Raw genomic sequence first — 57,671 nt, forward strand, 5'->3', positions numbered from 1 at the left:
AGGGAAAAGAAAAAAGCGGTTCATTAATCACAGCTTACCAGGCTCTCGATCAAGGCAGAGAGGTATTTGCCGTTCCGGGTTCCATATTTAATCCATATTCCGGAGGACCTATAAAACTCATTCAAGAAGGGGCGAAAGCTGTATTATGCGCAGAGGATATTGACGGAGAGCTGACCGCCCGATGCGTTCAGTATATGGAACCCTTTTGAAATATCGTTTGACAAACGGTATTGTAATATTTAATAATAGTGAGGATTTAAAGTTGCTCATTATTTTCATGTATAAAATGACGTTCATCATAAAGAATGAAATGTTGAAAGCCATAAAAAGGCAGCTCTAAAATGAATTGATACTTGAAAAGAGAGAGAACACCTCTTGAGGGGGATGAAAATGTCTGATTATCTAGTCATCGTGGAATCGCCGGCAAAGGCGAAAACGATTGAACGTTATTTAGGGAAGAAATATAAAGTCAAAGCTTCAATGGGACATGTCCGGGATCTTCCGAAAAGTCAAATGGGAGTTGACATCGAACAGAACTTTGAACCGAAATATATTACGATCCGCGGAAAAGGCCCTGTTTTAAAAGAATTAAAAACAGCGGCAAAGAAAGCAAAAAAAGTCTATCTCGCGGCCGACCCCGACAGAGAAGGGGAAGCGATTGCATGGCATCTCGCACACAGTCTTGATCTGGATCTCAGCTCGGACTGCCGGGTCGTCTTTAATGAAATAACGAAAGATGCCATTAAAGAATCATTTAAACATCCGCGCATGATTAATATGGATCTTGTCGATGCGCAGCAGGCGCGCCGCATACTAGACAGACTCGTCGGATACAAAATCAGCCCGATTCTTTGGAAAAAAGTAAAAAAAGGCCTCAGTGCGGGCCGTGTGCAATCCGTTGCGCTCCGGCTGATCATCGACCGGGAAAAGGAAATCAACGACTTTAAACCTGAAGAGTACTGGACGATTACCGGCTCATTTTTAAAAGGAAAAGAGACATTTGAAGCCGGATTTTTCGGGAAAAACGGCAAAAAGCTTCCTTTAAAAAGCGAAGAAGACGTAAAAGCCATCCTTGCTCAGCTGAAAGGCAATAAGTATACAGTTGACAAGGTTACGAAAAAAGAGCGCAAACGAAATCCCGCTCTGCCGTTTACAACGTCCACTCTGCAGCAGGAGGCTGCAAGAAAGCTGAATTTCAGAGCGAAGAAAACGATGATGATCGCGCAGCAATTATATGAAGGAATTGATCTCGGCAAAGAAGGGACAGTCGGGCTCATCACGTATATGAGAACGGACTCAACGCGGATTTCCAATACAGCCGTTGAAGAAGCGTCAGCTTTTATTGATCAGGCGTACGGAAAAGAGTACTTAGCGGGAAAACGGAAACCGGCAAAGAAAAATGAAAACGCTCAAGATGCCCACGAAGCGATCCGCCCGACTTCGGTGCTCAGAAAACCTGCCGACTTAAAAGCGGTGCTTGGAAGAGACCAGCTCAGATTATACAAGCTGATTTGGGAGCGCTTTGTTGCAAGCCAGATGGCGCCTGCCGTCCTTGATACGATGAGCGTCGATCTCAGCAATAACGGATTGACATTCCGGGCAAACGGAAGTAAAGTCAAATTCGCCGGCTTCATGAAAGTCTATGTAGAGGGTAAAGACGATCAGCTGGAAGAAAAAGACCGCATGCTTCCGGACCTTAAAGAGGGAGACACGGTTTTATCGAAAGATATTGAGCCTGAGCAGCACTTTACTCAGCCGCCTCCGCGTTATACAGAGGCGCGCCTGGTTAAAACGCTTGAAGAACTGGGGATCGGCCGTCCTTCGACATATGCGCCGACTCTTGACACCATCCAGCGCCGCGGTTACGTGGGATTAGACAATAAACGGTTTGTGCCGACTGAGCTTGGGCAGATCGTGCTGGATCTTATCATGGAGTTTTTCCCGGAAATCATTAACGTTGAATTCACGGCTAAAATGGAAAGAGATCTTGACCATGTTGAAGATGGCCAGACAGAATGGGTTCAAATCATTGACAGCTTCTATACTGATTTCGAAAAACGCGTGAAAAAAGCGGAAGCCGAAATGAAAGAAGTGGAAATTGAACCTGAATACGCCGATGAAGATTGTGAGTTATGCGGCTCCCGGATGGTTTATAAAATGGGCCGATACGGCAAATTTATGGCGTGCTCCAATTTCCCTGACTGCCGGAATACAAAACCGATTGTCAAACAAATCGGCGTAAAATGCCCTAAGTGCCATGAAGGAAACATTGTCGAACGAAAATCAAAAAAGAAACGCATCTTTTACGGCTGTGACCGTTATCCTGAATGCGACTTCGTATCTTGGGACAAACCGATTGAACGAAAATGCCCGAAATGTGAAAATATGCTCGTAGAGAAAAAGCTTAAAAAAGGCATACAAGTCCAATGCGTCGAATGCGATTATAAGGAAGAACCACAGAAGTAGCGGTGAGCAGTGCCTTGCTCACCTTCTTTGTGTGGAAGGGACAAACAACAGGAGATGAAAAGAAATGAACCAGCAAACAGTTAATGTAATCGGAGCAGGCCTTGCCGGAAGTGAAGCGGCATGGCAGCTTGCAAAACGAGGAATTCAAGTAAAACTATACGAAATGCGGCCCGTCAGGCAGACGGCAGCCCATCATACTGATAAATTCGCCGAACTGGTATGCAGCAACTCCCTCCGTTCAAATACACTCGCCAATGCGGTAGGCGTATTAAAAGAAGAAATGCGGGCGCTTGACTCGGCAATCATTCAATCTGCTGATAAATGCTCGGTTCCGGCCGGGGGAGCGCTTGCTGTTGACCGTCATGAATTTGCGCAAAGCGTGACGGATCTCGTGAAAAACCATCCGAACGTAACGGTTCTTACTGAGGAAGTAACAGAGATTCCGGAAGGTCCGACGGTTATCGCGACCGGACCGCTTACCTCAGAATCGCTTTCACAGCAGCTGAAAGAACTCACCGGAGAAGAGTACCTGTATTTTTATGACGCGGCGGCGCCGATTGTCGAAAAAGACAGCCTCGATATGGAGAAAGTGTACTTAAAATCCCGTTATGACAAGGGAGAAGCGGCGTACTTAAACTGCCCGATGACAGAGGAAGAATTCGACCGTTTCTATGAAGCATTGACGACGGCTGAGACGGTACCTTTAAAAGAATTCGAGAAAGAAATCTTCTTTGAAGGCTGCATGCCGATTGAAGTCATGGCGAAAAGGGGCAAGAAAACGATGCTGTTCGGACCGATGAAACCGGTCGGACTGGAAGATCCGAAAACAGGCAAGCGCCCTTATGCAGTCGTTCAGCTCAGACAGGATGACGCGGCGGGAACGCTTTATAATATTGTAGGTTTTCAGACACATTTAAAATGGGGAGACCAAAAAGAAGTGCTTAAACTGATCCCCGGCCTTGAAAATGTTGATATCGTCAGATACGGCGTCATGCACAGAAACACATTTATCAACTCGCCGAGCCTTTTGAACCCGACATATCAATTTAAACAGCGGAACGATCTGTTTTTCGCGGGCCAAATGACCGGTGTAGAGGGTTATGTTGAATCTGCCGCTTCAGGTCTTGTAGCGGGAATCAATGCCGCCAAACTTGTGCTCGGTCAGGATCTTGTGACATTCCCGCAGGAGACGGCGATCGGAAGCATGGCTCACTACATTACGACGACAAATCAGAAGAACTTCCAGCCGATGAATGCAAACTTCGGTCTCTTAAAAGAATTGCCTGTAAAAATTAAAAACAAAAAAGAACGAAATGAAGAATACGCTAAACGCGCAATTGAGACTATTCAAACTATTTCGAAAACGATATAGCTTTTCATTGCAACTTCGATGCATTATATGATACCATTTAAAAGCCCTTCGGAGAGGGAGGTCTTCATAATGACTGAGAATGTTAACTTTTTTTTAAAGTTATTCGTTGAATATTTACAAATTGAAAAAAATTATTCACAATATACTATTGTGAATTATGTTAATTCGATTGAAGAATTTGGGATGTTTCTGCATGCTCAAAATATAAATGGAATGAAAGAAGCTGCATATCATGATGTGAGAATATTTTTGACAGAGGCTTATGAAAAAGGCCTGTCAAGAAAAACAATCAGCAAGAAAATTTCAGCTTTGAGAAGCTTCTATAAATTTTTAATGAGGGAAAAGCTTGTTGAAGAGAATCCGTTTCAGCTTGTTCATCTGCCGAAACAAGAGAAACGGATTCCGAAGTTTCTTTATGAAAAAGAACTTGAGGAACTATTCGCTGTTTCAGACAGAAGTCAGCCGTCAGGGATGCGCGATCAGGCCCTGCTTGAGCTTCTTTATGCGACCGGAATGAGGGTCAGTGAGTGCTGTACGCTCACTGTCGGCGATCTTGACCTGTTCATGGATACGGTGCTCGTTCACGGGAAAGGCAAGAAGCAGCGCTATATCCCGTTCGGCTCATATGCCCGTGATGCGCTGGAGCTGTATATCAACAGCGGAAGGCAGTGCCTGCTTGAAAAAGCAAAAGAGCCTCATGATGTGCTGTTTGTCAATCAAAGAGGCGGCCCGCTGACCGCCAGAGGAATCCGGTATATTTTAAGCGGGCTTGTAAAAAAAGCATCCGGCACTTTACATATACACCCGCATATGCTTCGGCACACGTTTGCGACTCATCTGCTGAATGAAGGGGCTGATTTAAGAAGCGTCCAGGAGCTTTTGGGCCATTCCAATCTGTCTTCTACGCAGATATACACACATGTATCGAAGGAAATGCTGAGAAACACATATATGTCCCACCACCCGAGAGCTTTTAAAGAAAATTAAAAGGAGGCCCTTCTCATGTCATCTTTTCATGCGACAACGATTTTTGCCGTCCGGCATAACGGGAAAAGCGCTATGTCAGGAGACGGCCAGGTCACATTCGGTCAGGCTGTAGTCATGAAACATACCGCGAGAAAAGTGAGAAAGCTGTTTAACGGAAAGGTTCTGGCCGGATTTGCGGGATCTGTTGCAGACGCTTTCACACTTTTTGAAATGTTTGAGGCGAAGCTTGAAGAATACAACGGCAATTTAAAACGTGCGTCGGTTGAGCTTGCGAAAGAATGGCGCAGCGATAAAGTGCTGCGCAAGCTGGAAGCCATGCTGATTGTCATGAACCAGGATACCTTGCTTCTCGTATCGGGAACAGGTGAAGTGATTGAGCCGGATGACGGCATTTTGGCAATCGGCTCCGGCGGAAACTACGCCCTGTCAGCAGGAAGAGCGCTGAAAACCTATGCCGGAGAAAATCTGTCCGCCAAAGATATTGCAAAAGCCGCTTTGAAAATCGCGGGCGAGATTTGTGTGTACACAAACGATCAGATCATTTTGGAAGAACTTGAATAGAAAGGACTTGAGGCGCATGGAAAACAAACCGTTAACACCGAGACAAATCGTAGATCGGTTGGATCAATACATTGTAGGACAGCAGGATGCGAAAAAAGCTGTCGCCGTGGCATTAAGAAACCGCTATCGCAGAAGTCTTCTTGATGAAAAACTGAGAGACGAGATCGTTCCCAAAAACATCCTGATGATGGGCCCGACCGGGGTGGGGAAAACAGAGATCGCCAGACGGATCGCCAAGCTTACCGGTGCGCCATTTATAAAAATTGAAGCGACAAAATTTACAGAAGTCGGCTATGTAGGCAGAGATGTCGAATCAATGGTCAGAGACCTCGTTGAGACATCCGTGCGGCTCATTAAAGAAGAAAAAATCAGCGAAGTGAAAGAACAGGCTGAAGAAAATGCAAACAAACGTATAGTGCGGCTTCTCGTTCCGGGAAAGAAAAAACAAGCGGGTGTGAAAAATCCATTTGAAATGCTCTTCGGAGGAAACCAGGCGGCAAATGATGATGAAGCCGACCAGCAGGAAGAAGCAAGCCTTGAAGAGAAAAGAAAGCGCATGGCGCATCAGCTCGCATTGGGAGAGCTCGAAGACCATTACGTCTCCGTAGAGGTGGAAGAGCAGCAGCCGTCGATGTTTGACATGCTGCAAGGCTCCGGGATGGAGCAGATGGGCATGAATATGCAGGATGCGCTGAGCAATCTGGTGCCAAAAAAGAAAAAACGCCGCAAAATGACGGTCAGAGAAGCAAGGAAGGTTCTGACCAATGAAGAGGCAGGCAAATTAATCGATATGGATGAAGTCGGCCAAGAGGCCGTGTTAAGAGCTGAAGAGGGCGGCATTATCTTTATTGACGAAATAGATAAAATCGCAAAAAACGGAGGGGCTTCTTCCTCAGCAGATGTATCGAGAGAAGGCGTTCAAAGAGATATCCTTCCGATTGTCGAAGGATCTACCGTCGTCACGAAATACGGCTCCGTCAAAACAGATCACGTGCTGTTTATCGCAGCCGGGGCATTCCATATGGCCAAACCGTCTGATCTGATTCCGGAGCTGCAGGGCCGCTTTCCGATTCGTGTAGAATTGAGCAAGCTGACGGTAGATGATTTTGTGAAGATTCTCGTCGAACCCGATAACGCGCTGTTAAAACAATATCAGGCTTTATTGCAGACAGAAGGTATATCTCTTGAATTTTCTGACGAAGCTATTCGTAAGATCGCCGAAGTGGCTTATCATGTGAATCAGGATACGGACAACATCGGAGCGAGAAGGCTTCACACGATATTGGAACGTCTCTTGGAAGACCTGTCGTTTGAAGCGCCGGACGTGACGATGGAAAAAGTCGCCATCACGCCGCAATACGTTGAAGAAAAGCTCGAAACGATTGCAAACAACAAAGATCTAAGTCAATTTATATTGTGAAAATTTAATAAGAGGAATTCTAGGAGGATTATTTATCATGGCTTTACTACAAAAAACACGAATTATTAACAGCATGCTGCAGGCTGCGGCAGGCAAACCCGTAAACTTTAAAGAAATGGCTGAAACGCTTCGTGACGTCATTGATTCTAATATTTTCGTCGTCAGCCGCAGAGGAAAGCTTTTGGGCTACTCTATTAATCAGCAGATTGAAAATGACCGCATGAAAAAAATGCTTGAAGACCGCCAGTTCCCGGAAGAGTACACGAGAAATCTGTTCAATGTTCCGGAGACGTCTTCAAACCTTGATATCAACAGCGAATACACGGCGTTTCCTGTGGAAAACAGAGACCTGTTCCAAGCGGGCTTAACAACGATCGTGCCGATCATCGGCGGAGGAGAGAGACTGGGCACGCTCATTCTGTCCCGTCTGCAGGATCAATTTGAAGATGATGATCTCATTCTTGCTGAATACGGAGCAACCGTTGTAGGAATGGAGATTTTAAGAGAAAAAGCGGAAGAAATCGAAGAAGAGGCGCGAAGCAAAGCGGTTGTTCAAATGGCGATCAGTTCTCTGTCTTACAGTGAACTTGAAGCGATTGAGCATATCTTTGAAGAGCTTGACGGAAACGAAGGCTTGCTTGTGGCAAGTAAGATTGCGGACCGTGTCGGCATTACGCGTTCAGTAATCGTTAACGCGCTGAGAAAGCTGGAAAGCGCAGGCGTCATTGAATCCAGATCACTGGGAATGAAGGGGACGTACATTAAAGTTCTGAACAACAAATTCCTTATTGAATTGGAAAACCTTAAATCTCATTAAGACAAAAGCAGGATCCCTGAAAATGGGGGTTCTGCTTTTTTTATGGACAATAGGTGAAAAGTTGCAGTTTAAAGTTGCTTATTGGAATCTGATCTGAGATAATCCATCTTGCTGTGTGAAAAAAGGAGGAAGAAACAGAAATTGGGCTATTTTCAGTCTTATATTAAACAAATCCTTGTAGTACAAATATTCTAGGACTTAATACCTACATGCAAAATAGATATAATTGAGCACTTTTTTTTAGCCTAACTTCATAGACTTTAAGCCTGTTATTTCTTACAATAAGCATATGGTTTTACAATTCTCGACAAGGATTTTTAGGAGAAAAATATCTGAAATGGAGGTAAGTGGATTTGGACTTATTTTCTGGAACTATACAAAATCTTGAGAATGCCTTGGGGAGAGCGGACATTAAGCAAAAAGTCTTAACTAATAATATCGCCAATATAGATACACCGAACTATAAGGCAAAAAAAGTCTCTTTCCGAAATTTGTTAGATCAGGAAACATCCAATCTTGAGGCTGTAAAAACCGACTATCGGCACGTTGACTTTACGGGTTCGGGGGACGATTATTCTATCGTGTCCAGCAGTGATACATCGTACCAGCAAAACGGAAACAATGTCGATATCGACAAAGAAATGACAGATTTAGCCGAAAACCAAATTAATTATCAGGCTTTGGTTGAAAGAATGAGCGGCAAATTCAATTCTCTGAAAACCGTCTTGACAGGAGGAAAATAATGAGTGGCTTTCAAAGCTTAAATATTTCGGGTTCCGCTTTAACTGCACAGCGTGTCCGGATGGACGTCGTATCGTCCAACCTGGCCAATATGGATACAACGAGAGCGAAGCAGGTAAATGGCGAATGGGTGCCTTACAGAAGAAAGCTGGTATCTCTCCAATCCGGAGGCGAATCATTTTCGTCCCTTTTACATTCCAAGATGAACGGAACAGGAAGCGCGGGAAGTGGCGTAAAGGTATCTGGTGTTACGGAAGACCCGTCCGCTTTTAATCTCGTTTATGATCCGGAGAATCCTGATGCGAATAAAGACGGATATGTACAAAAACCAAATGTAGATCCATTAAAGGAAATGGTGGATCTTGTCAGCAGCTCGAGATCATATGAAGCAAACGTAACTGCATTAAACGCTTCCAAAGGCATGCTTTTGAAGGCGTTAGAAATCGGAAAGTAAGGTGATGTAAGTGGTTAACGCTATTACTCCTTTTCAGCTTCAACAAACCCAAAACACTCAAAACGTAACGAATCAATTAAACCAAACTCAAAAAACTGATTCTTCAAACCAAACAAGCTTTTCGGAGCTTTTAAAAAACTCTATTGATTCGTTAAATGAGTCACAAGTAAAATCTGACCAAATAACGAACGAACTGGCTGCAGGAAAGGATGTAAACCTTGACGAGGTCATGATCGCTGCCCAAAAAGCAAATATTTCTCTGACGGCCGCTACCGAATTCCGCAATAAAGCCGTGGAAGCCTATCAGGAAATCATGAGAATGCAGATGTAGTGGTCAGATTGAAGAGAATGACTGGAATGACCGGGGGTTAACATGAATCGTACTCTAATGCAAATGAAAACCAAAACGGCAGCGTTTTGGAACAACAGATCAAAAACACAGAAGATACTCATGGTAAGCGGCTTGGCCGCATTCATTATTTTACTCATCGTCGTTATTATTTTTACTTCGTCTGAAAAGATGGTGCCTCTTTATAAAGATTTGTCCGCGGAAGAAGCGGGGAAGATTAAAGAAGAGCTCGATACGAAAAAGGTGTCTTCTGAACTTGCTGACGGCGGCACGGTCATTAAGGTTCCTGAGAGCCAAGTGGATTCGCTTAAAGTCCAGCTTGCCGCGGAAGGCCTGCCGAAAACGGGATCAATTGATTATTCGTTTTTCGGACAAAATGCGGGCTTCGGCCTGACGGATAATGAGTTTGACGTTTTAAAGGTTGAGGCGACTCAGACCGAATTGTCAAACCTGATAAATGAAATGGACGGTATTAAAAGCTCGAAGGTCATGATCAATATGCCGAAAGAAGCCGTGTTCGTCGGTGAAGATCAGCCGGCAGCGTCCGCATCAATCGTTTTGCAGATGAAACCGGGCTACTCGCTTGATCAAAACCAGATCAACGGGCTGTACCACCTCGTTTCTAAAAGTGTTCCGAACTTAAAAGAAGATAATATCGTCATAATGGATCAAAATTCTACATATTATGACAAAAGTGACAGCGGTGCAGGGTCCGTTTCTGACAGTTATGCTTCTCAGCAAGGTATTAAGTCGCAGGTCGAAAAGGACATTCAAAAACATGTTCAGTCACTGCTCGGCACAATGATGGGGCAGGATAAGGTCGTTGTTTCCGTGACGGCGGATGTTGACTTCACGAAGGAAAAACGCACTGAAGACACTGTCGAACCTGTCGATAAAGATAACATGGAAGGCATAGCGGTAAGCGCCGAAAAAGTTGCGGAAACGTATAAAGGCGACGGCGCGGCCAACGGCGGCACGGCCGGAACGGGAAGCAATGACACCGCGAACTATGCCGAGACAAACGGCGGTTCAAACAGCGGGGACTACGAAAAAAGCAGCAATAAAATCAACTATGAAGTCAACCGCATTCATAAAGAAATCGCTGAAAGCCCGTATAAAGTGCGTGATTTAGGCATTCAGGTCATGGTGGAGCCGCCTAATCCGAAAAATGCCGCTTCCTTATCAGCACAGAGACAGGCTGATATACAGAAGATTTTAGGAACGGTCGTCAGAACGTCTCTTGATAAAAACGAAACGCAAAATCAAAACCTGACAGACAATGATATCAACAATAAAATCGTTGTATCCGTTCAGCCGTTTGACGGAAAAACAAGCCTGAACACAGATTCGGCACAATCTTCAGGTCTTCCGATCTGGGTATACATTACAGGCGGCGTACTGCTTGCGGCCATTATTCTGCTTATTATTCTCCTCATCAGAAAGAAACGCTCACAAGAGGATGAATACGAAGAATATGAATATGAAACACCGCCCGAGCCGGTTCGATTGCCTGATATCAACGAAGAGAAAATTGAAACGGAAGAAACAGTCAGACGAAAACAGCTTGAAAAAATGGCTAAAGAAAAACCGGAAGACTTTGCTAAATTGCTTCGAAGCTGGCTGGACGAGGATTAGGGGGAATGGAAAATGGCGAAACGTGATCAGAACAAGCTTACAGGAAAACAAAAAGCAGCCATCCTCATGATTTCCTTAGGCCTTGATGTATCAGCTTCTGTGTACAAGCATTTGTCTGAAGAAGAAATTGAAAGATTGACACTCGAGATTTCGGGAGTCAGAAGCGTCGATCATCAAAGAAAAGATGAAATCATTGAAGAATTTCATAATATCGCAATCGCTCAGGACTATATTTCACAAGGCGGTTTAAATTACGCCCGCCAAGTGCTTGAAAAAGCGCTCGGAGAAGACAAAGCGGTAAGCATTTTAAACAGGCTCACCTCTTCTTTGCAGGTAAAGCCGTTTGATTTCGCGAGAAAAGCGGAGCCCGAACAGATTTTAAATTTCATTCAGCAGGAACATCCGCAAACGATGGCGCTGATTTTATCCTACCTTGACCCGGTGCAGGCCGGACAGATTTTGTCTGAGCTGAACCCGGACGTTCAGGCTGAGGTGGCAAGAAGGATTGCGGTTATGGACAGAACGTCTCCTGAAATCATAAATGAAGTGGAGCGGGTCCTTGAACAAAAGCTGTCCTCCTCCTTTACGCAGGATTATACGCAGACCGGCGGCATAGAAGCCGTTGTTGAAGTGTTAAACGGCGTAGACAGAGGAACGGAAAAAACGATCCTTGATTCATTGGAAATCCAAGATCCTGAGTTGGCGGATGAAATCAAAAAACGGATGTTTGTCTTTGAAGATATTGTCACCCTTGATAACCGTGCGATTCAGCGCGTGATCAGAGACGTTGAAAACGACGACCTCCTGCTTTCATTGAAGGTTGCGAGCGAGGAAGTCAAAGAAATCGTCTTCAGCAATATGTCACAGCGTATGGTTGAAACGTTTAAAGAGGAAATGGAAATTATGGGGCCTGTGCGTTTGCGTGATGTGGAAGAGGCGCAATCAAGAATCGTGGGCGTCGTCCGCAAGCTGGAAGAAGCCGGAGAAATTGTAATCGCGCGAGGCGGAGGAGACGATATTATTGTCTAATATCATTAAACAGCAATCATCATTTTCTCCTGAACAAAAACGGCGCAAGCTTTCCTTGCAGGAAGTCAGGAAAACACATTCCCATCCAGACCGGGAGGAACCCGAAAATCCGGAGGCTCTCATGGCTTTTGCCAAAGCAGAAGCCGACAGGGTGTCTGAAGAAGCGAAAAATCAATTAGAGCACACTCTTCTGCAGATTGAAGAAGAGAAAAACCGCTGGGCGGAAGAAAAACAAAGATTGATAGAAGAAGCAAAGGCAGAAGGATATGAAGAAGGCATGGCATTGGGAAAAGCCGAGGCTCAAGCTGAATACGCCAATCTCATCAGCCGGGCCAATGCCGTTATGGAAATGGCGAGACAGTCAGTCGAGGAAAAACTGGAAAGCGCTGAGGAAGAGATTATTGAGCTTTCCGTTGCGCTCGCTAAAAAAGTATGGCGGCAAAAAAGTGATGATAAAGAGGCTTTCCTTCTGCTGGTCAAACAGGTAGTAGCCGAAGTAAAAGATTATGATGACATCTCCATCTATGTGGACCCTGAATATTATGAGACGGTTCATCAGCATATGGACGAAATTCAGCAGCTGTTATACAAAGAATGCAGATTAAGCTTATATGCCGATGAAAAAGCCGCGAAGGGAACGTGCTCGATAGAAACTCCGTTCGGACGTGTTGATGCAGGCATAGACACCCAGCTGATGCAATTAAAGCAAAAACTTTTAACGGCGCTTGAGGCGGGAGCGGAGCAATGAAGACACAGTATTTAATAGACTCAATTGAAACAGCGGATCCGTACAAGCGCTACGGCAAGGTTAAACGGGTCATCGGGCTGATGATTGAATCAAAAGGGCCCGAAAGCTCAATCGGAGATGTTTGTCTCATTTATCCGAAAGGCCATGCGAAAAAAGCGATTAAAGCTGAGGTTGTAGGCTTCCAAGATGAAAACATTCTGTTAATGCCTTATCTGGAAGCGGCCAGTATCGCGCCGGGCAGCATTGTGGAGGCCACTGGCGAGTCGCTCCGCATCAAAGTAGGCGCGGGTTTAATCGGACAAGTTGTCGACGCGTTCGGCGAACCTCTTGACGGCCGGGCGCTTCCGAAAGGTTTGTCCCCCGTTTCGACGGAACAGCCGCCGCCAAACCCGATGAAACGCCCGCCGATACGGGAAAAGATGGGTGTCGGCGTCAGATCGATTGACAGTCTGCTGACGGTAGGAAAAGGGCAGAGAATCGGGATTTTTGCCGGAAGCGGAGTCGGAAAAAGCACCCTGATGGGAATGATCGCGAAGCAGACTGAAGCTGATTTAAACATTATCGCACTCGTCGGGGAACGGGGGCGCGAGGTGCGTGAATTCATCGAGAAGGATTTAGGTGAAGAAGGCCTGAAACGCTCGATAGTCGTAGTCGCGACCTCTGATCAGCCTGCCTTAATGCGTTTGAAAGCGGCGTATACGGCCACCGCCATTGCAGAGTACTTCCGGGATAAAGGCCGGAATGTGATGTTCATGATGGACTCCGTGACGAGGGTCGCGATGGCGCAGCGGGAAATCGGCCTGGCAGCGGGAGAACCGCCGACAACAAAAGGATATACACCTTCTGTGTTCGCTATTTTGCCCCGTTTGCTGGAAAGAACGGGCGCGAATGAACAAGGAACGATAACCGCTTTTTATACGGTTCTCGTAGACGGAGATGACATGAACGAACCGATTGCCGATACGGTGCGCGGAATATTAGACGGGCATATCGTTCTCGATCGGGCGCTTGCCAACAAAGGGCAGTTCCCGGCCGTGAACATCCTGAAAAGCATCAGCAGGGTCATGTCTAATATTTCAGACACAGCGCACAAAGAGGCGGCCAACAAATTCCGCGATCTTCTGTCAACTTATCAAAACTCTGAAGATCTCATTAATATCGGAGCTTACAAAAGAGGATCATCAAGAGAAATTGATGAAGCGATTCAGTTTTATCCGCAGCTTATTCAATTTTTAAAACAAGGAACGGAAGAACCTGCTCAATTGGAAGACAGCATTGCGGCATTGACGAGTCTGACTGGAAAAGAGGAATAAACATCGTGGCATACCAATTCAGATTTCAAAAGCTGCTGGAATTAAAAGAAAATGAAAAAGACCAAACATTGACTGAATACAGACAATCGGTTTCTGAATTTGAGACAGTGGCTGAAAAACTATATGAAAATATGAGCAAAAAAGAATTGCTCGAAAAAGACAAAGAATCAAAGCTGAAATGCGGGATGAGCGTTCAGGAAATGAGACATTATCAGCAATTCGTTTCCAATCTTGAGAACACCATCTATCATTATCAAAAGCTTGTCATCATGAAACGAAATGAAATGAATGAGAAGCAGGAACAGCTCACCGAAAAAAACATTGAAGTAAAGAAATTTGAAAAAATGCGGGAAAAACAATTTAATATGTTCGCACTTGAAGACAAAGCTGCAGAGATGAGGGAAATGGACGACATTTCAATCAAGCAGTTTATGATTCAGGGGCATTAGGAGCGAATGAAATGGCCGATAAAGAAAAGAGATCTGGAAAGTTCGGTTCAATCCTGCTTTTTATCATGATCCCGCTGATTTTTCTGATCATCGTCGCAAGCATCATCCTTTGGGCTGCCGGCGTTGATGTGATGAAGCCGATTCAGGAAACAGCCGCTAAAACGCCTGTTTTAAAAGAATTGGTTCCCGAAACGAAAGAAATGAAAAGCGCGGCGGAAAAGCAGAAGGCAGACAGAACGGCTTCTCTTGAAAAGACCATAAAGGAACAAAAAAGTGAAATTAACATTTTGAATAAAGATTTAGACACAAGCAAGTCCGAAATCGATAATCTGAATCAGAAAATCCGTTCACTGAAACAGGAAGCTGAACAGCAGCAGAAAACGAAGACGGATGAAACGAAAAAAGACGCTGCGGATTCAGCCGGAAAAGATAAAATGATCAACATCTATAAAAGTATGGACAGCGGTAAAGCGGCAAGCATTATCGTAAAGCTGAAAGAAAAAGAAGCCCTCGATATTTTAAACGGATTAAGTAAAAAGCAGCTTGCTGAAATCTTGACGAAAATGACTCCTGAACAAGCGGCTAAATATACAGAAAAACTATCCGCTGACGGAAATAAGGAGTGATGTAAGTTGAAGCTGCTTGAATTAACGGGTAATCGTACGCAGACTGTGCAAAACAGCAATGCGAAGATGAATGTAAACAGCTTAGGTCTATTTCAGAACTGGCTCCTATCGGAAATCACTTCTCCCCGGCAGCCCGGAGATGAAACAAAAACAAGTGACGCAGAGCTGAATGATGCCCTATCGAAAATCGGTGATTGGCTGAAAGCCGGCCCGGAAGATAAAGAATTGGAGCTAAAAAAGCTGCTTGAGGCGGTAAAAGCTCTTGAAGGAAAGCAGACGGCTGAAACAGCTCTTCCTTTATTGAAACAGCTTGCCGAATCTGTAGAAGACATGTTAGCGGGCAAACAGCATGGGGCGAAGCCTGAAACGGATGAGCCGGATTCTTCCGCAAAAGACGGGGATTCCGTCAAGGATGCGCTTGAGAAGGGTCTGCTTTTCATTCAAGAAGCCGTATCCCAGCTCTTCACATCTCAGCAGGAACTGCCGGACAGCGCGCAGGCAAAGGCGGTTTACCAGGAAGGCGCCCGTTTATTAGAGGCATTGAAAAAACAAGGCGTCCCAGACCGCGTGATTCAAGACCTGCGGCAGACATTTTTTCCGAAAAACGAATCTGCATCTAAACTTTACTCCATGACAGCCGCTGAGCTGAAGAGCTTTCAAAGCGTCGCGGAGCAGCTTGCGGGCCTTTCTCAAAAGGGAACAAAGGAATGGGATATGGCTGAAACTGAGCTGAAAGCTTTTGTGTTATCTCAATCATCTGAATCATCCCAAGAGTCAGCCGGGAAAACAGAACAGCAAAACGGCGGCACGGTTACTCACGCAAAGGCGCCTGACAGCAAATTGTCTGCACATATACTGTTTTCGGGAACGAGAAGCCTTGCCGGCATTCAGCAAACGTCCGCAGGAGCTGAACAGCAGCCGGCAGAAAATAAACCGTTAACGGATCAGGTCATCAGCGGCTGGAAACAGATGAAATACACGCCTTTCGGGAAAACAACCGGAAGCTTTACGATTCGTCTTAATCCCGAGAACCTCGGATTTGTCACAATTAAGGTGACAAACGAAAACGGGATGTTTCAAAGCAAAATAATCGCATCCAGCCAGTCCGCGAAAGAGCTGCTGGAACAGCATCTTCCTCAGCTGAAACAGTCGCTTCCGAATATGTCGGTCCAGGTCGACCGTTTTACAGTCCCGCTTCAAAGCGGGGATCAGCAGCCTGTTTACGGGCAGACGGCCGATCACAATAAACAGCAGCATCAGGGACAGAGAGAGCAGAAGAACCAGCAGCAGTCAGGCGATTTCGGAGATATGCTGGAGGAGCTTTCTCTCAATGAAATGGAGGAAGAATAGTTGACATCAGTAAACTCGGATTATGCCGCGGCGGGCGCTTCAACCACTTCAAGCGCGAAGAGCACCGCCGCAGTAAACAGCAGCACGAATTTAGGGAAAGACGAATTTCTGAAGATCTTAATGACACAGGTTCAAAACCAGGACCCGCTCAATCCGGTTGATGACAAAGAATTCATCAGCCAGATGGCGACATTTTCTTCATTGGAGCAAATGATGAATATGAATACGACGATGACTAAATTTGTAGAAAATCAAGATCCGTTTACGATGTATGTGAACTGGATCGGCAAAAATGTCACATTCAGCGACAGCGACGGGAAGGATCAGACAAGCCCGGTCAATTCAGTCAAGCATTCAAACGGCAATTACGTGCTCGTGCTTGAAAACGGCAAAGAGGTCAGTCCGTGGAATGTCACGGCCGTCAGCGAAACATCTAAATAATAAGAAACTCAGGGGGAATTTAACATGTTACGTTCATTATATTCCGGTATCAGCGGCATGAAAAACTTTCAGACAAAACTAGATGTAATCGGCAATAACATCGCCAACGTCAACACAGTGGGATTTAAGAAAAGCCGCGTTACATTTAAAGATATGATCAGCCAGACAGTCGCCGGCGGTTCAAACGTGACCAATTCAAAACAAATCGGCTTGGGTGCCGCGACTTCTTCCATTGATGTTGTTCATTCAACCGGCGCCCCGCAGGCTACACAGAATAAAACCGACCTAGCCATTGACGGAGACGGCTACTTTCAGATTAATACAGGTGCGGGAATTGTTTACACACGTGCGGGGAATTTCGGAAAGGACAATCAAGGAAACCTTGTTACGACTGACGGATACTATCTTGAAAAAATCGGCGGCGGCAAAATCAATATTCCGACTGATGCGAAAGATTACAGCATCGGTGCAGACGGAACCGTTACATACACTGATGCAGGGGATGAGGTTCATGATGCCGGACAAATCGGTCTGGTCACGTTCCCTAACAGCGCCGGTCTGGAAAAAATCGGAGGCAACCTTTACAGAGAATCATTAAGTTCAGGAGCTGCAAGCGCAGTCACCACTCCGGGCGAAAACGGAACAGGTAAGCTTTTGGCAGGCTATCTTGAAATGTCAAACGTAGATCTGACAGATGAATTTACCGAAATGATCGTTGCTCAGCGCGGTTTCCAATCAAACTCAAAAATCATTACGACTTCAGATGAAATCCTTCAGGAGCTGGTTAATCTGAAACGGTAAGGAGGGAGGAGAGGCGGTTAGGCCGCTTCTCCGGATTGCATGATTCAAGTCACCCGTTTAAACGGCCAGCCTTTTACGCTGAACGCGCTGTTTATCGAACAGATTGAGTGCTTCCCCGACACGACGATTACACTGTCCAACGGCAAAAAGTTCGTAGTGAAAGAACCGGAAGAAGCAGTTCTCAAAAAAGTCATATCGTTTTACCATAGCATACAAATATTTTCACTGGATCAGGGAATAGAGGAAGAAGAATGAAGAAAAAATTAGTCATCATTTTGCTGATTATTTTAATTGTCATCGCCGGCCTCGGAACGGCAGCATATTTTGTCGTCAGCGGAAATTCCGGCAAAGATAAAAAGCCGACAATTGACGAAGTCGTTGCAGCCACTGTGTCTGTCGACGATATCACGACAAACTTAAAGTCTGACAGCATCATCCGTATCGGCATCAAGCTTGAAACCGACTCGGCTAAAGCGAAGGAAGAACTTGAAAAACGCGATTTTCAGGTGAAAGACAACATCATTTCCATTTTAGCTGACACAAGCGCCGGAGAGATTGAGGGAGATAAAGGAAGAGAAGCGTTTAAACAATCATTAAAAGAGAAAGTAAACAGCTATCTCCAAGAAGGAAAAGTTCAGAAAGTGTACATTACCTCCTTTAATCTGCAATAAAAACAAATTTGACAGAATACGGAGGTGAAGAAAATGTCAGGAGAAGTTCTCTCCCAAAATGAAATAGACGCACTGCTTTCCGCCATTTCCACGGGTGAGGCGGATGCGGAAGAGCTGAAAAAGGAAGTTAAAGAGAAAAAAGTAAAGGTATATGATTTTAAACGGGCTCTCAGATTCTCGAAAGATCAGATACGCAGTTTAACCCGGATACATGATAACTTTGCGAGGCTTCTCACAACACACTTTTCCGCCAAGCTCAGAACGTATATTCATATATCCGTCAGCTCAGTTGACCAGGTGCCGTATGAAGAATTTATCCGTTCCATACCGAACATGACGATTTTAAATTTATTCGATGTTCATCCGATGGAAGGCAGAATCATGATGGAGGTTAATCCCACCATCGCATACGCAATGCTTGACCGCGTCATGGGAGGCATCGGCATCACTCATAACAAAGCTGACAGCCTTACGGAAATTGAAACGAATATTATTTCTAACTTATTTGAAAATGCACTGGGCAACTACAAAGAAGCGTGGCAATCGATTGCTGATATTGACCCTGAAATGACTGAATTTGAAGTGAATCCTCAGTTTGTACAGATGGTTTCCCCAAATGAAACAGTCGTTGTCATTTCTCTCAATACGCAGATAGGTGAAATCAGCGGTGTCATTAATCTTTGTATTCCCCATGTCGTACTTGAGCCGATTATCCCTAAGCTTTCCGTACATTATTGGATGCAATCAGACCGGAATGAAGCGAAGCCCGAAGAAACGAAGTTGCTTGAAAAGCGCATCATGACGGCTCAAATTCCCGTTGTGGCTCTCTTGGGCGCTTCTGAACTGACAATAGAAGAATTTTTAAGTTTGGAAGTCGGGGACTGTATAACTCTGGACAAATCAGTGACTGATCCTCTTACTGTATTGGTCGGAAACAAACCGAAGTTTTTAGGGCAGGCCGGCCGGGTGAATCGAAGACAGGCAGTGCAAATTTTAGATCACGACATAAGAGGTGAACAAGATGAACAATAGATTATCTCAAGATGAAATCGATGCTCTTCTTAACGGCACAAGCAGTCAGTCAGAGGATACAGAACAGCCTCAAGGGGCGAACTTGTCTGAACTTGAGCGCGATGCGATCGGAGAAATCGGGAATATTTCGTTCGGCAGCTCGGCTACGGCGCTGTCCACTCTTTTAAATCAAAAAGTGGACATTACGACACCGAGTGTGACCGTCATTTCAAAAAGCAAAATCAGTGATGAATTTCCTCATCCGTATGTTGCCATTGAAGTGAACTACACAGAAGGCTTTGACGGCAGCAATTTGCTCGTCGTCGAACAAAGCGACGCGGCCATCATCGCGGATTTGATGATCGGCGGGGACGGCCGGGGCGCCGATCCGTCACTCGGTGAAATCCACCTGAGCGCCGTGCAGGAAGCAATGAATCAAATGATGGGCTCGGCTGCTACGTCAATGTCGACCGTGTTCAGTAAAAAGATTGACATTTCTCCGCCAAGGGTTGAACTTCTGGATGTGACGGAAGAAAAAGGGACCGACAGAATACCTGAGGATGACCTGCTCGTAAAAGTGTCATTCCGTCTGAAAGTCGGCGAATTAATCGATTCGAGCATCATGCAGCTTTATCCGATTACGTTTGCGAAAGATCTGATCGCAGACCTGATGACTGCAGACCAGCATGAGTCAGAGGCCGCAGAAACTGTATCAGAACCTCAGCAAACATACGAAACGCCGCAGCCGGAACCTGCCATGCAGCCGGAGCCGCAGGCAAAACCCGAGCTTCCGAAGAGACAGGGAACCGCAAAAAAAGCTGCTCCTGTTCAAGTCGCTCCGGTAGAATTCCAGGCGTTTGATCATAACGAAGCGGCGCAAGGATCAAGGAATAACCTTGATATGCTGATGGATATTCCGCTTTCCGTTACGGTTGAGCTCGGCAGAACGAAGAGAAGCGTCAAAGAAATCCTCGAACTTTCTGCGGGAAGCATTATTGAGCTTGACAAGCTGGCTGGTGAACCTGTTGACATTCTGGTCAACCAGCGGATCGTGGCAAAGGGCGAGGTCGTTGTCATAGAAGAAAACTTCGGCGTGAGAGTCACTGATATTTTAAGTCAGGCAGACCGCCTTAACAATTTAAAATAAGCGAACATAGAGGAGAGAAACAGATTATGGCACACAGAATTTTAATTGTAGACGATGCAGCATTTATGAGAATGATGATCAAAGATATTTTAGTGAAGAACGGTTTTGACGTTGTAGCTGAAGCTTCAGACGGAGCGCAGGCAGTCGAAAAATTCAAAGAGCATTCCCCCGACCTTGTGACAATGGATATTACAATGCCTGAAATGGACGGGATTACAGCTTTAAAGGAAATTAAACAAATCGATCCGCAGGCGAAAATCATCATGTGTTCGGCTATGGGCCAGCAGTCAATGGTTATTGACGCGATTCAAGCCGGCGCAAAAGACTTTATCGTGAAACCGTTCCAAGCGGACCGCGTGCTTGAAGCTATTAATAAAACATTAAGCTAAAGGGTGTACGACTGTTGAAAAAGAGTCATGGTTTACTAGCTTTGATTTGTTGTTTCGTTTTACTCAATGTACATCCGTTCCCTGCTTTTGCGGCGGAGTCTGACAATTCCACCGTCAACGAATGGTTTGACAAACAATCAACAAACAAAACAGAGAAAAAAAGCGATACATCGAAACAAACGGCCGATCAAGAGATAGGGGATGCTTCTGCATCTTCTGTCTCCGCTTTTGATTTTGTAAAGATGATTGGGGCGTTATTATTCGTCATTCTGCTGATCTATGGATTTGTCAAACTGATGAATAGAAGAAACCGTCTGCTGAAGCCGTTTCAATATGTAGAAAATATCGGCGGAACGTCAGTCGGCCAAAACCGTTCCGTGCAGCTGATCAAAGTGGGAAACAGCGTTCTCGTAGTCGGTGTGGGCGAAACGATACAGCTTTTAAAAGAAATTGAAGATGAAAAAGAGCGCGAGGCGATTCTGAGCCAATACGAAGAGTCGATGTCTTCAAAAGTGGAATGGACCAAGCTCGTAAATCCGCGTAAGGATGGAGAAAAAAAACCGCAAACGATGCTTCCGTCGTTTTCAAAAGCGCTGAAAGAACAGCTGAACGAGCTGAAACAAAGCCGTTCTGAAGGAAAGAAGAAAGGCCCTTATCATCATGAATGAATTTATTAATCTTTTTAATTCAAGCAGTCCGACCGAAGTCAGCTCCACTGTTAAATTACTGCTGCTTTTGACTGTCTTTTCAGTAGCGCCGGGGATTCTGATTTTGATGACCTGCTTTACGAGAATCGTCATCGTCCTGTCTTTTGTAAGAACCTCACTGGCGACGCAGAACATGCCTCCCAACCAGGTTTTAATCGGCCTTGCGCTGTTTTTGACGTTTTTTATTATGGCGCCGACTTTTTCAGAGATTAATAAGGAAGCCTTAACGCCGCTGATGGACAATAAAATCAGTCTCGATGAAGCATATACAAAAGCCGAGAAGCCGATTAAAGAGTATATGAGCAAGCATACAAGGCAGAAGGATCTGGCGCTGTTTATGAACTATGCCAAAATGAAAAAACCTGAATCGATTCAGGATATTCCTTTGACGACGATGGTGCCCGCTTATGCGATATCAGAACTCAAAACCGCTTTTCAAATGGGCTTTATGATTTTTATTCCGTTTTTAATTATCGATATGGTCGTGGCGAGCGTCTTAATGTCAATGGGAATGATGATGCTACCGCCGGTTATGATCTCTCTGCCCTTTAAAATATTGCTTTTCGTTTTGGTCGATGGATGGTATTTAATCGTGAAATCTTTGCTTGACAGCTTTTAGGGTAGGTGCTAATTGTGAGTTCAGAATTTGTAATTTCCATGGCGGAAAAAGCCGTATATGTAACACTAATGATCAGCGGGCCGCTGCTTGCGATCGCGCTGATTGTCGGTTTGCTCGTCAGTATCTTTCAAGCGACAACTCAAATCCAGGAACAGACGCTTGCGTTCATTCCGAAAATCGTGGCGGTGATGCTTGGACTGATCTTTTTCGGTCCTTGGATGCTGTCGACGATTCTTTCGTTCACAACTGATCTGTTTTCTCATCTGAACCGATTTGCAGGGTAGAATCAAATGAATTCCATCATTGATTTATTTCCCGCTTTTTTATTGGTCTTTATCAGAATCTCTGCTTTTTTTGTAACGGTGCCGGTGTTCGGACATCGGAATCTGCCGGCGGTTCACCGAATCGGCTTTGCTTTTTTTCTTTCGGTGATCTGCTTCAGCACGCTGAAACATGCGCCGGAAATAGAAATAGGGGAACAGTATATGCTGCTTGTCATAAAAGAGGCCGTTGTGGGCTTGAGCCTCGGGCTGATCGCTTTCATGATGATGACAGCCATTCAGATAGCAGGTTCCTTTATTGATTTTCAGATGGGCTTTTCCATCGCCAATGTCATTGATCCGCAATCAGGAACGCAAAGCCCGCTGATCGGACAATTCGTTTATACGCTGGCGCTGTTATTTATGCTCAGCATAAACGCCCATTATCTTTTATTGGACGGGATTTATTACAGCTTTCAGTATATCCCGCTTGATCAGGCATTTCCGTCGTTTGGAAATGATCACTTTGGACTTTTTATCGCAAAAAGCTTCAATGCCATGTTTATTATCGCTTTTCAAATGTCTGCGCCGGTTGTGGCCAGTCTGTTTTTAGTTGATTTGGCGCTCGGTATCGTGGCGAGAACGGTGCCGCAGCTGAATGTTTTCGTTGTCGGGCTTCCTCTGAAAATAGCCGTGAGCTTTATTATGCTGATCGTTTGTATGGCGGTGATGTTTGTCGTTGTCCGCAACATCTTCAGCCTTACCGTTGAAACCATGCGGAATCTATTGGCATTGGTCGGTGTGACATGATGAGGCTCAGACTGAATCTGCAATTCTTTGCCGGTGAAAAAACGGAGAAAGCCACGCCGAAAAAACGGAAGGATACAAGAAAGAAAGGACAGGTCGCGAAAAGTACGGATGTGAATACAGCCGTTTCTTTACTGATTATCTTTCTTTCGCTGATCGCGCTCGGTCCTTATATGCGGGACAGGCTGCTGTCCTTTATTAAAACGTTTTATACGAAATCGATATCTTTACATCTGTCAGCATCTGCCGTGCATGAACTGTTCGTGGATACGGTGAAAGATATCAGCCTCATTCTCGCGCCGATTATGCTGGTCGCGCTTGTGGCAGGTGTCGTGAGCAATTACATGCAGGTGGGTTTTCTGTTTTCTGCGGAAGTCCTCAAGCCTGACTTGAATAAGCTCAGCCCGCTGAAAGGATTTAAGCGGATTTACAGCATGAGGGCGATTGTTGAACTGGTCAAATCCATTTTGAAGATTACTGTGGTCGGTTTTGCCGCCTTTATGGTGCTTTGGCTGCATTATGGCGATATTCTTCGCCTTCCGCTTTTAACGCCTGCGGAAGTGCTCACTTTCGTTTCCAAGCTCACGCTTTGGATGGGGCTTGCGGGATCAGGGGCTTTAATGCTGCTGGCCGGGCTTGATTACTTATATCAGCGTTTTGATTATGAGAAAAATATCAGAATGTCAAAGCAGGATATAAAAGATGAATACAAAAAATCGGAGGGTGATCCGATTATCAAGTCCAAAATTAAGCAGAAGCAGCGGGAAATGGCGATGAGGCGGATGATGCAGGAAGTGCCGAAAGCGGATGTCATCATTACCAACCCGACCCATTATGCGATAGCTTTAAAATATGATGAAAAGAAAATGGACGCCCCTTACATTGTTGCAAAAGGGGTCGACCATCTCGCATTAAAAATCAGACAGATCGCCAAAGAACACGATGTCATGACGATTGAAAACAGACCGCTCGCGCGTGCGTTATATGATCAGGTTGACATTGACCAGGCTGTGCCGGAAGAGTTTTTCAAAGTCATTGCGGAAATTTTGGCTTATGTATATAAAACGAAACAAAAAGTATAGTGAATTTCAGATTCAAAAGGAGAGAAAAACAGCATGTCAACAAGAGATTTATCGGTTTTAATAAGTGTTGTCCTCATTGTGGCAATGCTGGTGATTCCATTCCCTCCATGGTTGTTAAGTATTTTGATCATCATTAATATCTCTCTTGCGTTGATCGTGCTTCTCACCACAATGAATATGCAAGAACCGCTGCAATTCTCGATATTCCCGTCATTGCTGCTGTTATTGACGCTGTTTCGGCTTTCGCTCAATGTGTCGACGACACGTTCGATTCTTTCTCACGGAGAAGGGGGAAAGGTTGTTGAGACATTCGGGAATTTCGTTGTCGGCGGAAATGTGCTGGTAGGGCTTGTTGTCTTCATTATCTTGATTATTATTCAGTTTATCGTCATTACAAAAGGCGCCGAGCGGGTATCGGAAGTGGCGGCGAGATTTACGCTCGATGCGATGCCCGGAAAGCAAATGAGTATTGACGCGGATTTAAATGCCGGCATGATTACGGAGCAGGATGCAAAGCACAGACGTGAAAAAGTCGCCCGGGAAGCGGATTTTTACGGCGCCATGGACGGTGCGAGCAAATTCGTCAAAGGGGATGCCATCGCGGGTATCATCATCGTGATGATCAATATTATTTTCGGAATCGTAATCGGAATGCTGCAGCAGGGGATGAGCATACAAGAAGCTGCGTCTCACTTTACAATGCTGACGGTCGGTGACGGTATCGTTTCTCAAATGCCGGCCTTGCTCATTTCAACGGCTACGGGGATCGTCGTGACGAGAGCGGCATCTGAAGGAAACCTCGGTCATGATATTACAGGCCAGCTGTTTGCTTATCCGAAGCTCTTGTATGTAGCCGCGGGAACTGTACTTTTGCTCGGTCTTCTTACACCGATCGGCATTCTGCTGACGGGGCCGATCGCCGGTCTGCTTGCATTCGGCGCTTATATGCTGTCCAAAGCGGATAAGCCGAGCGAAGAAGAGGAAGAAATTCTTGAAGAAGAGGCTCAGGCGGATGAACTGAAAAGCCCGGAAAGCGTTGTGCAGCTTTTACATATTGATCCGATTGAATTTGAGTTCGGATACGGACTCGTACCGCTTGCAGACGCGGGGCAGGGCGGTGATCTTCTTGACCGCATCGTCATGATCAGACGTCAGCTTGCGCTTGAATTGGGACTTGTCATTCCGGTTGTGCGCATCAGAGATAACATCGCGCTCCAGCCGAATGAATACAGATTGAAAATTAAAGGCAATGAAGTCGCTAAAGGAGAGCTCCTGCTGGATCATTACTTAGCGATGTCACCGACGCCTGAAGATGACGTCATTGAAGGAATTGAAACGATTGAACCGTCGTTCGGACTTCCCGCAAAATGGATCAGTGAAGCTGCAAAAGATGAAGCGGACATGCTGGGGTATACAGTTGTTGATCCGGCGTCAGTCGTATCTACGCATATTACAGAAAAAATTAAGCAGCACGCCCATGAACTGGTCGGCAGACAGGAAACCAAGCAGCTGATCGATCATCTGAAGGAAAATTATCCTGTGCTTGTTGAGGAAGTCACGCCAAACCCTCTTTCTGTCGGCGATATTCAAAAGGTGCTTGCCAAATTGCTGAGAGAAAAAGTTTCAATCAGAAACTTGGTGACCATTTTTGAAACTCTTGCCGATTACGGAAGATTAACGACAGATTCAGATCTTTTGACAGAATACGCGAGACAGTCGCTTGCCAAACAAATCACGGCACAATATGCGAGAGAGCATGAAACGCTGAAGGTCATCACATGCTCAGGCCGGGTGGAAAAAGCGATTGCAGACGGGGTACAGCAGACTGAACAGGGCAATTACCTGTCACTCGACCCTGAGGTTTCAGACAGCATCATCCGTTCTGTCGCTAAAGAGGCCGAGCAGCTTTCCATCCGCCAGGAGTCGGCGATTCTGCTTTGCTCGCCTGCTGTCAGAATGTATGTAAAACAGCTGTTAGAACGGTATTTCCCTGATCTTCCGGTTCTTTCTTATAATGAGCTGGAAGCAAATGTTGAAGTACAGAGCATTGGAGTGGTGGATATTTAATGAAAATAAAAAAATTTACAGCCGCTTCAATGCAGGATGCCGCGAAGCAAATCAAAAAGGAACTCGGCAATGATGCCGTTATTTTACATTCCAAACAAGTAAAGAAACGAAAATGGCTGGGGCTGCGGTCGCAGCAGGCCGTCGAAGTGATAGCGGTTTTAGATCGTGACGTCAGGGAAGCGAGAAAAACGCCGCCGGCTGCCGCTGAAGAATTGAAAAAGACGAAAACGGCGGAGAAAGCTGAGCCTGTTCAGCCGCCGCGTCTTCCGGATCAAAGTATTTCCGGCGAACTGGCGCATTTTAAAGAAGTGCTCCCTGAACCATTAAAAAAAGCCGAGAGACTATTGAAGCAAGCCGGGCTTCCTGATCATACGCAAAACGCCGTACTCAGTGAATTGCTCCGTTCTTCAATTGTTTCCGGAGATTTAACTGAAGATAATGTCAGCTCAAAACTGCAGGATTTGTTAGTGAAAAAGCTCCCTTCGGCAGACAGGTGGCAGGAAGGGATTCAATCAAAATACGTCGTGCTTTTCGGTTCAACCGGGGCCGGCAAAACGACTACACTTGCGAAACTCGCGGCCTCATCAATGCTGACAGAGCATAAAAAAATTGCCTTTATGACGACGGATACTTACCGGATTGCCGCGGTCGAGCAGCTGAAGACATATGCGGAGCTGCTTCAGGCTCCTCTTGAAGTATGCTATTCAAAGGAAGAATGTCTGAAGGCACTGGAAAAATTCGCTGAATATGACCATGTTTTCATTGATACAGCCGGTAGAAACTTTAAAGAAGAGCAGTATATTACGGAATTACAAGAGATGATTCCGTTTGAATCAGGCTTACAATCCTTTCTCGTATTATCCGCATCTGCAAAATATGAAGATATGAAACAGGTGCTGAAACAGTTTTCAGGTGTGCCGGTCAATCAATTCATTTTCACGAAAACGGATGAAACCGCCTCACTCGGCTCCGTGTTTCAAGTGCTGTCGGAATCAAGAATCGGCGCCGCCTATTTGACAAATGGACAGGATGTGCCTGAAGACATCCTATCGGCTTCACCAAAAGAGTTTGTAAGGATGCTTTTGACATGAAACCCGATCAGGCAGAGTCATTAAGAAGGAAAATGAGAGAGCGGCAAATGATCAAGCCGGAGCTTTATGAGAAAAAAGCGAAGACATTAGCCGTCATCAGCGGTAAAGGCGGCGTCGGAAAATCTAATTTAACATTAAACATGGCAGTTGCCCTGCAGGAAAAAGGAAAAAAAGCACTCATCATTGATCTTGACATCGGAATGGGCAACATTGATGTGCTGATCGGCGCTGCTTCTTCCCGCACCATTATTGATGTGATGGAGAATCGGCACGCATTGGCTCAATCACTGTCCTCCGGTCCGAAAGGCCTTCGCTACATATCCGGAGGAACGGGGCTTGAGGCGATCTATCAAGCAGACAGAGAGAAGTGGTCGGCTTTTATGAATGGTCTTTCCGCTGTATTAAGCGATTTTGATTACGTTCTGTTTGATATGGGAGCGGGACTTTCAAAAGAGCAGCTGCCGTTTATTTTATCGGCGGAAGACATTCTCGCCGTGACAACGCCTGAGCCGACGGCCATTATGGATGCCTACAGCGCGATCAAACATCTTTTGCTCGCGGATGAACGGCTGACCGTAAACATTGCCGTCAATCGCGCCCGCGCCCAAAAACAGGCGCTGGACACGTACAACCGCCTTTCTCATGCGATTCACATGTTTTTAGGCGCGGAGGTGCGTTTCGCCGGCTCCATACCCGATGACCCGCTAGTAAGTCAAGCCGTCATTGACCAGGTGCCTTTTTTAATAAAAAATCCTCAAGCAAAAGCCAGCAGGTCCGTCCGTCTTCTGACGGATGTCTTGTTTCAAACGGAAGAAAACAAACCAAGAGAAGAGAAACCGGCATTTATTGAGAGATTATCTTCTTTTTTATTGAGGAGGACTTTACAGTGATTCGTGTGCTTGTCGTTGATGACTCAGCTTTTATGAGAAAGATGATTACCGATTTTCTGGCTGCGGAAGTGCAGATAGAAGTCATCGGGACAGCCAGAAACGGGGAAGAGGCGCTGAAGAAAATAGAGCTTCTCAAACCGGATGTTGTCACGCTTGATATTGAAATGCCGGTCATGAACGGAACGGATACATTGCGGAAGATCATCAGCATATATAAACTTCCCGTCATCATGGTATCGAGCCAGACACAGCAAGGGAAGGACCGAACGATCAACTGCCTGGAAATGGGCGCTTTTGATTTTATCACCAAGCCTTCCGGAGCAATTTCACTTGATCTTTATAAAATTAAAGAGCAGCTGATTGAGAGGGTGATTGCAGCCGGGCTGTCCCGCGCACAAAAACCTGAGGCGGCAGTGAAAGAGTCTTCTATCCCGGAACGTCCGGCTTTGGCGGGATTTGAAAGACCGAAAGTAAGATCCGCCAAGCAGGCCGTATTCATCGCGACCTCTACAGGCGGACCGCGGGCTCTGCAAAAGGTGATTCCGAAACTGCCGAAGGATTTAAAGGCGCCTGTATTTGTCGTTCAGCACATGCCTGAAGGCTTCACCGCTTCACTTGCAGACAGACTCAACCATTTGTCAGATATTCAGGTCAAAGAAGCGGAAAACGGTGAAGAAGCGAAGGACGGATGGGTGTACATCGCGCCCGGCGGAAAAAATATGACGGTTGCAGAGGAAGGCGGAAGGCTCCGCATCATTCTTGACGTTCATGATACGGAAAGCCGGCATAAACCGTCAGCCGATTATTTGTTTCGGTCGGCAAGCCGCTTATCCGATTACGAAAAGGTAGCCGTCATTATGACAGGCATGGGCAGCGACGGAACCGAGGGCGTAAAAGAAATGCTCAGAACAGGCAGCGTTAAAACGATTGCGGAATCGGACGAATCCTGTGTTGTGTTCGGAATGCCGAAGTCAGCGATAAAGGCGGGCCTCATTCATGAGATTAAACATGTGGAAGATATCGCGGCATCCATCACCGGATGTGTGAAAAAAGAGAGGGTGTGAATCAATTGGATATGAATCAATATTTAGATGTCTTTATTGATGAAAGTAAAGAGCACTTACAGACATGTAACGAAAAGCTGCTGCTGTTGGAAAAAGATCCGGCAGACCTTCAGCTTGTGCATGACATCTTCAGAGCTGCCCATACGCTGAAAGGCATGAGCGCAACGATGGGATATACAGATCTGGCGCATTTAACCCACCTGATGGAAAATGTGCTGGACGCCATCCGCAACGGAGAAATGCCCGTTACATCAGATTGGCTGGATGTGCTGTTTGAAGCGCTTGATCATCTTGAAGAGATGGTGCAGTCCATTATTGACGGAGGAGACGGCAAACGTGATATTTCTGAAGTGAGTGCGAAGCTCGACGTAAATGCGGTGCATGAGACTGCGGCTTCAGCCGAAACAGCAGAACCGCCGGCTTCAAAACAACAGGCTTCAACTGAATGGAATTATGACGAGTTCGAACGGACTGTTATTGAAGAGGCGGAAGAGCAAGGATTCAGCCGCTATGAAATAACGGTTTCCCTGAATGAAAGCTGCATGCTCAAAGCCGTGCGCGTGTACATGATATTTGAAAAGCTGAATGAAGCCGGGGAAGTCGCAAAAACAATACCCGCCGCGGAAGTGCTTGAGACGGAAGATTTCGGAACGGATTTTCAGGTGTGTTTCTTAACAAAGCAGCCTGCTGAAGAAATTAAAGAACTCATCAGCGGCATTTCAGAAGTGGAGAATGTCGAAATTTCTGCCGGTGCGCCGTTAAAAACGGCCGAAAAACCGCAAGCGGCTGAACCGGTGAAGGAAGCTCCGGTTAAAAAGGCTGAGAAACAGCCTAAGCCGCAAGCGAAAACGGAAGAACAGCCGAAGCATCACAGCGGCTCGAAAACGATTCGCGTCAACATTGAAAGACTGGATTCTTCAATGAACCTTTTTGAAGAACTTGTCATTGACCGCGGACGTCTTGAGCAGATCGCCAAAGAGCTTGACCACAATGAGCTGACTGAAACCGTTGAACGCCTGACCAGAATCTCGGGCGACCTTCAGTCTATTATTCTTAATATGCGGATGGTGCCGGTAGAAACCGTCTTTAACCGTTTCCCGAGAATGATCCGCCAGCTTCAAAAAGAATTAAACAAGAAAATCGAATTGTCCATCATCGGAGCTGAAACGGAGCTGGACCGCACGGTGATTGATGAAATCGGCGATCCGCTTGTTCATTTAATCAGAAACAGCATCGATCACGGCATTGAATCGCCTGAAGTGCGGGTGAATAAAGGAAAACCGGAATCAGGTCATGTCGTGCTTAAGGCATATCACAGCGGCAACCACGTCTTTATTGAGGTTGAAGATGACGGGGCCGGCCTGAACAGAAAGAAAATTCTTGAAAAAGCGCTCGAGCGGAGTGTAATCACCGAACGTGATGCTGAAACGCTTGAAGATAATGAGATTTACGAGCTTATTTTTGCTCCGGGCTTCTCGACTGCCGATCAAATTTCTGACATTTCAGGGCGGGGCGTCGGCCTGGATGTCGTAAAAAATAAACTCGAATCACTCGGCGGCTCTGTCAGTGTCAAATCCGCGGAAGGTCAAGGTTCTCTTTTCAGTATCCAGCTTCCGCTGACACTTTCAATTATATCCGTTCTTCTCATTAAACTGGAAGAAGAGACGTTTGCGATACCGATTTCTTCTATTATAGAGACGGCTGTTATTGATAAGAAAGATATCCTGCAGACGCATGACAGAGAAGTGATTGATTTCAGAGGCCAAATCGTTCCGATCGTCTATCTGAAAAAAGAATTCGGCATTACGGATTCAAAACAGGATGCCGATCAGTTCCATGTCATCGTCGTGAAAAAGGGCGATAAATCCACTGCTTTTGTCGTGGACTCTTTTATCGGACAGCAGGAAGTCGTACTGAAATCACTCGGCGACTATTTGACGAACGTCTTTGCGATTTCCGGCGCTACGATTCTCGGAAACGGAGAAGTGGCGCTGATTATTGATTGCAATGCGCTGATCTACTAAAACGACACGAGGAGGTGCCCGAATGACTGCTGAAATCAAAACAGGTGAAAAAATGATTGTGTTTATGATAAACGGGAAAGAATACGCTATCTCAGTTTCCCAGGTGAAATCAATTGAAAAGTGGCAAAAACCGACGAGGGTCCCGGGTGTGGAATCTTATATCCGCGGCGTTATCAATCTGCGCGGAGTGATTACCCCGGTTCTTGATTTAAGAAAACGTCTGAATCAGCCTGAACAGGACATCACAGAAGAGACTCGGATTATCATCATTTCTTATCGTGACGCCGATGTCGGATGGGTCGTGGATGAGGCCAATGACGTCATCACCGTGCATGAAAATGAAATCGAATCCGCGCCTGAAAGCCAGACAAAGGAAACGGATGTGTGGATTAAACAGATCGTCAAGCAAGATAACAGGCTCCTCAATATTATCGATGCGCATGCGGTGCTGGATAAAGGTGCTTCGGCATCTGCGTCCGGAGAGCCTAATGCTTAAAGGGGAAAAGACAACATGAGTAAGTTTGAAGCGATCAAAGAAGAGCAGATGGATATTTTGCGGGAAGTCGGAAATATCGGGGCGGGTCACTCGGCTTCTGCAATGGCTCAGCTGCTGAACAGAAAGATAGACATGGAAGTGCCGTTTGCGACTTTATTGACATTTGATGAGCTCGCTGATTTTTTCGGCGGGGCTGAAACGCCGGTCGCCAGTATCTTTTTAAGAATGGAAGGCGACATGACCGGCTCTATCTTTCTCATCATGCCTTTCCATCAGGCGGAACAGTTTATCAGAGAGCTGATCGGAAATCCGGATTTTGATATTGACCAGTTGGGTGAAGATCATTTAAGTTCTTCTGCTTTACATGAGTTCGGCAATATTTTAGCAGGTTCCTATTTAACGGCATTGGCTGATTTGACAAAGCTTGAGATTTACCCGAGCGTGCCGGAAATCTCACTTGATATGTTCGGCGCGGTTATCAGTGAAGGGCTGATGGAGCTCAGCCAAGTCGGAGAGCATGCCATTGTCGTGGATACTTCTATTTTTGACCAGGGCAGCCGGCAGGAGCTCAAAGCCCACATGTTTATGCTCCCGGACTATGATTCTTTTGAAAAGCTCTTCGTCTCATTGGGTGCGGCTTTATGAGCCGTGCGGAAGCCGCAGTCGTTAAAGTGGGGATTGCGGATGTTCAAGTCGCGCGTTACCCGGATAAAATCCGGACCTCGGGACTCGGTTCATGCGTAGGGCTGGTTTTATACGATAAAGACAAACAAACGGCAGGACTCGTTCACGTCATGCTGCCGGACTCCGGTTTATCAAAAACGGCGGAGCTCAACCGTGCAAAATACGCGGACACCGCCGTTAAGATGACGATTGATATGCTTTTGAAAGCCGGCTGCCGCAAGTTTGCCCTGAAGGCAAAACTCGCCGGGGGAGCGGAGATGTTTAAGTTTAAAATGACAAACGACCTGATGAAAATCGGTCCGAGGAATGTAGCGGCCATCAAAGAGCAGCTTTCATTGTATAACATTCCGGTCATCAGTGAAGATACGGGCGGCTCAAGCGGCCGGACGATTGAATTTGAGCCAAAGTCCTGCATGCTGCACATTCGAACTGTTAAACAAGGTGAAACAACGATTTAATAAAGGTATGAGGTAGGGGGATAACAATGCAATCCTTGAATTATGAAGATCAGGTGCTTTGGTCGCGCTGGAAAGAGTGGAAAGATCCTAAAGCCGGTGATGATTTAATGCGCCGTTACATGCCGCTGGTCACATATCATGTCGGCAGAATTTCCGTCGGACTGCCGAAATCGGTGCATAAAGACGATCTAATGAGCCTTGGTATGCTTGGTTTATATGATGCCCTGGAAAAATTTGACCCCGGCCGGGATTTAAAATTTGATACCTATGCCTCGTTTAGAATTCGCGGTGCAATCATCGACGGGCTGCGTAAAGAAGATTGGCTGCCCAGAACTTCACGGGAGAAGACAAAAAAAGTCGAAGCGGCGATCGAAAAACTTGAACAGCGCTACCTTCGGAATGTGACGCCTTCAGAGATCGCAGAAGAGCTGGGGATGACGGAGCAGGACGTAGTATCAACGATGAATGAAGGGTTTTTTGCCAATCTCTTATCAATTGATGAAAAGCTTCACGACCAGGATGACGGTGAGAATATTCAAGTGATGATCAGAGATGACAAAAATGTGCCGCCGGAAGAAAAAATCATGAAGGACGAGCTGATCGCTCAGCTTGCGGGCAAAATTCACGAGCTCTCTGAAAAAGAGCAGCTTGTCGTCAGTTTATTCTATAAAGAAGAACTGACTTTGACCGAGATCGGACAAGTCCTGAACCTTTCGACGTCGCGGATTTCACAGATTCATTCAAAGGCGCTGTTTAAATTAAAGCATCTGCTTGAAAAAGTAATTCAATAATGAACTCATGGTTAGCGAGTGAAAAACATGTCAACACTATTATGGCTTTTAAGCTTTGTGCTTCACGGCGTACTGCTTTATGCCGTCATTATTCTGTACACGAGGTTTTCAGCCCTCAAGGAGACGGAGCGCCAGCAGAAGAAGATTCTTGAAGAGACGGAAAACACCCTTGCAGCGTTTCTGCTTGAGCTGAAAGAAGAAAATGAAAGACTCGAAGACGCAAAAAGCCGTCAAGCGCCGGACGCAGAAGACGCCGAACCCCGGGCGGAACCGAAAGAAGAGCCTGATATTCCGGACCACATGGAAAAGCTCATCAGTGCAACGGAACGGGCTGAAAGTGATGAAAACAACGGTGCGTATTCGTTTGAAGAACGTGTTTCAGAATTATATGAACAAGGGCTCACCCCCGCGGAAATCGCCAAACGGATGCAGAGCGGAAAGACAGAAATCGAGCTGTTTTTAAAATTTCGAGGCAAAGCTGTAAAGGATTCTTGATTGTCGCATAAAGCTGTGTTATATTATGTCTTGGTGTTAAATACACACGCTTAACGATTTATGCAGAGGGTGCTGCAAACGGCAGTTCTGCACAAAAATGACCTAAGCGGAGGAAAAAAACCATTTTATTAGGAGGAAATCACATGTCAGTTATTTCTATGAAACAATTGCTTGAAGCTGGTGTTCACTTCGGCCACCAAACACGCCGCTGGAACCCAAAAATGAAGCGTTACATTTTCACGGAGCGTAACGGAATCTACATCATTGACCTTCAAAAAACAGTGAAAAAAGTAGAGGAAGCTTACAACTTCACGAAAAACCTTGCTGCTGAAGGCGGAAAAATCCTTTTCGTCGGCACAAAAAAACAAGCTCAGGATTCTGTTAAAGAAGAAGCTGTACGCTCTGGCATGTACTATGTCAACCAACGCTGGTTGGGCGGTACACTGACAAACTTCGAAACAATCCAAAAACGCATTAAGCGTCTGAAAGACATCGAGAAAATGCAAGAAAACGGTACATTTGAAGTACTTCCGAAAAAAGAAGTTGTTCAATTGAAAAAAGAATTAGAGCGTCTTGAAAAATTCCTCGGCGGAATTAAAGACATGAAGGATCTTCCTGATGCATTATTCATCATCGATCCTCGCAAAGAGCGCATCGCTGTTGCGGAAGCTCGCAAATTGAACATTCCTATCATCGGAATCGTAGATACAAACTGTGATCCTGATGAAATTGATGTCGTAATCCCTGCAAACGATGACGCAATCCGCGCTGTCAAACTTCTTACTTCTAAAATGGCAGATGCTATTCTTGAAGCGAAGCAAGGCGAAGAAGAAGCGGAAGCTGCTGAAGAGACTGCACCTGAAACAGAAACGACAACTGCGTAACCTAATCAAAAGGTGATAAGAGGGACTGCCTTTTATCACCTTTTTTCAAGAAAAATGTATCTATACATATCTTGTTTACACATATAAGGAGGAATTCAAATGGCTATTACTGCACAGCAGGTAAAAGAACTGCGTCAAAAAACAGGCGCTGGTATGATGGACTGTAAAAAAGCATTGACTGAAACTGACGGAGATATGGACAAAGCAATCGACCTTCTGAGAGAAAAAGGAATTGCGAAAGCGGCTAAAAAAGCTGACCGTATCGCTGCTGAAGGTTCTACTCTTATTAAAACTGACGGCAACAAAGGCGTTATCTTAGAAGTAAACTCTGAAACTGATTTCGTTGCGAAAAACGAAGGCTTCAAAGAGCTTCTGAACACGCTTGCTGACCACCTTCTTGCAAACGCTCCTGCTGATCTTGAAGAAGCAATGGGTCAAAAGATGGAAAACGGTTCTACTGTTGAAGAATACATCACAAGCAACGTTGCTAAAATCGGAGAGAAAATCACTCTTCGCCGTTTTGCTGTTATTACAAAAGAAGACAGCGAAGCGTTCGGTGCTTACCTTCACATGGGAGGCCGCATCGGCGTATTATCCGTTCTTAGCGGAACAACTGACGAAGATCTTGCAAAAGACATCGCGATGCATGTTGCAGCGGTAAATCCTCGTTACATTTCCCGCGACCAAGTGTCTGAAGAAGAAGCAAACCATGAGCGTCAGATTCTGACTCAGCAAGCTCTTCAAGAAGGCAAACCGGAAAACATCGTAGCTAAAATGGTTGAAGGCCGTCTGAACAAATTCTTCGAAGAAATTTGCTTATTAGACCAAGCTTTCGTTAAAAACCCAGACGAAAAAGTGAAACAAGTTGTGGCTGCGAAAAACGCATCTGTTAAAACTTACGTCCGCTACGAAGTTGGAGAAGGTATTGAAAAACGCCAAGAAAACTTTGCTGAAGAAGTTATGAACCAAGTGAAAAAATAATGGCGGAAAGCCTTGGCGAATCTTTCGCGGCTTTTCAGGCAGTATAGGGGACACTACTTGTGTTCCCTATTTTTAAAACTATATTTACAAACCTTTTTTTCTCTTGCATAATAGGAAACGGCAATGTTTACACTTGGAGGTTATTATGGAAAAACCAAAATACAATCGTATCGTTTTAAAGCTTAGCGGAGAAGCATTGGCAGGAGAGCAGGGAAACGGCATTAATCCGACTGTCATCCAATCCATCGCTAAACAGGTAAAAGAAATCGCTGAGCTTGACGTCGAAGTGGCCGTAGTCGTAGGCGGCGGCAACTTATGGCGCGGAAAAACGGGCAGTGACTTAGGAATGGACCGTGCGACGGCCGATTATATGGGCATGCTTGCTACTGTCATGAACTCACTTGCCCTGCAGGACAGCCTGGAAACGCTCGGAATTCAGTCCAGAGTGCAGACATCAATTGAAATGCGTCAGGTCGCTGAGCCTTACATCAGAAGAAAAGCCATCCGCCACCTGGAGAAAAAACGCGTTGTTATTTTTGCCGCGGGAACAGGAAACCCTTATTTCTCTACGGACACAACCGCAGCGCTGCGTGCCGCTGAAATCGAAGCGGACGTGATCTTAATGGCAAAAAATAATGTCGACGGTGTGTATAATGCTGATCCGAGAAAAGATGAGTCAGCCGTTAAATACGAAAAATTATCTTATCTCGATGTGTTAAAAGACGGGCTGGAAGTCATGGATTCTACGGCTTCTTCACTATGTATGGATAATGATATTCCGCTGATCGTCTTTTCTATTATGGAAGAAGGAAATATTAAGCGTGCCGTAATCGGCGAATCAATCGGAACGATCGTAAGGGGGAAATAACGTTGTCAAACGAAGTATTAACACAAACAAAAGAACGCATGGAAAAAGCGGTTGCCGCTTATTCACGTGAATTGGCGTCAGTCCGCGCAGGACGTGCCAACCCATCTCTATTGGATAAAGTGACAGTAGAATACTACGGTGCCCAAACACCTTTAAACCAGCTGTCTTCCATCAATGTGCCTGAAGCGCGTATGCTTGTTGTCACACCGTATGACAAAACGGCAATCGGCGATATTGAAAAAGCGATTCTGAAAGCTGATCTTGGCGTAACGCCGACAAGTGACGGCACAATTATCCGCATCGCGATCCCGGCTCTGACGGAAGAAAGACGTAAAGAACTTGTCAAAGTCGTGAAAAAATACGCGGAAGAAGCGAAAGTAGCAGTCCGTAATGTCCGCCGTGACAGCAACGATGACCTCAAAAAACTTGAGAAAAACGGAGACATCACAGAAGACGAGCTTCGTGCTTCCAGTGAAGACGTTCAAAAGCTGACAGATGAATATGTGTCAAAAATTGACAGCGTCACAAAGGACAAAGAAAAAGAAATCATGGAAGTTTAATGAAAAACTATGTACAATAGATAATGTGAAAAGACCCTCTCATGTTTACAGGGGGTTTTTTTGTTAATACTGTTGATTACATTGATCATCAGCAACGCAACCTTTTTGGGTGACGGAGGAATCTCATGCTCAACATACTCAAAAATTGGAAGAATCAGCAGAATGCGGCTTCCAACTTAGAACGGTATACAAAAGAAGACATACTGAAGGGTGAAATTCCCGCACACATTGCCATTATTATGGACGGAAACGGACGCTGGGCGAAGAAGCGTTCACTCCCTCGGATTGCAGGACATCATGAAGGAATGAAAGTGGTAAAAAGGGTGACAAAGCTCGCAAGTCAGCTCGGCGTTAAAGTTCTGACTCTTTATGCGTTTTCAACGGAGAACTGGAAGCGCCCGAAGATGGAAGTCGACTTTTTGATGAAGCTTCCGGAAGAGTTCCTGAATACGTATCTTCCTGAATTAATAGAGGAAAATGTACAGGTGAAAATTATCGGAGATGAATCCGCGCTCCCTTCTCATACGTACAGGGCGATTGAGAAGGCCGTAAAAGATACAGAACAAAATGACGGGCTGATTCTCAATTTCGCTTTGAACTACGGCGGACGCACGGAAATCGTCAATGCGGCAAAAGCACTGGCTGAACAGGTGAAAAGCGGCACGCTGAATATCGAAGACATTGATGAAGCGCTCTTTTCCGGGCATTTAATGACAGAATCAATCCAGGACCCGGAGCTGCTCATCAGAACGAGCGGAGAAATCAGATTGAGCAACTTTATGCTTTGGCAGGTGGCTTACAGTGAATTTGTTTTTACAGATGTCCTGTGGCCCGATTTTAAAGAAGATCACTTTCTGCAGGCAGTGGGAGAATTTCAGCAGCGGGGCCGGAGGTTTGGCGGAATTTAGAGGATGGTGGAAATGAAACAAAGATTGTTAACAGGTGTTCTGGCAGCGGCATTATTTTTATTTTTGGTTATTTTCGGAGGATTGCCGTTCACCGTATTTGTTTACGTGATGGGAAGTATAGCGCTTTTTGAGCTTTTGCGGATGAAAAAGCTCAGATTTTTTTCTTTTCCGGGTCTGATCAGCCTCTTGTTGTTATGGCTGTATATGATGCCGGACAAGTATCATTTTTTCGATGCGAAAATGGAAGTAACGATTTTCGCTGTATTGATTCTGCTCAGCTATACGGTGCTCGTGAAAAACACCTTTACGTTTGACGAAGTCGGGTTTATCGTTCTCGCGACGGTATATATCGGACTGTGTTTTCATTATTTTATTGAAATCAGAAACATTGAAACAAACGGGCTTTTGTATATCTTTTATGCCTGCGTTGTCATATGGTCAACGGACTCAGGCGCATATTTCGTCGGAAAGTCGCTCGGGAAGCGGAAGCTGTGGCCCGAAATCAGCCCCAACAAAACAGTGGAAGGGTTTCTCGGCGGTATTGTCATCGCCCTTATTTTTACGGCTGTTTTTCAGCTGTTTGCGCACCTTCCGATTTCATACCCGGTTCTTTTGGTCATCACGCTTGTTCTGTCTGTATTCGGACAGATCGGGGATTTGGTTGAATCAGCGCTTAAGCGGCACTATGATGTGAAGGATTCGGGAAAAATCCTTCCCGGGCACGGCGGCATTTTAGATCGATTTGACAGCTTTTTGTTTGTCATGCCGTTCTTATACTTTCTGCTTGCGCTTTTTTCATGAGAAAGGCTAATATGAAAATAAGACCGATCTGGACGCATAGAATGGGAGTGGCATTTTGAAGAATATTTGTCTTTTAGGAGCAACAGGATCAATAGGGGAGCAGACGTTAGACGTATTGCGCATGCATCAAGATCAGTTCCGTCTCGTCTCGATGACTTTCGGTAAAAACGCCGAGAAAGCGATCCCGTTGATCAGAACGTTTCAGCCGAAATATGTAGCAGTCGGCGACATGGATACATACCAAAAAGTGAAAGAAGCGTCTTTTTCTCATGAATGTCAAATCGGCATCGGAGAAGAAGGCCTGATTGAAGCGGCAGTCATGGACGAAGTGGATATCGTGGTCAATGCGCTGCTTGGAAGCGTCGGTTTAATCCCGACTTTGAAAGCGATTGAACAGAAAAAAACAATTGCGCTTGCAAATAAGGAAACTCTCGTCACTGCCGGGCATATAGTGAAAGGACACGCAAAACGATACGGTGTTCCTCTTCTTCCGGTCGACAGCGAACATTCCGCTATTTTTCAAGCCCTGCAAGGCGAACAGAGCAAAAATATCGAGCGCCTGATCATTACGGCATCCGGCGGCAGTTTCAGAGATAAAACGCGGCAGGAGCTTGAGTCTGTAACGATTGCCGACGCCCTTAACCACCCGAACTGGTCGATGGGCGCAAAAATTACGATTGACTCGGCTACAATGATGAATAAAGGACTTGAAGTCATTGAGGCGCATTGGCTGTTTGACATTCCGTATGAACAGATTGACGTTCTATTACATAAGGAGAGCATCATTCATTCGATGGTTGAATTTCACGACAGAAGCGTCATCGCCCAGCTCGGAAATCCGGACATGAGGGTGCCGATTCAATATGCGCTGACATATCCGGACCGTCTGCCTCTGCCTGAAACAAAAAGGCTTGAATTATGGGAGATCGGAAGCCTCCATTTTGCGAAAGCTGACTTTGAAAGGTTCCGCTGCTTACAATTTGCCTTTGAATCAGGTAAAATAGGGGGAACGATGCCGACGGTTTTAAATGCGGCCAACGAAGAAGCCGTTGCCGCTTTTCTTGCCGGACGGATTTCATTCTTATCGATTGAGGACCTGATTGAACAAGCATTGGACCGCCACAGCGTAATTCAGGATCCGAGTCTTGCGGATATCCAAGAAGTGGACAAAGACACCCGGGGATACGTTAATTCAATACTCACATAAGGTGGTATGTTCGTGAATACAGTTATCGCGTTTATTATTATTTTCGGAACGCTCGTTTTTTTCCATGAGCTCGGGCATTTATTGCTCGCCCAAAGAGCGGGAATCCTTTGCCGTGAATTTGCGATCGGCTTCGGCCCTAAAATCTTTTCATTTAAAAAGAATGAAACCGTGTATACGATCAGACTCCTTCCGGTCGGCGGGTTCGTCCGCATGGCCGGTGAAGACCCGGAGATGATCGAAGTCAAACCCGGTTATACCGTCGGGCTTCTTTTTAATAAAGATGACGAAGTGGAAAAAGTCATCATTAATCAAAAGGAAAAATATCCCGACGCTTTAATTATTGAGGTGGAGACGGCTGATCTTGAGCACGAAATGAAGATTACCGGGTACGAGCAGGGGAAAGAAGATGAACTGGCGGGCTTTACTGTCAGTCAGACCTCCTTTTTTATCGTAGACGGAGAAGAAGTGCAGATTGCGCCTTACAATCGACAATTCGGGTCTAAACCCGTATGGAAGCGGATTAAGGCGATTGCTGCCGGTCCGATAATGAACTTCATCTTAGCGTATGTCATTCTCGTCATGCTCGGATTCATTCAAGGCGTGCCTTCGAATCAGCCTGAGCTCGGGAAGCTGACAGACAATGGACGCGCAGCGGCTGCCGGTTTAAAAGAAGGCGACTATATCCAGAGCATTAACGGTGAAAAAATGATGTCATGGACCGACATCGTGACAGCGGTAAAAGAAAATCCCGGAAAAAAAATCGATGTCGCCGTCAAACGGGACGGCAAATCGTTTCATATCTCGGTTACACCTGAAGCTGTAAAAGATGAAAATAAAAAAACAATCGGCCGCTTCGGCTCTTATGCGCCGACTGAAAAAGGCGCGCTTGCAGCGATTGCCTATGGCGCGACATCTACCGTTGATGTCACAAAAGCGATTCTGACCAATCTGAGCAAACTTGTGACAGGCCAGTTTAAGCTTGATATGCTTTCGGGTCCTGTCGGCATTTATGATATGACGGATCAAGTTGCAAAAACCGGTATTATCAACCTATTCCAGTTTGCGGCGTTTTTAAGCATCAACCTGGGAATTGTCAACCTGCTGCCGATACCGGCGCTTGACGGCGGGCGGCTGCTGTTTTTATTCATTGAAGCAATCCGCGGCAAGCCGATAAACCGTGACAAGGAAGCATTTGTCGTATTTATCGGCGTAGCTTTCTTAATGCTTCTTATGCTGGTTGTCACATGGAACGATATCCAGCGTTTATTCTTATAATTGACTAGTAAAAAATCAGAGGTGCGAAGACATGAGACAAAGTTTGACGCTTATTCCGACCCTGAGAGAAGTGCCGGCTGATGCTGAAGCAAAAAGCCATAAGCTTCTGCTGAGAGCGGGATTTATCAGACAAAATACGAGCGGGGTTTACAGCTACATGCCCCTGGCTTACAGGGTCATTCAAAACATTCAGAAGATCGTGCGTGAAGAAATGGAAAAAATCAACGCGGTGGAAATGCTGATGCCGGCCCTTCAGCAGGCTGAAACATGGCAGGAATCAGGCAGGTGGTATACGTACGGGCCTGAATTAATGCGTCTGAAAGACCGCCACGGCCGTGAATTTGCTTTAGGCGCGACACATGAAGAAGTCATTACTTCTCTCGTGCGCGATGAGGTGAAATCTTATAAGCGTCTGCCGCTCACTCTTTACCAGATCCAGTCTAAATTCAGAGATGAAAAACGCCCGCGTTTCGGGTTATTGCGCGGACGCGAATTCATCATGAAAGATGCGTATTCTTTCCATGCTTCTGAAGAAAGTCTGGAGGAAACATACCAAAACATGTACGGCGCATACAGCAGCATTTTCGCACGCTGTGAATTAAACGTCCGTCCCGTTATTGCCGACTCGGGCGCGATGGGCGGAAAAGACACGCATGAATTTATGGCTCTTTCTGAAATAGGGGAAGATACCATCGCTTATTCTGATGGATCCTCTTACGCAGCCAATACGGAAATGGCGGAAGTTGTCATGAACAGCGAGCCGTCAGATGAAACACCCGAGGCATTGGAGAAAATTGATACGCCTAATGTCAAAAGCATTGAAGAGCTCGCTTCGTTCTTGCAGATCGAGCCGAGCGCCTGCATCAAATCAATGCTGTTTAAAGCTGATGACCGATTTGTTCTCGTGTTAGTAAGAGGCGATCATGAGGTCAATGACGTGAAAGTGAAAAACCTTCTGAACGCGGAAGTGGTTGAGCTTGCGTCTCATGAAGAAGTAGCCGAGAAACTTGGCACGGAGCCGGGATTTGCGGGGCCGATCGGCGCTGCCGGCGACATTGAGATTTATGCCGACCAAGCCGTGAAAGTAATGGTAAACGCTGTTAGCGGCGCGAATGAAAAAGACCGTCATTACCGAAACGTAAACATCGAACGTGACGCGTCAGTAAAAGCATATGCCGATCTTCGAATCATTCAGGAAGGCGATCCGTCACCTGACGGAAAAGGCACGATCCGTTTCGCTGAAGGGATTGAGGTCGGACAAGTCTTTAAACTCGGCACGCGTTACTCTGAAGCGATGAATGCGACATACCTTGATGAAAACGGGCGTGCGCAGCCGATGCTGATGGGATGTTACGGAATCGGCGTGTCCAGAACGCTTTCAGCCATCGCTGAACAGCATCACGACGAAAAAGGCTTGATCTGGCCGAAAAGCGTTGCTCCGTATGACCTTCATATTTTGGCGCTGAATATGAAAAACGAAGCGCAAAAAGAGCTTGCTGAACAGCTTTACGGCAAATTCCAGGCGGAAGGTTATGAGGTATTATACGATGACCGTGCTGAACGCGCAGGCGTGAAGTTTGCTGATTCTGATCTGATCGGCCTTCCGATCCGCATCACTGTCGGAAAACGTGCCGATGAAGGCATCGTAGAAGTGAAAATCCGCAAAACCGGTGAATCTGCCGAAGTTTCAGTGGATGAGCTTTCTGAATTTATCAAGACGAAGTAATCACCATAACGAATCATACAAAATCATGTTAAAATAGAGAAAAAAGAAGGTACCTCATCACCTGCGGAGGTACCTTCACTTATGATGTTTTAAGGGAGGGATACTGTCTGAATGGAACAGTTATCAGTAAACAGAAGACAGTTTCAGATTCTTCTGCAGCAGCTTAATATGACAGATGATACCTTCATGACATACTTTGAAGACGGAGAGATTGATAAACTGACAATCCATAAAGCAGAAAAAGCCTGGCATTTCCAATTTCGCTTTAAGGCTCTTTTGCCGTATCAAATATATGATTCATTCATGATGAGGTTAACACAATCGTTTGCTCACATCGCCCGTGTCACATCGTCTGTTCAGGTCATCGACCCTACAGTGACAGAGGAGCTTGTACAGGATTATTGGACACGCTGTATTGAAGAGCTTGAAGGAACCTCGCCGCCGATGGTGGCTCTTTTGAATCAGCAGAAGCCGAAGCTCAAGGGAAACAAACTGATCGTGAAAACAAAAACAGATACAGAAGCATCTGCGCTCAAAAATAAATACAGCGCACTGATTCAGCACAGCTACCGCCAATTCGGCTTTCCGGAACTGCAGCTGGATACCGAAATTTTCGTATCTGACCAAGAAGTCCAGAAATTCCGCGAGCAAAAGCTTGCTGAAGATCAGGAGCGGGCGATGCAGGCGCTTATCGAGATGGAGAAGAAGGAAAAAGAGGGCGATGAGGATCAGGCACCGTCCGGACCGCTTGTCATCGGCTATCAAATTAAAGAGAACGAAGAAATCCGGACGCTTGACAGCATCATGGATGAAGAAAGAAGAATTACGGTGCAGGGGTTTGTGTTTGATGCTGAAACACGCGAGCTGAAAAGCGGACGCACGCTCTGCATTTTCAAAATCACGGACTATACAAACAGCATTTTAGTAAAAATGTTCGCCAGAGAAAAAGAAGACGCCGCTTTGATGAAAACGCTGAAAAAAGGCATGTGGGTGAAGGCGCGGGGAAGCATTCAAAACGATACATTCGTCAGAGATCTCGTCATGATTGCAAATGACGTGAATGAAATAAAAGCCAAAACCCGTGAAGACACCGCTCCTGAAGGCGAAAAACGGGTTGAGCTTCATCTGCATTCTCCGATGAGCCAAATGGATGCTGTAACGGGCATCGGAAAGCTTGTCGAACAGGCGAAAAAATGGGGACATGAAGCGATTGCGTTAACTGATCATGCCGTTGTGCAGTCTTTCCCGGATGCCTATTCCGCCGCGAAAAAACACGGCATTAAAATGATTTACGGAATGGAAGCCAATATCGTAGATGACGGCGTTCCGATCGCATACAATCCAGCTCACCGTCTCCTGGAAGAAGACACATACGTTGTCTTTGACGTTGAAACGACAGGTCTGTCCGCAGTGTATGACACCATCATTGAGCTTGCCGCAGTCAAAATAAGAGGCGGAGAAATTATCGATAAATTCGAAGCGTTCGCCAATCCGCACCATCCGCTGTCAGCAACGACGATAGAGCTTACCGGGATTACGGACGACATGGTCCGCGACGCTCCCGATGTCGTTGACGTCGTCCGGGATTTTAAAGAATGGATCGGCGATGACGTGCTTGTGGCTCATAACGCCAGCTTTGATATGGGATTTTTAAATGTGGCGTACAAGCGTCTTTTGAAAACGGAAAAAGCGAAAAATCCGGTCATTGATACGCTGGAACTCGCGCGTTTCCTGTATCCTGAGTTTAAAAATCACCGCTTAAATACGTTATGTAAGAAGTTTGATATCGAATTAACCCAGCATCACCGAGCGGTTTTTGACGCTGAAGCAACGGGCTACCTGCTGTTGAAAATGCTCAAAGATGCCGCTGAAAAAGACATTTTTTATCATGATCAGCTGAATGAGAATATGGGACAATCCAATGCTTATCAGAGATCAAGACCTTATCACGCTACATTGCTTGCCGTAAATGAGACCGGCCTTAAAAATCTGTTTAAGCTCGTGTCCATTTCTCATATTCAATATTTCTACAGAGTGCCGCGCATTCCGAGGTCGCAGCTTAATAAATACAGAGAAGGTCTGTTAATCGGCTCTGCCTGTGACAGGGGTGAGGTCTTTGAAGGCATGATGCAAAAATCTCCTGAAGAGGTTGAAGATATCGCATCCTTCTATGATTATCTTGAAGTGCAGCCGCCGGAAGTATACAGACACCTTCTGCAGCTTGAGCTCGTCCGGGATGAAAAAGCGCTGAAAGAAATCATCGCCAACATTACGAAGCTCGGAGAAAAATTGAATAAGCCGGTCGTGGCTACGGGAAATGTCCACTATTTAAACGATGAGGATAAAATTTACCGGAAGATCTTAATATCTTCCCAAGGCGGCGCCAACCCGTTAAACAGACACGAACTGCCTAAAGTGCACTTCAGAACGACAGATGAAATGCTGGAGGCTTTCTCCTTCCTCGGTGCGGAAAAAGCGAAAGAAATCGTGGTTGACAATACGCAGAAAGTCGCTTCGATGGTCGATGAGATCAAACCGATCAAAGACGATCTGTACACGCCGAAAATTGACGGGGCTGATGAAGAAATCCGTGAAATGAGCTATCAGCGCGCCAGAAGCATTTACGGTGAAGAGCTTCCCGAAATTGTGGAAGCGAGAATAGAAAAAGAATTAAAAAGTATCATCGGTCATGGGTTCGCCGTTATTTATCTCATCTCTCATAAGCTTGTAAAACGGTCTCTGGATGACGGTTATCTCGTCGGCTCCCGGGGGTCCGTCGGTTCATCGCTTGTGGCGACCTTAACGGAAATCACTGAAGTGAACCCGCTCGCTCCGCACTATGTGTGCCCGAGCTGCCGATATTCCGAATTCTTTAATGACGGATCAGTCGGTTCCGGTTTTGACCTGCCGGATAAAAGCTGCCCGTCTTGCGGCACACCTTTGAAAAAGGACGGGCATGATATCCCGTTTGAAACGTTCTTAGGCTTTAAAGGTGACAAAGTACCCGATATCGACTTGAACTTCTCAGGTGAGTATCAGCCGCATGCCCATAACTACACGAAAGTATTGTTCGGTGAAGATAACGTGTATCGCGCTGGAACGATCGGCACCGTCGCGGAAAAGACGGCTTACGGATATGTGAAAGGCTATGCGGGCGACCACAACCTGCACATGCGCGGCGCGGAGATCGACCGTCTGGTGCAAGGCTGCACCGGGGTTAAGAGAACGACCGGCCAGCACCCGGGGGGGATTATCGTTGTCCCGGATTACATGGATATTTACGATTTTTCACCGATACAATTCCCGGCAGATGCGACGGGGTCTGAATGGAAAACGACTCATTTTGACTTCCACTCCATTCATGACAACCTGCTGAAGCTTGATATATTAGGGCACGATGATCCGACCGTCATCCGGATGCTCCAGGATTTAAGCGGAATTGATCCGAAGACGATTCCGACAGATGATCCGGAAGTTATGAAGATTTTCCAAGGTACAGAATCGCTCGGCGTTACTGAAGAGCAGATCGGCTGTAAAACGGGGACGCTCGGCATTCCTGAATTCGGGACGCGATTTGTGCGGCAGATGCTTGAGGATACGAAGCCGACGACGTTCTCCGAGCTTGTCCAGATTTCCGGGCTTTCTCACGGAACGGACGTATGGCTCGGCAATGCGCAGGAACTGATACACAACAATACGTGTGAACTGAGCGAAGTGATCGGCTGCCGTGATGACATTATGGTTTACTTGATCTATCAGGGCCTTGAGCCTTCACTGGCCTTTAAAATCATGGAATTCGTCCGTAAAGGCAAAGGCCTGACGCCGGAATGGGAAGAAGAAATGAAAAAGAACAATGTGCCGAACTGGTATATTGATTCATGCAAAAAAATCAAATACATGTTCCCGAAAGCTCACGCCGCCGCATACGTGCTGATGGCGGTGCGGATTGCCTATTTTAAAGTACATCACGCGCTTTTATATTATGCTGCGTATTTTACCGTCCGCGCAGATGACTTTGACATTGATACAATGATTAAAGGCTCGACCGCCATCAGAGCGGTGATGGATGATATCAGCTCTAAAGGGCTTGATGCTTCGCCGAAGGAGAAAAACCTCCTTACCGTGTTAGAGCTTGCGCTTGAAATGTGTGAGCGCGGCTATTCCTTCCAGAAGGTCGATCTATACCGTTCGAGCGCTTCGGAATTTATCATTGACGGCAACAGTCTCATCCCGCCGTTCAACTCAATTCCGGGACTCGGAACCAACGCCGCTCTCAATATTGTGAAAGCGCGGAAAGAAGGGGAGTTCCTTTCAAAAGAGGATCTTCAAAAACGAGGAAAAGTGTCAAAAACCATTTTAGAGTATTTAGACCGTCACGGCTGTCTTGAGTCGCTTCCGGACCAAAATCAGCTGTCTCTGTTTTAAGCTTTGTGCACAGCCTCCGAGCGGAGTTTGATTTGCATTAAATATATGGTTATGGTATAGTTTTATTGGAAATGCTAACGATTACCGAGGCAAAGAGTGGGGAAACCCGCTCTTTTGTATTGAACAGGCAATTTTGCCTCGACATGTCCATCGTTTTCTCAATGCCCCTGCTCTTTTGAAGCAGGGTTTTTATGCAGAGGAACGGCTGATATGATATCGACAGCACAAGGAGGAAAAACATGAGCAAAAAAGTGACTGATACCGTTCAAGAAATGGCTCAGCCCATACTGGATGACCTTCAGCTTGAACTCGTAGACATTGAATTTGTCAAAGAGGGTCAAAACTGGTTCCTTCGCGTGTTTATTGATTCCGAGAACGGTGTTGATATTGAGGAGTGCGCCAAAGTCAGCGAAGCGTTAAGCGAAAAGCTGGATGAGGCCGATCCGATCACCCAGAACTACTTTCTTGAAGTATCTTCTCCTGGAGCCGAGCGTCCATTAAAGAAAAAAGCCGACTTCGAAAAATCACTGGGCAAAAATGTGTACATGAAAACGTACGAACCGATTGACGGTTTAAAAGTGTTTGAAGGCAAATTGGCTGAATTCGATGGACAAACTGTTACAATAGAGATGACGGTCAAAACAAGAAAGAAACGGGTCAATATTCCGTATGAAAAAATAGCTAACGCAAGATTAGCTGTAACATTTTAATGAATGAAGTATTAGTGTTTAAGGGGGGAGACCGCTAACATGAGCAGTGAACTATTAGATGCTCTCACTATTCTTGAAAAAGAAAAAGGCATCAGTAAAGACATTATCATCGAAGCAATTGAAGCTGCCTTAATTTCCGCGTATAAGCGAAATTTTAACCAGGCGCAAAACGTACGGGTCGATCTGAACCGTGAGACGGGCACGATCCGCGTGTTCGCAAGAAAGGATGTCGTAGACGAGGTATACGATTCAAGACTTGAAATCTCGCTTGACGACGCCCAGCACATCCATCCGAACTACCTTGTCGGAGATGTCGTTGAAATAGAAGTAACGCCGAAAGACTTCGGCCGCATTGCTGCGCAGACGGCGAAACAAGTGGTGACGCAGCGTGTCCGTGAAGCTGAGCGCGGCGTGATTTACTCAGAATTTATCGATCGTGAAGAAGACATCATGACGGGAATTGTACAGCGCTTAGACAGCAAGTTTATTTACGTGTCTCTCGGCAAGATTGAAGCGCTGCTGCCCGTCAATGAACAAATGCCGAATGAGAGCTATAAACCGCACGATCGGATTAAAGTATTTATCACAAAGGTCGAAAAAACGACAAAAGGGCCTCAGATCTATGTATCAAGAACGCATCCTGGTCTGTTGAAGCGTCTTTTTGAAATCGAAGTGCCGGAAATTTATGACGGAACGGTCGAACTGAAATCCGTTGCCAGAGAAGCGGGCGACCGCTCTAAAATCTCCGTCCGCACTGATGATCCTGACGTTGATCCGGTCGGTTCATGCGTCGGTCCTAAAGGCCAGCGCGTGCAGGCGATCGTCAATGAACTGAAAGGCGAAAAAATTGATATCGTCAACTGGTCTGACGATCCGGTTGAATTTGTTGCCAATGCGCTCAGCCCGTCTAAAGTGCTGGATGTCATCGTCAGCGAAGAAGAAAAAGCCACGACTGTCATCGTTCCTGATTACCAGCTTTCTCTGGCAATCGGAAAAAGAGGGCAAAACGCCCGCTTAGCTGCGAAACTGACAGGCTGGAAAATCGATATCAAAAGTGAAACGGATGCAAGAGACCTTGGCATCTATCCGAGAGAGCATGAAGAAGATGACGATTTAGAGCCGCTCTTTATGGAGCCTGAAACAGCCGAATCGGATGAATAAGAGGTGACTTTAGGTGAATAAGCGAAAAAAAATTCCTCTGCGCAAATGCGTGGTAACGGGGGAAATGAAGCCTAAAAAGGAACTGATCCGAATTGTCCGTTCTAAAGAAGGAGAGATTTCAGTCGATCCGACCGGAAAGAAGAACGGGCGGGGTGCCTATATCACCCTTGAGAAAGAATGCATCTTAGCTGCGAAAAAGAAAAACACATTGCAAAATCAATTTCAATCACAAATCGATGACCAGATTTTCGAAGAATTGCTGGAACTGGCGGAAAAGGTGAAAAAATAACATGTCTGGAATGGAATGGTTTCCCTTGCTGGGTCTGGCCAATCGAGCTCGTAAGGTCGTGTCGGGCGAGGACTTGGTTATAAAAGAAATTAGAAATGCGCGTGCAAAACTTGTTCTGCTGACAGAAGATGCATCTGCGAATACTGCAAAAAAAGTATCCGATAAATGCAATTATTATAAAGTGCCTTATAAAAAAGTCGAAAGCCGCGCTGATCTCGGCCGCTCTATCGGCAAGGAATCACGTGTCGTTGTCGCCGTCACTGACCAAGGTTTTGCGAATAAGCTGATCAGCTTGCTCGATTAATATTTTTGGGGGTGAACGAATGGCTAAAATGAGAGTTTACGAATATGCAAAAGCCATCAATGTTTCAAGTAAGGAAATTTTGACTGCGCTGAAAAACATGGATATAGTAGTAAATAACCATATGGCAATGCTTGAAGAAAAGACCATTAAGCAGCTTGATGCGAAATTTAAAAAAGGCGGCGCCGGCGTTACATCTCAGAAGCCTGCGGAAACGAACAAAAACAAGCCGCAAGGGATTAATCAGCAGCCTGCTGGGAATCAACCAAACAAAATTCGAGACGGAAAGAAGAATGACGTGCAGAATAATCAATTTAACAAAAACAAGAAGAATAACAACAACAACAAAAACAAAAACAAACGCAATCATAACAACAAAAATCAGTATCAGCAAAAACCGCTGAAGCCGAAAAAAGAGCTTCCTGAGAAAATTACGTTTTCCGGCTCTTTAACAGTCGGAGCTTTAGCCGAGGAACTGGGCAAAGAGCCGTCTGAACTCATTAAAAAATTGATGCTTCTGGGCGTAATGGCTACCATTAACCAGGAGCTTGACAAAGACACAATCGAACTGATCGCATCTGAATACGGTGTAGAAACAGAAGAAGTGATTGTGCTTGAAGAAACTGAGCTTGAAAAATATGAAGAGGCTGACAAAGAAGAAGATCTTCAAATCCGTCCGCCTGTCGTGACGATCATGGGCCACGTTGACCACGGGAAAACGACCCTCCTTGACAGCATCAGAAAAACAAAAGTTGTTGAAGGTGAAGCCGGCGGAATCACCCAGCATATCGGGGCTTACCAGATCGAAGAAAACGGCAAAAAAATCACGTTCTTAGATACTCCGGGACACGCGGCGTTCACAACAATGCGTGCGCGCGGTGCGGAAGTAACTGATATTACCATTTTAGTCGTAGCGGCTGATGACGGCGTTATGCCGCAGACAGTCGAAGCCATCAACCATGCGAAAGCGGCTGAGGTTCCGATTATCGTTGCCGTGAATAAAGTGGATAAAGAAAGCGCGAACCCTGACCGTGTCATGCAGGAGCTGACTGAATACGGACTCGTTCCTGAAGCATGGGGAGGAGAAACGATTTTCGTTCCTCTGTCCGCTCTTACAGGCAAGGGAATTGACGAGCTTGTCGAAATGATTCTGCTTGTCAGTGAAGTGGAAGAGCTGAAAGCCAATCCGAACCGTCAGGCAAAAGGAACGGTTATTGAAGCTGAGCTCGATAAAGGAAGAGGATCTGTCGCGACACTTCTCGTTCAAACGGGAACATTGAATGTCGGAGATCCGATCGTTGTCGGAAATACATTCGGCCGCGTGCGGGCCATGGTCAATGATCTCGGCCGCCGCGTGAAAACAGCCGGACCGTCCACACCTGTAGAAATCACGGGCTTAAACGACGTACCGCAGGCTGGCGATCAATTCCTCGTCTTTAAAGACGAAAAAACAGCCCGTTCTGTCGGTGAAGCACGCGCTTCCAAGCAACTGGAAGAACAGCGCAGCGACAAAGCGAAGCTGAGCCTCGATGATCTGTTTGAACAAATTAAACAAGGCGATGTCAAAGACATCAATTTAATCGTAAAAGCTGACGTTCAAGGTTCAGCCGAAGCGTTAACAGCCGCTCTTCAAAAAATTGAAGTAGAAGGCGTAAAAGTGAAAATCATTCACACAGGCGTCGGTGCGATTACGGAATCAGACATCATTCTCGCATCTGCTTCAAATGCAATCGTTATCGGGTTTAATGTGCGCCCAGACGGAAATGCTAAGAGCACGGCTGAAGCTGAAAATGTAGATATCCGTCTTCACCGTATCATTTACAAAGTCATCGAAGAAATTGAAGCGGCGATGAAAGGAATGCTTGATCCTGAATACGAAGAAAAAGTCATCGGTCAGGTTGAAGTGCGCCAAACATTCAAAGTGTCGAAAATCGGCACGATTGCCGGCGGATATGTAACAGACGGCCACATTACACGTGACAGCGGACTCCGCCTGATCCGTGACGGCGTCGTTATCTTCGAAGGCGAAGTAGACGTTCTGAAACGCTTCAAAGATGATGTGAAAGAAGTTTCACAAGGATATGAATGTGGTATTACAATTAAGAAATACAATGACATTCGCGAAGGCGACATCATTGAAGCGTATGTCATGCAGGAAATCGAAAGAAAGTGATCGGATTTGCGGAATGTGAATGCATCATTTATGATGCGGGATCATTAAAGGAGAAACGAGCCGTTCTGAAGCGGATTATAACGAGGGTTCAGAATAAGTTCAACGTGTCGGCCGCAGAAATCGGCTATCAGGACACTTGGCAGCGGACCAGCTTCGGAATCGCCGTCGTCTCCTCCTCTCACGTTCAGGCGGAAAAGGAGATCCAGCGCGTACTCGCGTTTATTGACTCCTTTCCCGAAATAGAACGGACGATCACTAGAACAGAGTGGTTTTAACTTAGAGGTGATTGAATTGAGTATGAGAGCAAACCGTGTCGGCGAGCAGATGAAAAAAGAGCTCGGGGATATTATCAGCCGAAAGCTGAAAGACCCGAGAATCGGATTTCTCACTGTAACAGACGTACGTGTTTCAGGTGATTTACAAATAGCGAAGGTGTATATCTCCGTTCTCGGCGGAGAGAAAAAGAAAGAGGAGGCGCTGAAAGGGCTTGAGAAAGCGAAAGGGTTTATCCGTTCCGAAATCGGCAGCCGAATCAGACTCCGCAAAACGCCTGAGCTTGAATTTGAATTTGATGAATCAATTGAGTACGGCAATCGTATTGAAACATTGATTCACGAACTGCATTCAGATAAACCGTCTGAATAACAAGGAAAGAGGATGGGCGAGTGTCGTCTGTCCTCTTTTCTGCGTTTTACGGGATACAATTGATAACAAAGGAGCGAAAGACATATGGTTAACGGAGTTCTCCTTTTACATAAACCGGTCGGCATGACTTCTCACGACTGTGTAATGAAAATAAGAAAACTGTTAAAAACAAAGAAAGTCGGACATACGGGAACGCTTGATCCGGAAGTGTCAGGCGTACTGCCGATCTGTGTCGGACGGGCCACAAAGATTGTTGAGTACGTCACCGACAAGTCAAAAACGTACGATGCTGAGATCACTCTCGGCTTCTCCACATCGACCGAAGACCAGACTGGAGAAACGGTCAGCGTAAAACCTGTCAAGGAGCCGCTGAAAGAAGCGGATATCAAAGCCGTTTTAGACGAACTGAAGGGACCGCAGGAGCAAGTGCCGCCGATGTATTCCGCTGTAAAGGTCAACGGGAAAAAGCTCTATGAATACGCCAGAGCCGGTATTGAAGTGGAGCGGCCGAAGCGGAATATCACGATTGAAGATATCGCGCTCACTTCCCCTGTCACTTATAAAGAAGACACAGCATCATTCCGCTTTACAGTCACGTGCTCAAAGGGCACTTACGTCAGAACATTGGCGGTGACAATCGGTGAAAAACTCGGCTATCCCGCGCATATGTCGCATCTCATCCGCACCGCTTCCGGTGATTTCAGTCTTGATGAGTGTTTCACGTTTGAGGAACTTGAACAGCAGGTTTCAGACGGCACGGTTGCAGAGCATGCCGTGCCGATTGAAAGAGCGCTCAATCATTTGCCGAAATGGGTCATAAGTGATACATTAGCTAAGAAAGCTGAAAACGGGTCAGTGTTTGACATCCCGGCGGAATTTTCTGCAATGACAGCTGACGCCCGTATAGCGGTCTGTACTGAAGACGGAGAATGTGTGGCCATTTATATGCCGCATCCTTCAAAAAAAGGACTGCTGAAACCGGCTAAAGTGCTCATGCAAAAAAGCGAACAATAAGAAAAAAGGTGACCGTTCTGTGAAGACGATACATATTTCTCATCCGCATCATTTACAAAAAGAAGAGCAGCCGGCGTCTGTCATGGCGCTCGGCTACTTTGACGGCGTTCATTTGGGACACCGGAAAGTAATCGGAACAGCCAGACAAATTGCCGAAGAAAAAGGCCTGTCGCTGGCCGTTATGACGTTTCATCCCCACCCTTCCCATGTGTTGGGCAGGGACAAAGAGCCAAAGGATCTGATTACGCCGCTTGAAGATAAAATCAGCCAGATCGGGCGTTTAGGCGCTGATGTGCTGTATGTCGTAAAGTTTGATGAAGCGTTTGCGTCTCTGTCTCCAAAACAGTTTGCTGAGGAGTATATTTTAGGGTTAAACGCGCGGCACGCTGTGGGAGGCTTCGATTTTACGTACGGAAAATACGGAAAAGGCACGATGGAGACGCTGCCGGACGATTTAAACGGCAAGGCCGGATGCACGACTGTCGAGAAACAGACCGAGCAGGACAGAAAGATCAGCTCCACTTATATCCGGTCAGCGCTGCAGGATGGTGACGTTGAACTTGCGCACACTCTTCTCGGCCAGCCGTATTTTATCCGGGGCACTGTGATTCACGGAGACAAAAGAGGCCGCACCATCGGTTTTCCGACCGCGAATGTCGGCCTGCACAACAGTTATATCGTGCCGCCGACAGGCGTGTATGCAGTGAAAGCCGAAATAAAAGGCGAGGTGTATGAAGGCGTCTGCAACATCGGCTACAAACCGACCTTTTATGAAAAGCGTCCCGATCAGCCGTCAATTGAAGTACATTTGTTTAATTTTCAGCAGGATGTATACGGAGAAGACGTTAAAATCGAGTGGTACAAACGAATCCGAAGCGAACGGAAGTTTAACGGCATCGATGAACTGACGGCTCAGATCGGGAAAGACAAACAAGAAGCGATCCGTTTTTTCAGCAAATAACGGAAAAAACATCAAAAGTACACAAATTTTCTTCTAAAAGATTTGCATATGGGCGCGATTTTTAGTATCATATGTTTCGTAGTCTTAAAACCATTGCTTGGCAATCCGAAGTCACCGACGGTTGCTAGGTAACTGGGGCTAATTATGATATGGAGGTGAAACAGGATGGCAATTACTCAAGAGCGTAAAAATCAACTCATCAGCGAGTTCAAAACACACGAATCTGATACTGGATCTCCAGAAGTTCAGATCGCTATCCTAACAGACTCAATTAACAACTTGAACGAGCATTTGCGTACTCACAAGAAAGATCACCACTCACGTCGCGGTCTTCTTAAAATGGTAGGTAAACGTCGTAATCTTCTTACGTATCTGCGTAATAAAGACGTAACTCGTTACCGTGAGTTAATTAACAAACTAGGCTTACGTCGATAATCGTAAAAAGCGGGAGGATTCCCGCTTTTTTATCGTATTAAAGCGAAAAAAATAATAATAAAAAAACAATGAAATCCTTTTACATACTACTTTGACATTGATATGTTCAATTCATTTCGTTCATAATAGGAGTAATTGATTATTTCACACATTAAGAGAGGAGCTCGTAATCGAATGGGACAAGAGAAACATGTCTTTACCATAGATTGGGCCGGCAGACAGCTTACAGTAGAAGCCGGCCAGCTTGCCAAACAGGCAAACGGCGCTGTCATGGTCCGCTACGGCGATACTGCAGTGCTCAGCACAGCAACCGCATCAAAAGAACCGAAACCGCTAGATTTTTTCCCGCTTACCGTTAACTATGAAGAAAGATTATACGCAGTAGGTAAAATTCCGGGCGGTTTTATTAAAAGAGAAGGCCGTCCAAGTGAAAAGGCCGTTTTAGCCAGCCGTCTGATCGACCGTCCGATCCGCCCGCTTTTCGCAGACGGATTCCGTAACGAAGTACAGGTCATCAGCATTGTCATGAGTGTTGATCAGGACTGCTCATCTGAAATGGCTGCAATGTTCGGTTCATCACTCGCTCTTTGCGTTTCCGATATCCCGTTTGAAGGCCCGATCGCGGGTGTGACGGTAGGCCGCATTGACGGGAAATTCGTCATCAATCCGACGGTTGACCAGCTTGAAAAAAGTGATATCAACCTCATCGTTGCAGGCACAAAAGACGCCATCAACATGGTGGAAGCCGGAGCGGATGAAGTTCCTGAAGAAATCATGCTTGAGGCGATTATGTTCGGTCACGAAGAAATTAAGCGCCTGATCGCATTCCAAGAAGAAATCGTCGCAGCAGTCGGCAAAGAGAAAACAGAAATCGAACTGTATGAAATTGACGAAGAGCTCAGCGAAAAAGTAAAAAGCCTTGCGGAGCCGGATCTTCTCAGCGCCATTCAGGTTCACGAAAAACATGCTCGCGAAGACGCGATCAATGAAGTGAAAAATGCAGTTGTCGCGAAATTCGAAGAAGAAGAGCATGATGAAGATACGATTAAAAAAGTGAAACAGACACTGTCTAAACTCGTGAAAAACGAAGTGCGCCGTTTGATCACAGAAGAAAAAGTCCGTCCGGACGGCCGCGGCGTTGATCAAATCCGCCCGCTTTCTTCAGAAGTCGGCCTTCTGCCGAGAACGCATGGCTCCGGGCTGTTTACGCGAGGACAGACGCAGGCGCTCAGCGTTTGTACATTAGGCGCCCTTGGGGACGTTCAGATTCTTGACGGTTTAGGCGTGGAAGAATCAAAACGCTTTATGCATCATTATAACTTCCCGCAGTTCAGCGTAGGGGAGACAGGCCCGATGCGCGGACCGGGACGCCGTGAGATCGGTCACGGTGCTCTTGGAGAGCGTGCGCTTGAGCCGGTCATTCCGAATGAAAAAGACTTCCCGTATACGGTCCGCCTCGTATCCGAAGTGCTTGAATCAAACGGTTCCACTTCACAGGCCAGCATTTGCGCGAGCACGCTTGCCATGATGGACGCAGGTGTTCCGATTAAAGCCCCTGTTGCGGGTATCGCGATGGGACTTGTGAAATCAGGCGAGTACTATACGGTATTAACGGATATTCAAGGGATGGAAGACGCCCTCGGTGACATGGACTTTAAAGTAGCCGGCACGGAAAAAGGCGTGACAGCGCTGCAAATGGACATTAAAATTGAAGGCCTTTCAAGAGAAATTCTTGAAGAAGCGCTTCAGCAGGCGAAAAAAGGAAGAATGGAAATCTTGAACAGCATGCTCAGCACGCTTGGTGAATCAAGAAAAGAACTTTCTCAATATGCGCCGAAAATTTTAACGATGAACATTAATCCGGATAAAATCCGTGACGTTATCGGACCGAGCGGTAAACAAATCAACAAAATCATTGAAGATACCGGTGTTAAAATTGACATTGAACAAGACGGCACCATCTTTATTTCTTCTACTGATGAAAGCAGCAACCAAAAAGCGAAAAAAATCATCGAAGATCTTGTCAGAGAAGTCG

Annotated in this window: 60 protein-coding genes (2 of these 60 cut by a window edge); all 60 read left to right on the top strand. The window is 45.9% G+C overall.

All coding sequences use genetic code 11. The features are described 5' to 3' along the window. On the top strand, nucleotides 1-209 hold the 3' end of the coding sequence (dprA, locus tag NYE68_RS08870; RefSeq protein ID WP_033574575.1) for a DNA-processing protein DprA. 691 nt of this gene lie to the left of the window's left edge; the window shows 209 of its 900 coding nt (coding positions 692-900); its start codon lies beyond the left edge, outside the window; its stop codon occupies nucleotides 207-209. 181 nt (nucleotides 210-390) lie between these two features. Further along, nucleotides 391-2,466: a type I DNA topoisomerase gene (gene topA / locus NYE68_RS08875; RefSeq protein ID WP_007409771.1), complete on the top strand. Its 2,076-nt coding sequence runs from the start codon at nucleotides 391-393 to the stop codon at nucleotides 2,464-2,466. A 64-nt stretch (nucleotides 2,467-2,530) separates the two neighbouring features. Then, nucleotides 2,531-3,838: an FADH(2)-oxidizing methylenetetrahydrofolate--tRNA-(uracil(54)-C(5))-methyltransferase TrmFO gene (trmFO, locus tag NYE68_RS08880; protein WP_012117550.1), complete on the top strand. Its 1,308-nt coding sequence runs from the start codon at nucleotides 2,531-2,533 to the stop codon at nucleotides 3,836-3,838. 69 nt (nucleotides 3,839-3,907) lie between these two features. Then, nucleotides 3,908-4,825, top strand: coding sequence for a tyrosine recombinase XerC (xerC, locus tag NYE68_RS08885; RefSeq protein ID WP_007409774.1), 918 nt, complete (start codon nucleotides 3,908-3,910; stop codon nucleotides 4,823-4,825). 15 nt (nucleotides 4,826-4,840) lie between these two features. Further along, a complete protein-coding gene (gene hslV / locus NYE68_RS08890; RefSeq protein WP_014417767.1) occupies nucleotides 4,841-5,386 on the top strand; it encodes an ATP-dependent protease subunit HslV in 546 nt (181 codons plus the stop codon). Between the two features lie 7 nt (nucleotides 5,387-5,393). Further along, nucleotides 5,394-6,806: an HslU--HslV peptidase ATPase subunit gene (hslU, locus tag NYE68_RS08895; protein ID WP_324636970.1), complete on the top strand. Its 1,413-nt coding sequence runs from the start codon at nucleotides 5,394-5,396 to the stop codon at nucleotides 6,804-6,806. A 37-nt stretch (nucleotides 6,807-6,843) separates the two neighbouring features. Continuing rightward, entirely contained in the window at nucleotides 6,844-7,623 is a 780-nt protein-coding gene (gene codY / locus NYE68_RS08900) for a GTP-sensing pleiotropic transcriptional regulator CodY (RefSeq protein ID WP_003154263.1), read from the top strand. Between the two features lie 353 nt (nucleotides 7,624-7,976). Then, complete coding sequence (flgB, locus tag NYE68_RS08905; protein ID WP_003154260.1) at nucleotides 7,977-8,366, top strand: flagellar basal body rod protein FlgB; 390 nt, start codon at nucleotides 7,977-7,979, stop codon at nucleotides 8,364-8,366. Next, a complete protein-coding gene (flgC, locus tag NYE68_RS08910) occupies nucleotides 8,366-8,818 on the top strand; it encodes a flagellar basal body rod protein FlgC (protein ID WP_007409776.1) in 453 nt (150 codons plus the stop codon). Before flgB ends, flgC begins: the two co-directional genes overlap by 1 nt. A 10-nt stretch (nucleotides 8,819-8,828) precedes the next feature. Next, entirely contained in the window at nucleotides 8,829-9,149 is a 321-nt protein-coding gene (gene fliE, locus NYE68_RS08915) for a flagellar hook-basal body complex protein FliE (protein WP_007409777.1), read from the top strand. Between the two features lie 42 nt (nucleotides 9,150-9,191). Continuing rightward, nucleotides 9,192-10,802 carry a flagellar basal-body MS-ring/collar protein FliF gene (gene fliF, locus NYE68_RS08920; protein WP_012117551.1) on the top strand — a complete coding sequence of 537 codons (1,611 nt, stop codon included), beginning with the start codon at nucleotides 9,192-9,194 and terminating at the stop codon, nucleotides 10,800-10,802. Between the two features lie 12 nt (nucleotides 10,803-10,814). Beyond that, nucleotides 10,815-11,831 carry a flagellar motor switch protein FliG gene (gene fliG, locus NYE68_RS08925; protein ID WP_003154256.1) on the top strand — a complete coding sequence of 339 codons (1,017 nt, stop codon included), beginning with the start codon at nucleotides 10,815-10,817 and terminating at the stop codon, nucleotides 11,829-11,831. Then, entirely contained in the window at nucleotides 11,824-12,579 is a 756-nt protein-coding gene (gene fliH, locus NYE68_RS08930; RefSeq protein ID WP_015239852.1) for a flagellar assembly protein FliH, read from the top strand. The genes fliG and fliH overlap by 8 nt, the downstream gene beginning before the upstream one ends. Beyond that, nucleotides 12,576-13,892, top strand: a complete 1,317-nt coding sequence (fliI, locus tag NYE68_RS08935; protein WP_015417467.1) for a flagellar protein export ATPase FliI — start codon at nucleotides 12,576-12,578, stop codon at nucleotides 13,890-13,892. Before fliH ends, fliI begins: the two co-directional genes overlap by 4 nt. Nucleotides 13,893-13,897: 5 nt before the next feature. Beyond that, a complete protein-coding gene (gene fliJ, locus NYE68_RS08940) occupies nucleotides 13,898-14,341 on the top strand; it encodes a flagellar export protein FliJ (protein WP_003154253.1) in 444 nt (147 codons plus the stop codon). A gap of 11 nt (nucleotides 14,342-14,352) precedes the next feature. Next, complete coding sequence (locus NYE68_RS08945) at nucleotides 14,353-14,967, top strand: MotE family protein (protein ID WP_015417468.1); 615 nt, start codon at nucleotides 14,353-14,355, stop codon at nucleotides 14,965-14,967. 6 nt (nucleotides 14,968-14,973) lie between these two features. After that, nucleotides 14,974-16,317, top strand: coding sequence for a flagellar hook-length control protein FliK (locus tag NYE68_RS08950; protein ID WP_095352152.1), 1,344 nt, complete (start codon nucleotides 14,974-14,976; stop codon nucleotides 16,315-16,317). Further along, nucleotides 16,318-16,758 (top strand): flagellar hook assembly protein FlgD, encoded by a 441-nt coding sequence (flgD, locus tag NYE68_RS08955; RefSeq protein ID WP_015239855.1) that lies wholly within the window; start codon nucleotides 16,318-16,320, stop codon nucleotides 16,756-16,758. It abuts the gene before it with no gap. A 24-nt stretch (nucleotides 16,759-16,782) separates the two neighbouring features. After that, on the top strand, nucleotides 16,783-17,559 hold the full coding sequence (gene flgG, locus NYE68_RS08960; RefSeq protein ID WP_007409783.1) for a flagellar basal body rod protein FlgG: 777 nt from the start codon (nucleotides 16,783-16,785) through the stop codon (nucleotides 17,557-17,559). 39 nt (nucleotides 17,560-17,598) lie between these two features. Continuing rightward, nucleotides 17,599-17,814: a flagellar FlbD family protein gene (locus NYE68_RS08965; RefSeq protein ID WP_003154243.1), complete on the top strand. Its 216-nt coding sequence runs from the start codon at nucleotides 17,599-17,601 to the stop codon at nucleotides 17,812-17,814. Next, nucleotides 17,811-18,230, top strand: coding sequence for a flagellar basal body-associated protein FliL (gene fliL, locus NYE68_RS08970; protein ID WP_014417773.1), 420 nt, complete (start codon nucleotides 17,811-17,813; stop codon nucleotides 18,228-18,230). Before NYE68_RS08965 ends, fliL begins: the two co-directional genes overlap by 4 nt. Before the next feature lie 33 nt (nucleotides 18,231-18,263). Next, nucleotides 18,264-19,262, top strand: a complete 999-nt coding sequence (gene fliM / locus NYE68_RS08975; RefSeq protein ID WP_003154240.1) for a flagellar motor switch protein FliM — start codon at nucleotides 18,264-18,266, stop codon at nucleotides 19,260-19,262. Next, entirely contained in the window at nucleotides 19,252-20,388 is a 1,137-nt protein-coding gene (gene fliY / locus NYE68_RS08980; protein WP_015417472.1) for a flagellar motor switch phosphatase FliY, read from the top strand. The genes fliM and fliY overlap by 11 nt, the downstream gene beginning before the upstream one ends. A 26-nt stretch (nucleotides 20,389-20,414) precedes the next feature. Next, complete coding sequence (cheY, locus tag NYE68_RS08985) at nucleotides 20,415-20,777, top strand: chemotaxis protein CheY (protein ID WP_003154238.1); 363 nt, start codon at nucleotides 20,415-20,417, stop codon at nucleotides 20,775-20,777. Nucleotides 20,778-20,791: 14 nt separating this feature from the next. Beyond that, nucleotides 20,792-21,445 carry a flagella biosynthesis regulatory protein FliZ gene (fliZ, locus tag NYE68_RS08990; RefSeq protein WP_003154237.1) on the top strand — a complete coding sequence of 218 codons (654 nt, stop codon included), beginning with the start codon at nucleotides 20,792-20,794 and terminating at the stop codon, nucleotides 21,443-21,445. Further along, the gene (fliP, locus tag NYE68_RS08995; RefSeq protein WP_007409786.1) at nucleotides 21,438-22,103 is read left to right on the top strand and encodes a flagellar type III secretion system pore protein FliP; all 666 of its coding nucleotides are present in this window, start codon (nucleotides 21,438-21,440) and stop codon (nucleotides 22,101-22,103) included. The genes fliZ and fliP overlap by 8 nt, the downstream gene beginning before the upstream one ends. Nucleotides 22,104-22,117: 14 nt before the next feature. Next, nucleotides 22,118-22,387: a flagellar biosynthesis protein FliQ gene (fliQ, locus tag NYE68_RS09000; protein WP_003154234.1), complete on the top strand. Its 270-nt coding sequence runs from the start codon at nucleotides 22,118-22,120 to the stop codon at nucleotides 22,385-22,387. A gap of 6 nt (nucleotides 22,388-22,393) precedes the next feature. Further along, the gene (gene fliR, locus NYE68_RS09005) at nucleotides 22,394-23,173 is read left to right on the top strand and encodes a flagellar biosynthetic protein FliR (protein ID WP_012117557.1); all 780 of its coding nucleotides are present in this window, start codon (nucleotides 22,394-22,396) and stop codon (nucleotides 23,171-23,173) included. After that, nucleotides 23,173-24,252 carry a flagellar biosynthesis protein FlhB gene (gene flhB, locus NYE68_RS09010; RefSeq protein WP_007409787.1) on the top strand — a complete coding sequence of 360 codons (1,080 nt, stop codon included), beginning with the start codon at nucleotides 23,173-23,175 and terminating at the stop codon, nucleotides 24,250-24,252. The genes fliR and flhB overlap by 1 nt, the downstream gene beginning before the upstream one ends. Before the next feature lie 33 nt (nucleotides 24,253-24,285). Next, nucleotides 24,286-26,319: a flagellar biosynthesis protein FlhA gene (gene flhA / locus NYE68_RS09015; RefSeq protein WP_007409788.1), complete on the top strand. Its 2,034-nt coding sequence runs from the start codon at nucleotides 24,286-24,288 to the stop codon at nucleotides 26,317-26,319. Then, nucleotides 26,319-27,410 carry a flagellar biosynthesis protein FlhF gene (gene flhF / locus NYE68_RS09020; protein WP_053573439.1) on the top strand — a complete coding sequence of 364 codons (1,092 nt, stop codon included), beginning with the start codon at nucleotides 26,319-26,321 and terminating at the stop codon, nucleotides 27,408-27,410. Before flhA ends, flhF begins: the two co-directional genes overlap by 1 nt. After that, nucleotides 27,407-28,300, top strand: coding sequence for a MinD/ParA family protein (locus NYE68_RS09025; RefSeq protein WP_053573440.1), 894 nt, complete (start codon nucleotides 27,407-27,409; stop codon nucleotides 28,298-28,300). Before flhF ends, NYE68_RS09025 begins: the two co-directional genes overlap by 4 nt. Then, nucleotides 28,297-29,364, top strand: a complete 1,068-nt coding sequence (locus NYE68_RS09030; RefSeq protein WP_047935716.1) for a chemotaxis response regulator protein-glutamate methylesterase — start codon at nucleotides 28,297-28,299, stop codon at nucleotides 29,362-29,364. Before NYE68_RS09025 ends, NYE68_RS09030 begins: the two co-directional genes overlap by 4 nt. Before the next feature lie 5 nt (nucleotides 29,365-29,369). Beyond that, nucleotides 29,370-31,388 carry a chemotaxis protein CheA gene (gene cheA / locus NYE68_RS09035; protein WP_007409792.1) on the top strand — a complete coding sequence of 673 codons (2,019 nt, stop codon included), beginning with the start codon at nucleotides 29,370-29,372 and terminating at the stop codon, nucleotides 31,386-31,388. A gap of 22 nt (nucleotides 31,389-31,410) precedes the next feature. Next, nucleotides 31,411-31,884 (top strand): chemotaxis protein CheW, encoded by a 474-nt coding sequence (gene cheW, locus NYE68_RS09040; protein WP_003154225.1) that lies wholly within the window; start codon nucleotides 31,411-31,413, stop codon nucleotides 31,882-31,884. Between the two features lie 15 nt (nucleotides 31,885-31,899). Further along, nucleotides 31,900-32,529, top strand: a complete 630-nt coding sequence (gene cheC / locus NYE68_RS09045) for a CheY-P phosphatase CheC (protein ID WP_003154222.1) — start codon at nucleotides 31,900-31,902, stop codon at nucleotides 32,527-32,529. After that, nucleotides 32,526-33,026, top strand: a complete 501-nt coding sequence (gene cheD / locus NYE68_RS09050) for a chemoreceptor glutamine deamidase CheD (RefSeq protein WP_003154219.1) — start codon at nucleotides 32,526-32,528, stop codon at nucleotides 33,024-33,026. Before cheC ends, cheD begins: the two co-directional genes overlap by 4 nt. A gap of 26 nt (nucleotides 33,027-33,052) precedes the next feature. After that, a complete protein-coding gene (gene sigD, locus NYE68_RS09055) occupies nucleotides 33,053-33,817 on the top strand; it encodes an RNA polymerase sigma-28 factor SigD (protein WP_003154217.1) in 765 nt (254 codons plus the stop codon). 27 nt (nucleotides 33,818-33,844) lie between these two features. Then, nucleotides 33,845-34,312, top strand: coding sequence for a Swarming motility protein SwrB (locus tag NYE68_RS09060; protein WP_113766243.1), 468 nt, complete (start codon nucleotides 33,845-33,847; stop codon nucleotides 34,310-34,312). 143 nt (nucleotides 34,313-34,455) lie between these two features. After that, entirely contained in the window at nucleotides 34,456-35,196 is a 741-nt protein-coding gene (gene rpsB, locus NYE68_RS09065; RefSeq protein ID WP_003154215.1) for a 30S ribosomal protein S2, read from the top strand. Nucleotides 35,197-35,295: 99 nt separating this feature from the next. Further along, nucleotides 35,296-36,177 (top strand): translation elongation factor Ts, encoded by an 882-nt coding sequence (gene tsf / locus NYE68_RS09070; RefSeq protein ID WP_007409794.1) that lies wholly within the window; start codon nucleotides 35,296-35,298, stop codon nucleotides 36,175-36,177. A 145-nt stretch (nucleotides 36,178-36,322) separates the two neighbouring features. Continuing rightward, complete coding sequence (gene pyrH / locus NYE68_RS09075) at nucleotides 36,323-37,045, top strand: UMP kinase (protein WP_003154213.1); 723 nt, start codon at nucleotides 36,323-36,325, stop codon at nucleotides 37,043-37,045. A gap of 2 nt (nucleotides 37,046-37,047) precedes the next feature. Then, nucleotides 37,048-37,605 (top strand): ribosome recycling factor, encoded by a 558-nt coding sequence (gene frr / locus NYE68_RS09080; protein WP_003154212.1) that lies wholly within the window; start codon nucleotides 37,048-37,050, stop codon nucleotides 37,603-37,605. 125 nt (nucleotides 37,606-37,730) lie between these two features. Next, the gene (locus tag NYE68_RS09085; protein WP_007611457.1) at nucleotides 37,731-38,513 is read left to right on the top strand and encodes an isoprenyl transferase; all 783 of its coding nucleotides are present in this window, start codon (nucleotides 37,731-37,733) and stop codon (nucleotides 38,511-38,513) included. A gap of 3 nt (nucleotides 38,514-38,516) precedes the next feature. Further along, complete coding sequence (locus NYE68_RS09090; RefSeq protein WP_007409796.1) at nucleotides 38,517-39,314, top strand: phosphatidate cytidylyltransferase; 798 nt, start codon at nucleotides 38,517-38,519, stop codon at nucleotides 39,312-39,314. A gap of 55 nt (nucleotides 39,315-39,369) precedes the next feature. Beyond that, nucleotides 39,370-40,521, top strand: coding sequence for a 1-deoxy-D-xylulose-5-phosphate reductoisomerase (gene dxr, locus NYE68_RS09095; RefSeq protein ID WP_064115454.1), 1,152 nt, complete (start codon nucleotides 39,370-39,372; stop codon nucleotides 40,519-40,521). A 6-nt stretch (nucleotides 40,522-40,527) separates the two neighbouring features. Further along, nucleotides 40,528-41,796, top strand: coding sequence for an RIP metalloprotease RseP (gene rseP, locus NYE68_RS09100; protein ID WP_015417482.1), 1,269 nt, complete (start codon nucleotides 40,528-40,530; stop codon nucleotides 41,794-41,796). Nucleotides 41,797-41,827: 31 nt separating this feature from the next. Further along, nucleotides 41,828-43,522 (top strand): proline--tRNA ligase, encoded by a 1,695-nt coding sequence (proS, locus tag NYE68_RS09105; RefSeq protein ID WP_007611460.1) that lies wholly within the window; start codon nucleotides 41,828-41,830, stop codon nucleotides 43,520-43,522. A 111-nt stretch (nucleotides 43,523-43,633) separates the two neighbouring features. Beyond that, complete coding sequence (locus NYE68_RS09110; protein WP_015417483.1) at nucleotides 43,634-47,947, top strand: PolC-type DNA polymerase III; 4,314 nt, start codon at nucleotides 43,634-43,636, stop codon at nucleotides 47,945-47,947. 239 nt (nucleotides 47,948-48,186) lie between these two features. Continuing rightward, nucleotides 48,187-48,657 carry a ribosome maturation factor RimP gene (gene rimP, locus NYE68_RS09115; protein ID WP_007409801.1) on the top strand — a complete coding sequence of 157 codons (471 nt, stop codon included), beginning with the start codon at nucleotides 48,187-48,189 and terminating at the stop codon, nucleotides 48,655-48,657. Nucleotides 48,658-48,696: 39 nt separating this feature from the next. Next, complete coding sequence (gene nusA / locus NYE68_RS09120) at nucleotides 48,697-49,818, top strand: transcription termination factor NusA (RefSeq protein WP_003154195.1); 1,122 nt, start codon at nucleotides 48,697-48,699, stop codon at nucleotides 49,816-49,818. A gap of 13 nt (nucleotides 49,819-49,831) precedes the next feature. Continuing rightward, complete coding sequence (gene rulR / locus NYE68_RS09125; RefSeq protein WP_003154193.1) at nucleotides 49,832-50,107, top strand: glucose-induced regulator RulR; 276 nt, start codon at nucleotides 49,832-49,834, stop codon at nucleotides 50,105-50,107. Nucleotide 50,108: 1 nt separating this feature from the next. Next, a complete protein-coding gene (locus NYE68_RS09130) occupies nucleotides 50,109-50,411 on the top strand; it encodes a YlxQ family RNA-binding protein (RefSeq protein WP_003154192.1) in 303 nt (100 codons plus the stop codon). A 19-nt stretch (nucleotides 50,412-50,430) separates the two neighbouring features. Further along, nucleotides 50,431-52,581: a translation initiation factor IF-2 gene (infB, locus tag NYE68_RS09135; RefSeq protein ID WP_007611462.1), complete on the top strand. Its 2,151-nt coding sequence runs from the start codon at nucleotides 50,431-50,433 to the stop codon at nucleotides 52,579-52,581. Next, the gene (locus NYE68_RS09140; RefSeq protein ID WP_003154188.1) at nucleotides 52,578-52,856 is read left to right on the top strand and encodes a DUF503 domain-containing protein; all 279 of its coding nucleotides are present in this window, start codon (nucleotides 52,578-52,580) and stop codon (nucleotides 52,854-52,856) included. The genes infB and NYE68_RS09140 overlap by 4 nt, the downstream gene beginning before the upstream one ends. Nucleotides 52,857-52,872: 16 nt before the next feature. Beyond that, nucleotides 52,873-53,226 (top strand): 30S ribosome-binding factor RbfA, encoded by a 354-nt coding sequence (gene rbfA, locus NYE68_RS09145; protein WP_003154185.1) that lies wholly within the window; start codon nucleotides 52,873-52,875, stop codon nucleotides 53,224-53,226. A gap of 84 nt (nucleotides 53,227-53,310) precedes the next feature. Next, the gene (truB, locus tag NYE68_RS09150) at nucleotides 53,311-54,240 is read left to right on the top strand and encodes a tRNA pseudouridine(55) synthase TruB (RefSeq protein WP_017417788.1); all 930 of its coding nucleotides are present in this window, start codon (nucleotides 53,311-53,313) and stop codon (nucleotides 54,238-54,240) included. Between the two features lie 19 nt (nucleotides 54,241-54,259). Next, nucleotides 54,260-55,201: a bifunctional riboflavin kinase/FAD synthetase gene (gene ribF, locus NYE68_RS09155; protein WP_007611467.1), complete on the top strand. Its 942-nt coding sequence runs from the start codon at nucleotides 54,260-54,262 to the stop codon at nucleotides 55,199-55,201. Nucleotides 55,202-55,366: 165 nt separating this feature from the next. Continuing rightward, entirely contained in the window at nucleotides 55,367-55,636 is a 270-nt protein-coding gene (rpsO, locus tag NYE68_RS09160; RefSeq protein WP_003154182.1) for a 30S ribosomal protein S15, read from the top strand. 174 nt (nucleotides 55,637-55,810) lie between these two features. Beyond that, a protein-coding gene (gene pnp, locus NYE68_RS09165) for a polyribonucleotide nucleotidyltransferase (RefSeq protein ID WP_007611468.1) crosses the window boundary here: on the top strand, nucleotides 55,811-57,671 show its 5' portion. The gene runs 263 nt beyond the window's last position; only the first 1,861 of its 2,124 coding nucleotides appear in the window; its start codon is at nucleotides 55,811-55,813; its stop codon lies off the right edge, out of view.

Origin of the sequence: Bacillus sp. FSL R5-0447 (genome assembly GCF_038606125.1) — a bacterium.
GTDB lineage: Bacteria > Bacillota > Bacilli > Bacillales > Bacillaceae > Bacillus > Bacillus velezensis.

Excerpts from the sequence above, each read along its gene's own strand:
- topA (WP_007409771.1), top strand. The coding sequence starts at position 391 with ATGTCTGATTATCTAGTCATCGTGGAATCGCCGGCAAAGGCGAAAACG.
- trmFO (WP_012117550.1), top strand. The coding sequence starts at position 2,531 with ATGAACCAGCAAACAGTTAATGTAATCGGAGCAGGCCTTGCCGGAAGT.
- xerC (WP_007409774.1), top strand. The coding sequence starts at position 3,908 with ATGACTGAGAATGTTAACTTTTTTTTAAAGTTATTCGTTGAATATTTA.
- hslV (WP_014417767.1), top strand. The coding sequence starts at position 4,841 with ATGTCATCTTTTCATGCGACAACGATTTTTGCCGTCCGGCATAACGGG.
- codY (WP_003154263.1), top strand. The coding sequence starts at position 6,844 with ATGGCTTTACTACAAAAAACACGAATTATTAACAGCATGCTGCAGGCT.
- flgC (WP_007409776.1), top strand. The coding sequence starts at position 8,366 with ATGAGTGGCTTTCAAAGCTTAAATATTTCGGGTTCCGCTTTAACTGCA.
- fliF (WP_012117551.1), top strand. The coding sequence starts at position 9,192 with ATGAATCGTACTCTAATGCAAATGAAAACCAAAACGGCAGCGTTTTGG.
- fliG (WP_003154256.1), top strand. The coding sequence starts at position 10,815 with ATGGCGAAACGTGATCAGAACAAGCTTACAGGAAAACAAAAAGCAGCC.
- fliI (WP_015417467.1), top strand. The coding sequence starts at position 12,576 with ATGAAGACACAGTATTTAATAGACTCAATTGAAACAGCGGATCCGTAC.
- NYE68_RS08945 (WP_015417468.1), top strand. The coding sequence starts at position 14,353 with ATGGCCGATAAAGAAAAGAGATCTGGAAAGTTCGGTTCAATCCTGCTT.
- flgG (WP_007409783.1), top strand. The coding sequence starts at position 16,783 with ATGTTACGTTCATTATATTCCGGTATCAGCGGCATGAAAAACTTTCAG.
- NYE68_RS08965 (WP_003154243.1), top strand. The coding sequence starts at position 17,599 with ATGATTCAAGTCACCCGTTTAAACGGCCAGCCTTTTACGCTGAACGCG.
- fliL (WP_014417773.1), top strand. The coding sequence starts at position 17,811 with ATGAAGAAAAAATTAGTCATCATTTTGCTGATTATTTTAATTGTCATC.
- fliM (WP_003154240.1), top strand. The coding sequence starts at position 18,264 with ATGTCAGGAGAAGTTCTCTCCCAAAATGAAATAGACGCACTGCTTTCC.
- fliY (WP_015417472.1), top strand. The coding sequence starts at position 19,252 with ATGAACAATAGATTATCTCAAGATGAAATCGATGCTCTTCTTAACGGC.
- cheY (WP_003154238.1), top strand. The coding sequence starts at position 20,415 with ATGGCACACAGAATTTTAATTGTAGACGATGCAGCATTTATGAGAATG.
- fliP (WP_007409786.1), top strand. The coding sequence starts at position 21,438 with ATGAATGAATTTATTAATCTTTTTAATTCAAGCAGTCCGACCGAAGTC.
- fliR (WP_012117557.1), top strand. The coding sequence starts at position 22,394 with ATGAATTCCATCATTGATTTATTTCCCGCTTTTTTATTGGTCTTTATC.
- flhB (WP_007409787.1), top strand. The coding sequence starts at position 23,173 with ATGAGGCTCAGACTGAATCTGCAATTCTTTGCCGGTGAAAAAACGGAG.
- flhA (WP_007409788.1), top strand. The coding sequence starts at position 24,286 with ATGTCAACAAGAGATTTATCGGTTTTAATAAGTGTTGTCCTCATTGTG.
- flhF (WP_053573439.1), top strand. The coding sequence starts at position 26,319 with ATGAAAATAAAAAAATTTACAGCCGCTTCAATGCAGGATGCCGCGAAG.
- NYE68_RS09025 (WP_053573440.1), top strand. The coding sequence starts at position 27,407 with ATGAAACCCGATCAGGCAGAGTCATTAAGAAGGAAAATGAGAGAGCGG.
- cheW (WP_003154225.1), top strand. The coding sequence starts at position 31,411 with ATGACTGCTGAAATCAAAACAGGTGAAAAAATGATTGTGTTTATGATA.
- cheC (WP_003154222.1), top strand. The coding sequence starts at position 31,900 with ATGAGTAAGTTTGAAGCGATCAAAGAAGAGCAGATGGATATTTTGCGG.
- cheD (WP_003154219.1), top strand. The coding sequence starts at position 32,526 with ATGAGCCGTGCGGAAGCCGCAGTCGTTAAAGTGGGGATTGCGGATGTT.
- sigD (WP_003154217.1), top strand. The coding sequence starts at position 33,053 with ATGCAATCCTTGAATTATGAAGATCAGGTGCTTTGGTCGCGCTGGAAA.
- NYE68_RS09060 (WP_113766243.1), top strand. The coding sequence starts at position 33,845 with ATGTCAACACTATTATGGCTTTTAAGCTTTGTGCTTCACGGCGTACTG.
- rpsB (WP_003154215.1), top strand. The coding sequence starts at position 34,456 with ATGTCAGTTATTTCTATGAAACAATTGCTTGAAGCTGGTGTTCACTTC.
- tsf (WP_007409794.1), top strand. The coding sequence starts at position 35,296 with ATGGCTATTACTGCACAGCAGGTAAAAGAACTGCGTCAAAAAACAGGC.
- pyrH (WP_003154213.1), top strand. The coding sequence starts at position 36,323 with ATGGAAAAACCAAAATACAATCGTATCGTTTTAAAGCTTAGCGGAGAA.
- NYE68_RS09085 (WP_007611457.1), top strand. The coding sequence starts at position 37,731 with ATGCTCAACATACTCAAAAATTGGAAGAATCAGCAGAATGCGGCTTCC.
- NYE68_RS09090 (WP_007409796.1), top strand. The coding sequence starts at position 38,517 with ATGGTGGAAATGAAACAAAGATTGTTAACAGGTGTTCTGGCAGCGGCA.
- rseP (WP_015417482.1), top strand. The coding sequence starts at position 40,528 with ATGTTCGTGAATACAGTTATCGCGTTTATTATTATTTTCGGAACGCTC.
- proS (WP_007611460.1), top strand. The coding sequence starts at position 41,828 with ATGAGACAAAGTTTGACGCTTATTCCGACCCTGAGAGAAGTGCCGGCT.
- NYE68_RS09110 (WP_015417483.1), top strand. The coding sequence starts at position 43,634 with ATGGAACAGTTATCAGTAAACAGAAGACAGTTTCAGATTCTTCTGCAG.
- rimP (WP_007409801.1), top strand. The coding sequence starts at position 48,187 with ATGAGCAAAAAAGTGACTGATACCGTTCAAGAAATGGCTCAGCCCATA.
- nusA (WP_003154195.1), top strand. The coding sequence starts at position 48,697 with ATGAGCAGTGAACTATTAGATGCTCTCACTATTCTTGAAAAAGAAAAA.
- NYE68_RS09130 (WP_003154192.1), top strand. The coding sequence starts at position 50,109 with ATGTCTGGAATGGAATGGTTTCCCTTGCTGGGTCTGGCCAATCGAGCT.
- infB (WP_007611462.1), top strand. The coding sequence starts at position 50,431 with ATGGCTAAAATGAGAGTTTACGAATATGCAAAAGCCATCAATGTTTCA.
- truB (WP_017417788.1), top strand. The coding sequence starts at position 53,311 with ATGGTTAACGGAGTTCTCCTTTTACATAAACCGGTCGGCATGACTTCT.
- rpsO (WP_003154182.1), top strand. The coding sequence starts at position 55,367 with ATGGCAATTACTCAAGAGCGTAAAAATCAACTCATCAGCGAGTTCAAA.